Here is a 54,423-nt window from a genome sequence, read left to right on the forward strand (position 1 = left end):
CGAAGCCCAGAAGCGCGGGTCGTCCTCCATCCCCGGAACGCCGCGCGCGGCCATGGCCTTTTGCGCGCGGGGGGCAAGCGTGCCATGCACCTCGGACCAATTGACGCCGACCTTCTCGAAGACGCGACCGCCGCGCATGACCGACATGATGCCGCCGCCCGCGTCAGACCCGTCGTCGGCGGTGCGCGAAGTCGGCGATACGTCGAACCGTCCGGGGGCGAGGTCGGCAAAGGGGCCGGGCGCGCCCGCATCTTCCAGCGCCTCGAAGGCAGTGGTGATCTGATCGCGCAGGCTGCGAAACCAGGTGGCGGCGCGCATCTTGCGTCCTTCGGCTGAATCGTCGGTCATGGGTCTTTCTTTCCTGCAGTCGGTCAACTTGGCAAGACGTCACTTACGGACGCCCCATTTGTGCCACATTTGATGCCTTGTCTTGTAGGCAAAGCCGGCCGCAAGCACCAGATGTCGCGGAATTGTCGCCGAATCTGGGTATTTTCGGGGCAGGCCATCTGACGGTGGATTTGAGGCCGCCGATTGGCTAGGCTGATCCCAATCAACAAGGCAGGACCGGCGCAAGATCGGTTCGCCACAGGCAGAGCAGACGCGTGAACATGAACAGAATTCGGAAGGCCCTCGCGGGTCTGATCCCCCTTGTCTTGACCGCAGCTTTTCTGACGGTCGTCTTCGCCCAACCCGGTCGCGCCGCACCCTATGCGGAATTCGTGATGGATGCGCGAACCGGAGAGGTCCTGCGGTCCCGCAATGCGGACACCCGGCTGCATCCGGCCTCGCTCACCAAGATGATGACGCTCTATATCGCCTTCGAGGCGGTCGCCCGAGGCGAGATCACCCTGGATACAGAGATCCGCATTTCGCGCCTTGCCGCGAGCGAGCCGCCGTCCAAACTGGGCCTGCGCGCCGGTCAGCGGATCGCGCTGCGCTATCTGATCCGCGCCGCCGCCGTGAAATCCGCAAACGACGCCGCGACCGCCATCGGCGAGGCGATTTCCGGCTCGGAGGAGGCCTTTGCCCTGCGCATGACGCGGACGGCCCAGGCGCTTGGCATGAACAGCACGACCTTCCGCAATGCCCACGGCCTGACCCAGTCGGGCCACATGAGCACGGCGCGCGACATGAGCAATCTGGGTCGGCGGCTATTCTATGACTATCCCGAGTATTACAACCTGTTCTCGCGCCGGGCGACCGATGCGGGCGTGACCCAGGTCCGCAACACCAACCGCCGCCTTCTGGACTCCTATGAGGGCGCGGACGGGATCAAGACCGGCTATACCAGCGCCGCCGGCTTCAACCTCGTGTCGTCGGCCGAACGCAACGGCGTGCGGATCATCGCCACCGTCTTTGGCGGCCGGTCCACCGCGACCCGCAACGCCCGGATCGCGGAGCTGCTGGACCTCGGCTTTTCGATGGCCCCGTCGCGCACAACCGAGACACCGCCGCCGCCGCCCGTCTATGCCGCGGTTTCGCGCCCCGGGCTCACGGCGCCCATTCGGTCCATGCGCCCGGTCATGCGCGGCACGCCGTCGGCCAACGCCGTCTATGCTTCGGCTTCGGCCCCGGGAACGCCCGTCACGCGCGGCGACGACGCGGACGAGCGGATCATCGTGACCCGCAGCTCGCCCAGTGGCCAACCCTATGGCATCACGCTGGCCCGTCAGGGGTCGCGTGCCGAGGCCGACAAACTGCTGCTGCGCACCGCGCTTCAGGAACTCGACACGCTGGATCAGGCCTTGCGTCAGGTGAACCGCGTGCGCGGCGGGTTCCGCCCGGGCTTTGTCGGGCTGAGCCAGCGCGATGCCGAACGCGCCTGCCTGCGCCTGCGCGCCCGCGACGTGGAATGCGATGTAATCATCAGCGGATGATCGGCATGGCGGGCGGCCCGTGTGTCAGCCCGCCGCCGACCCCACGACTGTCATGTCGAAGGCCGCCGCCATCAGGGCGCGGGTGTAGGGATGCGCAGGCGCGTCGAAGACCTGGCTGACCTCGCCCGCCTCGACCACATCGCCGCGCTTCATCACCATCACCTTGTGGCTGAGCGCGCGGACGACCTTCAGGTCATGGCTGATGAACAGGTAGGCCAACCCGTATCGCCGTTGCAGGTCGCGCAGCAATTCCACGATCTGCACCTGAACCGTCTGGTCGAGTGCGGACGTCGGCTCGTCCAGGACGACCAGCTTGGGGCGCAGGATCATGGCGCGCGCGATGGCGATCCGCTGACGTTGTCCACCCGAGAATTCATGCGGGTAGCGGTCCATCGACGCGGGGTCGATGCCCGTCTCGGTCAGGATCTCGGCCACCTGTTCGCGGTGCGGACGGCTGTCGCCGGTGTCATGCAGGCGCAGCCCCTCGGCCACGATTTCGGCCACGGTCATGCGGGGGGACAGGCTGCCGTAGGGGTCCTGGAACACGATCTGCATGTCCTGACGCAGGGGGCGCAGGGCCTTGGATTTCAGACCGTCGATGCGGTTGCCCTGCAGTGTGATCGGCCCTTCCGACGAAATCAGGCGCATGATGGCCAGCGCGAGCGTCGTCTTGCCCGAGCCGCTTTCCCCGACGATGCCAACCGTTTCCCCCGCGCGCACCGACAGGGTCGCGTCGTTGACGGCCTTGATGTAGCCCGTGGTGCGCTTGAGCAGGCCCTTCTGGATCGGGAACCAGATCTTGAGGTTCTCGGTCGACGCGATTTCGGGCGCCCCGGCGGGCACCGGATCGGGGGCGCCGGTGGATTCGGCGGCCAGCAGTTTCTGGGTATAGGGGTGTTTGGGGCTGTCGAAGATTTCGGCGACGGGGCCGGTCTCGACGATCAACCCATGCTCCATCACGCAGACCCGGTCGGCAAAGCGCCGGACGATGCCGAGGTCGTGGGTGATGAACAGCATCGACAGGCCTTCGCGGCGTTGCAGGTCGGCCAGCAGTTCGAGGATCTGCGCCTGGATTGTCACGTCGAGCGCGGTCGTCGGTTCATCCGCGATCAGCAATTCGGGGCCGTTGGCGAGTGCCATGGCGATCATCACGCGCTGGCGTTGGCCACCTGACAATTGGTGCGGATAGGAGGCGAGGCGGCTTTCGGCATCGGCGATCCCGACCTTGTCGAGCAGGTCCAGAACCCGGTCGCGGGCGGCCTGTCCGGTCAGGCCCTGATGCAGGGTCAGGCTTTCGGTCAGCTGCTTGTCGATGGTGTGCAGCGGGTTGAGGGAGGTCATCGGCTCCTGAAAGATGAAGCTGACGTCGTTGCCGCGCACCCGGCGCAATTCCTTTTCCGATGCACCGACCATCTGCGCGCCGTCATAGGTGATCGACCCTTCGATGGTCGCGCTGTCGGGCAGAAGGGATACCGTCGAGAGTGCCGTGACCGATTTGCCCGACCCGGATTCGCCCACAAGCGCGACCGTCTCGCCCTTGTTGACGTCAAAGCTGATGCCCTTGACGGCGGGTATGACCTGACCGTCCTGACGGAAGGAGATCCGCAGATCCCTGACGGACAAAAGGGATGTGCTCATGCGAAGGTCTTCCGGGGGTCGAAGGCGTCGCGGACACCCTCGAAGATGAAGACCAGCAGGGACAGCATGATCGCGAAGGTGAAGAAGGACGTGAAGGCCAGCCAGGGGGCCTGAAGGTTCTGCTTGGCCTGCAACGTCATCTCTCCGAGCGACGGGGCCGAGGACGGCAAACCGAAGCCCAGGAAGTCGAGCGCCGCCAGCGTGCCGATGGTGCCCGTCACGATGAACGGCAGGAAGGTCAGCGTGGCGACCATGGCATTGGGCAGCACGTGGCGGAACATAATGACGCTGTTGGATACGCCAAGCGCGCGGGCCGCCCGGACGTATTCGAAGTTGCGCGCCCGCAGGAATTCGGCCCGCACCACCGAAATGAGGGAGGTCCAGCCAAAGAGGACCATCAGCCCCACCAGAACCCAGAAGCCGAGCGGGATGATCGCCGAGACGATGATGATGATATAGAGCGACGGGGTGGAGCCCCAGATCTCGATCAGGCGTTGCAGCAGCAGGTCCGTCCAGCCGCCGAAGAAGCCCTGCACCGCGCCCGCGGCGATGCCGATGATGCTGGTCGCGACCGTCACGATCAGGGCGAAAGCCACCGACAGGCGGAAGCCATAGATCACGCGGGCCAGAACGTCGCGCGCGGTGTCGTCGGTGCCCAGAAGGTGATCGCCGTCAGGGGCTGAGGGGGCGGCACCCTCGATGTCGTTGACGGTGTTGTAGCTGTAGGGGATGAGCGGCCAGACGGTCCACCCTTCGACCACCGGTTCGCCCGCGAACAGGCCCGTCGCCTCGATCTCGACGATGACGCCTTCGGGGTCGTCGAAGCAATCTTCCAGCCCGCCGGAGCGGATCAGGCATTGCACTTCGGCATCGCGGTACACGGCCTCGGACTGAAAATCGCCGCCGAAGGCCGTCTCTGGGTAGAAACGGAAGATCGGCATGTGCAGCTCGCCCCGGTAGCTGACCAGGATCGGGCGGTCGTTCGCCACGAATTCCGCAAACAGCGAAATGCCGAACAAGACGGCGAAGACCCACAGCGACCAATAGGCCCGGCCATTCTTTCGGAAATTCCGCAGGCGGCGACGGTTGAGGGGCGACAGCTTCATGTTTCGCGGCTCTCGAAATCGATGCGAGGATCGACCCAGATATAGGTCAGGTCGGTGATCAGCCCGACGAGAAGGCCCAGAAGGGAGAACGCGAAGAGCGTGCCGAACATCACCGGATAGTCGCGCGTCACCGCCGCCTCGAACCCCAGACGGCCCAGACCGTCGAGCGAGAAGATCGTCTCGATGATGACCGATCCGCCGAAGAACACGCTGACGAACAGCGCCGGAAAGCCCGAGATCACGATCAGCATGGCATTGCGGAACACGTGGCCATAGAACACCTGCCGGTCGGGCAGACCCTTGGCCCGCGCGGTTACCACGTATTGCTTGCGGATTTCATCCAGGAACGAGTTTTTCGTGAGCAGGGTGAGACCGGCAAAAGCCGAGATGGTCGAAGCCAGAACCGGCAGGGCGATGTGCCACAGATAGTCGAGCGCCTGCTCGATTGGCCCGAGGCTGTCGAATTCGGGCGAGGTGAGGCCGCGCAGAGGGAATATCTTGAAATAGGACCCGCCCGCAAACAGCACGAGCAGCATGATCGCAAAGAGAAACCCCGGGATCGCATAGGCCACGATCACCACGCCGGACGTCCAGGTGTCGAAGGTCGACCCGTCGCGCACCGCCTTGCGGATGCCGAGGGGGATGGAGATCAGATAGGCCAGCAGGGTCGACCAGAGGCCGAGCGTGATCGATACGGGCATTTTTTCCAGCACCAGATCGACCACGGAAATCGAGCGGAAATAGCTCTCTCCGAAGTCGAAGCGCATATAGTCCCACATCATGTTCAGGAACCGTTCGAGCGGCGGCTTGTCAAAGCCGAACTGGCGCTCCAGCTCCTTGATGAACTCTTCGGGCAGACCCCGCGCGCCGGCATAGCTCGACTCGCTCGCGACCTGTCCCACGGTTTCGTTTGCGGCGCCCGAGAACCCCGAAAAGGCATCGCCGCCGCCCTCCAGCTCGGCCAGGATCTGCTGGACGGGGCCGCCCGGCACGAACTGTATCAGCGCGAAGTTGATGATCATGATCCCCAGAAGGGTGGGGATGATCAGCAGAAGTCTGCGGACGATATAGGCCAGCATTCAGCGGCGACCCCGGATGCAGATCCGTTTGCGCATCAAAGGACCCCCGCGGCCCGTAGACGCGCCGCCCCTTCGGCGTTGTGCCACCAGAAGTCGAGCACGCCGAGGCCGAGGGCGGGCAATTCTTCGGGGTGACCGTATTCGTCCCAATAGGCGACCCAATGCTCCTTGTTGCCCCACTGCGGGATCCAGAAGCCATAGGCCCGCAGCACGCGGTCGAGGGCCCGGGTGCGGAAGCGCAGGTCGTCGAGGTTGTCCGCCGCGATCACCTCGGTGATGATCCGGTCGATGGCCGGATCGGCCAGCGCCATCAGGTTGCGGCTGCTGTCCACGGCGGTCGAGCTGTCGAACCACTGACGCAGGCCGAGTCCCGGCTCGAAATCCTGGCCCGGGGCGTGGTTGGTCAGGTCCCAATCGCCGTTGCGGCGGCGTTCGATGTATTGGGCGCGGTCATTGCGCTCCAGCCGCGCATCGATGCCGAGCGAACGCAGGTTCTCGATATAGGGATTGATGATCCGGTCCAGCGTCGGGTTGAACTGGATGATCACCAGTTCCATCGTCTCGCCCGCCGCGTTGCGCAGCATTCCGTCGGTGCCGGGAGTCCATCCCGCTTCTTCCAGAAGGCCGAGGGCCGTGCGACGCGTGCGCCGGTCGGGGGTATTGCCGGACGCATCGTTGACGGGCGGCAACACGGCCTCGTCGGTCAGGATCGAGGCGTCTAGCAGGCCTTCGTCGACAAGCGGTTGCAGCACGGCCAATTCCTCGGGGCCGGGTACGCCTTCGGCGGCCAGGTCGGACCCGCCCCAGAAGGACACGGGCCGCTCGTAGAGGCCGTAGAACAGCGTCTCGTTCGACCATTCGAAGTTGAACATCATGCGGACGGCGTCGCGAACGCGCGGGTCCTGCCACTTTTCCTCGCGCAGGTTGAATACGAACCCTTGCGCCGTGGTGATGTTGCCGTCGGGCGGCGTCTCGCGGACGACATAGCCCTGGGCGACGGCGGGGAAGTCATAGGACGTCGCCCATTCCTTGGAGGAGCTTTCCTGACGGAACGTGTATTCGCCCGCCTTGAAGCCTTCCATGGCCGCGGCACTGTCCGAAAAATATTCCACCCGGACCCGGTCGAAGTTGAACCGGCCCTGGTTGATCGGCAGGTCCGCGCCCCACCAGTCGGGGTTTTTCTCGTAGACGACCGAGCGCCCGATATCGACGCTGCCCAGGACATAGGGCCCGGTGCCCATGAAGGGCGTATCGGTGCTTTCATCGAGACGCGCGCCTGTCTCTTCGAACCAGGCCTTGGAAAACGGGTTCCAGAGACCGACAAGGCCCATCCGGTCGCGCACCGGGGCGCTCTCCTCGAACTCAAAGCGGATCTGGTGCGGGCCCGTCACCTCGATGGAGGTGAAGAACCCGTCGATGATGGTCCGGAACTCGGCGATGCCCTGCTCCAGGAACAGGTCGATGGTGAACTTCACATCCTCGGCCGTCATCGGCGTGCCGTCAGAGAAGGTCACATCCTCGCGCAGGTTGACGATCACCCAGTCCAGGCCTTCGCCGTATTCGATGGTCGTGCACAGGTTGCAATAGAGGCCATAGGGATCGTCGAGCGCCGCGATCATCAGGTTTTCATAGAGGATGTCATCACCCGAGCGGTCGGGGTTCCCCTTACGGGTGTAGGCGTTGAAGCTGTCAAAGGTCCCGATTGCGGAAAAGCTGATTTCGCCGCCCTTGGGCGCATCCAGGTTCACATAGGAAAATGGCTCGCCCGGTCCGTATTTCAGTTCGCCGAAATTGCTGTAGCCATGGCTGACGGTTCCCCCGCCGTCTTGTGCTACTGCGGCGGTCGAAGCGGCCGCGAGGGCCGAGATGAGCGCGATCCGACGAAACATGACGTAGCCTCCCTAAAGGTCTTTGACGCAGGTAACGAGCCACGGGCCGGACATTCAAGGCCTGTCGCCACACTTGCTGGTGATCTAGGGCCCGGAGTCGTCTGGAAAAGTGCGGGTTCTCGCCGCCCCGACAGCAGAAAGCCCGCCGATCGGGCGGGCTTTCGTGTCTGTGGTCGTCGGGGTCAGCCGCCGATGGTGGCCAGATAGGCGATCAGGTTCGCCCGATCCTCGACATCGGCCATGCCGCGATAGGCCATCTTGGTGCCTGGCGCATATTCCTTGGGGTTCTCGAGGAAGGCGCTCAGGTTCTCGGGCGTCCAGGCTCCGGTCGTGGCCAGCAACCCGTCGGAATAGGAATAGCCCACGGCCTGATGCTTTTCGCGACCGACGACACCATAGAGATATGGGCCGGTACCGTTCGCGCCGTCTTCCAGCTTGTGGCAGGAGGCACACTGGCGCCAGAGGCTCTCGCCCTCTTCGGCGGAGGCGTTCACATAGACTTCCTCGAACGGCACCTCGGGCTCGGCGTCGACCACTTCGACCGCACCACCCGCTTCGGGCACTTCGATGGCATAGCCCTGTGCGTGATCCTCACCATGGGAAGCGCTTCCGACGTGATAGAGGCCTTCGCCCGCCCAACCGCCAAGCAGGAACACCAGTAGCGCGCCGCACACAGCGCCGCCGGCCTTGGTGATCGTCATCGTGTCCATATCGGGTCCCCTTCGTCATTCGGGTCTTGTCATCTGTCGCGGTCATGTATGTGGTTTCATGGGTCGCGCGCAAGGGATAGAGCCTGCGACCGAACGCACCATCGATGCTCAGGGGACAACAAAATGCCGACAATTGCATTCCAGGGGGAGCTTGGCGCCTATTCCCACCAGGCCTGCCACGAGGCACGCCCCGATCACGACCCCCTGCCCTGCCCCACATTCGAAGATGCAATCGATGCCGTGCGCGGTGGCCGTGCGAACCTCGCCATGCTGCCCGTCGAGAATTCGACCTATGGGCGGGTGGCCGACATCCATTCCCTGCTGCCGCATTCCGGTCTTCATATCATCGAGGAAGCCTTCGTGCGGGTGCATATCAACCTGCTGGCGGTGCCGGGCACCGACCTTGGGCAGGTGAAGATCGCGCAGTCGCACACCGTCCTTCTGGGTCAATGCCGCGCCTTCCTGGGCCAGCATGGCATCCGGCCCCGCGTCGGCGCCGACACCGCCGGCTCCGCCCAACAGGTGGCGGCGGCGGGCGACCCAAGCGTCGCCGCCCTGGCCAGCGAGATGGCGGCCAAAATCTATGGCCTCGAAGTGCTGGCCCGCCATATCGAGGATCACGACCGTAACACCACGCGGTTCCTCATCATGTCGCCCGAACCTCTGCGCCCCGCTCCGGGCACCGGGCCGGTCAAGACGACCTTCGTTTTCCGCGTGCGCAACATTCCGGCGGCGCTCTACAAGGCCATGGGTGGTTTCGCGACGAACGGCGTGAACATGACGAAACTCGAAAGCTACATGGTCGACGGGCAATTCACCGCGACCCAGTTCTATGCCGATATCGAAGGGCATCCCGAAGACCCGCCCGTCGCCCGCGCGCTCGAAGAGCTGGCCTATTTCACCTCGTCGCTCGACATCCTGGGGGTTTACCCCGCCGATCCCGATCACTTCGACGGCGGCGCGGCCTAGCCCGCCGCCTTCTCGACCCGCGCGGCGAAATTGGCGACCCGGGCCTTGTAGCGCTTGGCCATGGCCTGCCGCGCCAGCTTGGCCGATTGCAGCATCAGCCGCGCCGTCAGGGTCTTGGCCTTGGCCTCGGTCGTGACGGTCAGTCTGGTGCGCGCGGGGGCCAGCGACTCCAGCACGACGTCGATGGTCACATCCATGCCGTCCGTCGCCGCCGCAGCCATCAAGCGATTGGGGGCGTCCAGCGCCTCTGCGGTCACCGTCACTTCGCGCGTCTTGCCCATGACTTCGGCCCGGCCCGTCCACTTCGACCCCTGCGCCGCGGGCCCCGGTGGGGTGCGGACAAGGCCGGTCACCCGGTCGCGGGCCCGTGCCTCGAAGCCCTCCAGGTCGGACACGCGCGCCCAGACCACGTCGATGGGCGCAGCGATATCTTCGGTGGCGACAAATTTCATGTGTCCGGACCCTCGTTAACTTGTCCTTACGTACCGCAGGTGCGCCCGGCGTCAATCCAGCCGGTCGGCCAGCCAGTTCTCCAACAGGAAATGGGCAATGGCCCCCTTGCGCGCGGGCAGAAGGCGCGGGTGATCGCCCGCCATCACTTCCATCATCTCTTCGCGGCTGACCCAGATGGCCTCGGCGATCTCTTCCGGGTCGATCTGGATGTCGGTGGTCACCGCCTCGCCATGGGCACCCAGCATCAGGCTGGCGGGGAAGGGCCAGGGTTGGCTCGACAGATAGCGAACGGGGCCGACCCGCACGCCCGTCTCTTCCCAGACTTCGCGGCGCACCGCAGCCTCAATCGTCTCGCCCGGCTCCATGAAGCCGGCCAGACAGCTGAAGAACCCCTCGGGCCAGGCGGGCGAGCGGCCCAGAAGGACGCTGTTGCCATGGGTGATCAGCATGATGACGACCGGGTCGGTGCGCGGGAAATGCATCCGCCCGCAATCGGCACAGCCGCGCATCCACCCGGCCTTGCCCGCCTCGGTCGGCGCCCCGCAATTGGCGCAGAAGCCGTGCGTCCGGTGCCATTCCAGAACGCCCTTGGCGGTCGCCGCGATCTCCGCATCGAGCGGGGTGAGCCGCGTCATCAATCCGCGCAATTCCGCAAAGGCGGTGCCCTCGGGCAGGTCGGGATGGGTCTGCTCGCTCGGGTCGAGAAAGGCGCCCAGTCCCTCTTCGGTCCCCGACACTTCCAGCGCCGAGACGTCGCGCGCCAGGATGACCCCGTCGCCCTGCCGCCCGATCAGGACCGGAATGCCCATTCCCGCAAAGAGGGCGGAGTCGACATAGGCCAGCCCGTCGCGCGCCGCATTGACCAGCGGTTTGCCCCGCCAGAGCGGCAGCGTCACCGACGACAGCGCGGCAAGCTGGTCGGGATGGCGGCGCAGGTCTTCGGCACGGTCCAGCCCGCCACCACCGAATGTCACCGTCTCAGCAATCTTCATCCAAGGTCCCTTTCCGGCGCATTACCCGGGCCGCAATCGCTTGCTAACGTATTGAGCGGGCAGTGTCCCGTGACAATGATCGCCTAAAAATTCATCGCACCGCCCATCTTTTGAACAGGGCAGCACGATCTGTTGCTTCGACATGTCCGGGCAGGCGTCCGCCTCTGGCTCTCGACAGGGAATCAAACACGATGCGGAGTTACGAAACCGGGGAGTTCAAAATGTTTCACAAACTGGGTGGCCTTGCGGCCGCCATGCTGATCGCCGCGCCGGCATGGGCGCAGACCGAGATGCCCTTCGCCCTCGACTGGAAGTTCGAGGGGCCCGCCGCCGCCTATTTCGCCGCCATCGACAACGGTCATTTCGAGGCCGAGGGCCTGTCGGTCGAAGTCACCGCCGGCCAAGGTTCGCTCGACGCCATTCCGAAGGTCGCGACGGGCGCTTTTCCGGTGGGATTCGCCGACATCAATTCGCTGATGCGGTTCCTCGACCAGAACCCGGGCGCGCCTGTAACTGCCGTCATGATGATCTATGACAAGCCGCCCTTCGCCATCGTTGGCCGCAAGTCGCAGGGCATCAACGGCGTGGCGGACCTCGAAGGATCGATCCTGGGCGCGCCGCCCCCCGACGGGGCCTGGGCGCAGTTCCCGATCTTCGCTGCCGCCAACGGCATCGACATCTCCAAGATCACGGTCGAGCCGGTCGGCTTTCCCACGCGCGAGCCGATGCTGGCCGAGGGTCAGGTCGACTCCGTCACGGGTTTCAGCTTCTCGTCCTACCTGAATCTCGTCCGCCTGGGCGTGCCCGAGGAGGACCTCACCACCCTCCTGATGGCGGATTACGGCGTTGAGCTTTACGGCAATGCGATCATCGTGAACACCGACTTCGCGACCGAGAACCCCGAGGCGGTGACTGGCTTCCTGCGCGCCGTGGCCAAGGGTTGGAAGGACGTGATCGCCGACCCCGCCGCCGGAGCCGCTGCCGTCATTGCGCGCAATCCGGCTGGTGATCTGGAGCTGGAGCAGCGCCGCCTGCAACTCTCCATCGACGCCAATGTCATGACCGACTTCGCCGTCGAGAATGGCATCGGCGGCATCGACGCGGACCGGATGGCCCGCGCGATCGAGCAGACGAAGCTGGTCTACGACTTCCAGACAGAGCCGGATGCGGCGCTTTATTTCACCGACGCCTATCTGCCCGATGCGGCGGACCGGATGCTGAAGTGATGCGCGCGGGGCGCGGCCTTCGGGCCGCCCCCCATTTTCCGAAAGACACGCATGTCCCTGCCCATCTCGCTTGAACACGTCACCCATGCCTATCGCACGGCCTCCGGTCCGCTTCCGGTTCTCGACGATCTGAGCATCGACATGCCCGAGGGGTCGTTCACCGCCGTCGTCGGCCCGTCGGGTTGCGGCAAGTCCACGCTGACGCGGCTGGTGGCGGGGTTGATGAAACCCGATCAGGGCATCGTCCGTCTGGGCGGCCAGCCCGTCACCGGCCCCCGCAGCACCGTGGGCATGGCGTTCCAAAACCCTGTCCTGCTGGAATGGCGGACGATCCTGCAGAACGTGATGCTGCCCCTCGAAATCGTCGCCTCGGGCATGTCCAAGACGCAGCAGCAGGACCGCGCCCGCGACCTTCTGGCCGTCGTCGGGCTGGAAGGGTTCGAGGACAAGAAGCCGTCCGAGCTGTCGGGCGGGATGCGCCAGCGCGCGTCCCTCTGCCGGTCCATTGTCCACCGCCCCGAGGTGTTGATCCTCGACGAACCCTTCGGCGCCCTCGATGCCTTCACCCGCGAAGACCTGTGGCAGACCATGCATGACCTGCGCCGCGAGGAAAGCTTCACCTGCGTTCTCATCACCCACGATCTGCGGGAATCGGTCTTCCTGTCGGACCGCACCGTGGTGTTCAGCGCCCGTCCCGCCCGCGCCCAGAAGGTGGTCGAAATCGACCTGGGCGACCAACGCGGCCTCGACGACCTCTATGCGCCGCGCGCCGTGGAGTTGCTGGCCGAGCTGCGCCGCGAAATCCAGATCGCCCAGGGGAGGGACGTCGCATGAGATCCTTGCGCCAGGTCGGCGTCCCGCTGGCCGCCATGATCGCCTTCCTTTTGGCCTGGGAACTGCTGGTCTGGGCCAACGGCTGGCCCAACTTCGTCATGGCCTCCCCGTCCGACCTGCCCCCGGCCTTCGCCCGCTATTGGGAGCTGTTCCTGACCGGAAGCTGGCAGACGCTCTGGCGCACGATGGTGGGCCTGGCCCTTGCCGTGGTCTTCGGCATCCTCCTGGGGATGATCATGGGCTTCTCGCGCCTGGCGCGCGAGGCGCTCTATCCCCTGCTCGTGGGGTTCAACGCCGTGCCGAAGGCAACCGTGGTGCCGATCATCGCGCTTCTCTTTATCGGGCAGCACGATCTGAACACGGTGCTGATGGCCTTCATGATCTCGTTCTTCCCGATCGCCGTCTCGATCTCCATCGGCCTATCGACGCTGGAGCCGGAATATCGCGACATCCTGCGCAGCCTCGGGGCATCGAACACGACGATCTTCTGGAAGATCGCCCTGCCCAAGACGCTGCCCGAATTCTTCGGCGCGCTGAAGGTGTCGGTCACGCTGGCCTTCATCGGCACCAACCTGATGGAGATCATCTCGCCCCATGGCCGCGGCCTTGGCGCGCTCTTCGATTCGGGGCGCACGAATGCCGACTATCCGCTGATGTTCGCGGTGCTCATCGCGCTCGCCCTGCTCGGGATCGCGCTGTTCTACGTCGTGGTCTTTCTGGAACGCATCTTTGCGGGATGGGCCGAACGATCGCCCGGGTGATGCCAAATTCAGGCCCCCTTCGCCGAGGATAAGGGGGCCAGCAGACCCCGGAGCCCGCCATGAACGCCGTCAGACTTGCCTCGATCGTCCTGTTTCTCGGGCTTCTGGTGTATTTCGTCCCGCCGATCCTTGCCGCGCGCGGGATCAACGTGCCCGACCCGTTCCGCATGGGTCCCGACCTTGACGGGTTGCCACAGGTGGCGCGGCTGGCCGAACCGGAACGTCCGACGGCCCGGCGATTCACCCAAAGCGCGACCACAGACCTCACGTCCTTTACCGTCGACACCGACTACAGGCCCGACCCGACCCAAGGCGAGCGTTACCGCACCGAAAACGGTACCGCCTGGTGGGGGGCCGCACCCTCGGGCCCCGGCCCCCACCCGGTTGTCTTCCTGATGCACGGGGCCGGACGCGACGGGCACAGCATGATCGACATGTGGTACGAGACGGCGATGGAGCATGGCATCGTCCTTGTCGCGCCCGACTTCGACTCCGTGCCGGGCTGGAACACCAGCTTCCCCGACCCCCGTTCCGCAAGTGATGTGCTGGACCATGCGGCGACGATGCACGACATCGATCCCGACCGGATCTATCTGTTCGGCCATTCGCGCGGCGCCATCGGGGCGCAGGTCTGGGCGAACCGTTTCGAAGGCCCGTGGCGCGCCGTTGCCGTTCACGCGGGCACCCTGACCGCCCGAAACGTCGGCCCGGTCGAGAATGGCCTGCCGATCCGGCACTACCTGGGGTCGAGCGACCGCATCTTCCCCTTCGGCGAAGCCATCGAGGGCGGTGCGGCCATGGCCGCCGCCGGCCACCCATTCGAGTTGGTCCGCCTCGAGGGGCACAATCACTGGTTCTATGAGCGGGGCGAGGATATCGCGGCCCACGCCTGGCAATGGCTGGCCCGTCAGGGCGGATGACCTTGCATCCCGTCCCGTCCCGTCCTATCTGAGCCTTGAGAGGTTGGCGCGGGCAGGTGCTTCGCCAACCTGGTCAGGACCGGAAGGTAGCAGCCACAACGATTACCACTTGGGTCGTCGTCCAGCCTCTCACCCAGCCGGACTTTGGCAACGCCAAAGTCTCGGCCCATCCCCCCAGACACCGCCCCAAGCGACAGGGGACCTTGCCCCGCGAAGTCTCGCGAAAGCGACCGTGTGCCGGGCGACTAATCTGACGAACACCGCTGCTCGGGCGATCCGGTTCCGCCGACCCCGCCATCCGGGGGTCTGCATCCATCGGACGTGGGCGCACATGCGGCCAGTGCGAGCAGAAACACCAAAGCCAGAAATCTCATTCCGTGTCCTCCCAATAGGCATAGCCGCCGAAGCGCGCGCGCAGCGGGCCGCCGCCTTCCATCGCCGAGGCGGCCTGCGCGATCTCGCGCAGCACCTCCATCTGTCGCCGCTCAAAAAGGGCGCGCAGGTCCTCTACCTGGTCGGCGTGAAAGCCGGTGTAATGCGCGGCCCGGTCAAAAAATTCGGCCCCCGACAGCACGTTGCTGACCGCCGCCGTGCCGTGGTCGTGGAGGTTCGCCGCGAGGTATTCCAGTTGCTCGGGCGATCCGCCGCCGGGCACATAGGCGCGTCGGACCAAGCGGACATCGTCGCCCTCGGCCGCCACCGACCCTGCCGCCACCAGCAGGTCCAGCAGGGTGCGGGGGTGGATATCCTGCGACGTGGCGCGGGCCAGGGCCTCGAACGACGGCGCGGGACCGATGCGCGGCAGGGTCGCCGCACCCTCTGGCCAGTCGGTCAACAGGCGCGCGGGGGCCGAGGGCAGACGTTCGGCCGGGCGCGCATCGCGCAGTCGCACCACATCGCGCCGCTGCAACCCGGTGACCAGCGCCAGTCGACTGTCGGTCTGCCGCGCCCCCTCCTGCTGTTCGGCCACGGCCAGGAACGCGCGCTTGAGCGGGTCCGACAGGTCGCGCACGCCCAGACCCCGGCCAATGGCAAGGCGGGCGACGGGCATCAGAAGCCGGGTGAGAAGGTCATCGAGGATCACATGTGCAGAAAGCACATTTCGAGTTGACAGGTCCAGCCCTCTCGTGAAATGTGCTTTTTACACATTTATTGGAGAGACCCATGATTCCCCGCCCCCTCCTCGCCCTTCTGGCCGCCGCCATGCTGGCCGCCTGCGCGCCCACGGTTCAGACGACCTCCGGCGCGTCCTATCTGGCGCGCGGCCCGATTGCCGACCCGGCGATCCGCGCGGCCGCCGACATCGAACCCGACCTGCGCTTTCCGGCCCGCATCGGCCTGGCCCGCGTGGTGAACGGCAGGCTGAGCCTCGCGCCCCCGGAGGAAGCGCAGCAGATCGCCGCCCTGGCCGAGCGCTACAGCCCCCTCGGCGAATGGGTCGCGCTGTCTCCGCTGGTTGACGGGATGACCAATGGCGACGGGCGCGATGTTCCTGTGATCGACCGTTTGCGGCGCACGGCGGCGCGCCAGCACCTCGACTACATCCTGGTGTATGAACTGGGCGCGCGGTCCTCGACCCCCGGCATCACGCCCTTCGCGCTGGCCGATGTGACGCTGGTCGGGGGGCTTTTGCTGCCGACGCGGACGACGCAGGCCACCGGAACAGGGGCCGCCGCCTTCATCGACGTGCGCAACGGCTATCCCTACGGCACCGTGTCCACGACCGAGGATCTGTCGGGTCTGGCCCGGACGTTCGGGGCCGACAGCGCCAGCGCCCGCCTACGCGACCGCGCCACCAACCGCGTCGCCCGTGCCCTCCTTCCCGAGGTGGAAGAGATGCTGAACCTGCTGGCGGTCCGCGCCAACCGGCGCTGACCATCCGCCAGATCAGGCGTCGCCGATCACGTCGGGCCAGCAGGGGCGACCCCGCTCGCCCAGAACATCGAGATGCCCCAGCCGGGCCAATCCGTAGTCGGCCGGGCGCAGCACCCGCTGTTCCCGCCTGGCCCGGGGATAGGCCCGCATCAGCCGCCAGACCGACGCCGGCGGGCAGAGCGCGTCATCCGCGACGGCGACCATCCGCAGGTCGCAGGTCAGATCGGCGGGATCAGGGGCGGGCAGGTCGCGGTCGGCGGCGTGAAACCCCAATTCGGTGCACCAGCGACGCCACTGCACATAGACGCCCGCAGGCAGGTCATGCCCGATCCCGATGGACCGCAGAGGCAGCCGCCCCATCATGCGCGACAGCGTGCCCAGACCGCGCAACCAGAAGAGCCGGGCAAAGGCCTGATAGGGCCAGGGATGGTCCGTGACATGCACCGCGCCCGACGCGACGGCGATGACCCGGTCGATCCGCGCCAGACCCGCCTGGAACGGCAGCATCATCCCGCCGAGCGAGTGCCCCACCACCCAGAGCGGCGTCCGGGGATAGCGCCCCGCCAGCCAGTCGCGCGTCGCCTGCTGGTCGCGCACGCCCCAGTCGGTCATCGTCGCCCGGCTGCCCCGGGCCGCCCCCGACTCGCCGAAATCGCGGTAATCGTAGGTCAGGCAGGTCACACCCCGCTCGGAGGCAAGCCAACCCGCGAACGCGTCGTAAAAGCGCGCAGGCACTCCGGTCGCCCCATGCAGGACGGCGACGGCGCGCGGCGGCCCGTCGGTCCGGAACAGTCGGCCCGCCAATGTCGCGTCGCCTGCGGAAATCCTGACGGGTTCGAACATGGCGGCCCTCTCCTTGCAAATTAGACCGATTAGTCTAGACTGTTCCGTCTAGTCGCATCTCTGGACCGTTCGGTCAAGTCGTGAAAGACCATGCCCAATGACCGACCCGTCCCCCTCGACCCGAGACCGCCTGTTGCAGGCCGGTCTCAGCCTGTTTCAGGAGCAGGGCTTTCACGGCACATCCGTCGCCGAAATCCTGACCCGCGCCAAGGCCCCGAAGGGGTCGCTCTACCATCATTTTCCCGACGGCAAATCCGATCTGGCCCGGGTTGCCTGCCGGATGACCTCCGATCTGATGCTCAACATCATCGCCCGCGCCTATGATCCCGCCGTCGATTTCGCCGAGGGCACCGCACGCATGGCCGAGAAGTTTGCCCGCCTGTTCGAACGCGACGCCCATTGGCGCGCCTGCCCCGTGCAGACCCTGCTGATCGATGGTCCCCTGGACCGGGCCGATGGAGCCGCGATGCTCCAGACCTGGATCGACGCAACCACCGTGCAGGCGGAACGTTTGGGCCAGCAGGAGTCGGACCGCGCCGCGCGCACCGTCTGGTCGGTTCTGATCGGATCCTGGACATTGGCGCGCGCCCAGGACGACCCGGCGCCCCTGCGCGAGATGACCACCCTCCTGAACATGCCCGCCCCGACACCGAAGGAACCCCCCCGATGAGCGACGACCGGCAGACCAAGACGGAATGGGCCGAGGATCGCACCGACTGGGCCGAAGATCGCACCGTTCTGGCCAATGAGCGGACCTTCGCAGGCTGGATGCGCACCGGAATGGCGGCCATCGCCATCGCCGTGGGCCTGCGCGCCGTCTTTGGTGCCGCTGAGCCCACATGGGTGCCCAAGGCCGTGGCCACGGTCTTCATCGCCGCCGCGCTGATGATCTTCTGGTCCGCCCGCCGCAACGCCTCGCTGGCACAGGACAGGTTGGCGGCCAATTCGGTCGAGGTGCAATCCAAGACCAACTTCACAATCCTCGCCACGGTCTTTTCGGCGGGCGCGATCACGGTCGGCATCGTCCTCTGGACGCTTTGACACCGCGGGCCTAGCCACCGCCGCGCGATCCCCCTAGATTGCCCGCTCGACGAAAGGGTGCCCCATGACGACCGAATATCAGGTTCTCGCGCGCAAATACCGCCCCGCGACCTTTGCCGACCTGATCGGTCAGGATGCGATGGTCCGCACCCTGCGCAACGCCTTCGCCGCCGACCGCATCGCGCAGGCTTTCATCCTCACCGGCATCCGGGGAACGGGCAAGACGACGACGGCGCGCATCGTGGCCAAGGGGCTGAATTGCATCGGCCCCGATGGGACCGGCGGGCCGACGACCGACCCCTGCGGTCAATGCGAACCCTGCGTCGCGATTGCCGAGGGGCGTCACGTCGACGTCCTCGAGATGGACGCCGCCTCCAACACCGGCGTCGGCGACGTGCGTGAGATCATCGACTCGGTGCACTACCGGGCCGCCTCCGCCCGTTACAAGATCTACATCATCGACGAGGTTCACATGCTCTCGACCAGTGCATTCAATGCGCTGCTCAAGACGCTGGAAGAACCGCCTGCCCACGTGAAATTCATCTTCGCCACCACCGAGATTCGCAAGGTGCCGGTCACCGTCCTGTCGCGGTGCCAGCGGTTCGACCTGCGGCGGATCGAGCCCGAGGTGATGATCGCCCACCTGCGCGGCGTGGCCACGAAGGAAGACGCGCAGATCGCCGACGATGCGCTGGCCCTGATTGCCCGCGCCGCCGAAGGATCGGTGCGCGATGCGATGTCGCTGCTGGATCAGGCGATCAGCCATGGGGCCGGGGAAACCACCGCCGATCAGGTCCGCGCGATGCTCGGTCTGGCCGACCGGGGCCGCGTCATGGACCTTTTTGACATGATCATGCGTGGTCAGGCGGCCGAGGCGTTGATGGAACTGGGGGCGCAGTATTCGGATGGGGCCGACCCCATGGCCGTGCTGCGCGATCTGGCCGAATTGACCCATTGGGTCAGCGTGATCCAGATCACCCCCGGTGCCGCCGAAGACCCGACGGTCAGCCCCGATGAAAAAGCCCGGGGTCAGGCTTTCGCCACCGGCCTGCCCATGCGGGCCCTGACGCGGATGTGGCAGATGCTGCTCAAGGCGCTGGAAGAGGTCGGGAACGCCCCGAACGCCATGATGGCCGCCGAAATGGCGGTGATCCGGCTGACCCATGTGGCCGACCTGCCCTCGCCCGACGAATTGGTGCGCAAGCTGCGCGATACGCCGATGCCGACGACCACCGCCGTGGCCCCGCGCGCGGCACCGCCCTCGGGCGGCGGGCCGGTCGCCCGGGGCAGCGCGCAACCCGCGACGGCTCCCGATGCCGACCCCGCGCTGGACCGGTTCCAGACCTTCCCGCAAGTCGTCGACCTGATCCGCGCGAACCGGGATGTGAAATTGCTGGTGGAAGTCGAGACGGGCATCCGCCTCATCTCCTACCGGCCGGGGCGGATCGAGTTCGAGCCCGCACCCGCAGCCGCGCCCGATCTGGCCGCGCGGCTGGCCGGTCGGCTTCAGGGGTGGACCGGCGTGCGCTGGACCGTCTCCATCGCATCGGACGGCGGTGCGCCGACCATCGCCGAGGCGCGCGACGCCGCCACCCGACAGGCCGAGACCGAGGCCCTGGCCCATCCGATGACCCAGGCGATCCTGGCCGCCTTCCCGGGGGCGGAATTGATCGAGGTGCGCACCCGCGCCGAAATCGCGCAGGAGGCCGCAGTCGAGGCCCTGGCCGAGGTCGACGAGGAATGGGACCCCTTCGACGAAGATTGACGGACCCCGCGCCTTTGCACACAAGGTGCGCAATTCCCCGGCGATGGTGCGATTCGATACGTCAGACGCAGATCACCCGTGGATCACCCGTTCCGAATACATGAAATCCGATGCCGAACTCCGGGCTTTCCCGCGCCGCGATGAAACCCGATCCGCCCCTCGCGGGTTATCTGGTGGAACACGCAACAACCAAGCGGAGAAAACTATGCCCGACAGCTTTGTCACCGGTCTCGAATCCCAGACGCAGGAACAGATGGTCAACCTGCTCAACGCACGTCTCGCCGATGGCATCGACCTGCGGCTGGCCGTGAAGCAGGCGCATTGGAACCTGCGCGGGCGCGGCTACATCGGTGTGCATGAACTCCTGGACGAGGTTTCGGCCCGTCTGGGCGAAAGCACCGACATGATGGCCGAACGTGTGGCGATCATGGGCGGGTTCGCCCGAGGCACGACGCAAGTCGTGGCCGCCGAGACGAAGCTTGACGCCTACCCGGTGGAACTGACCGATATCGAGGCACACATCGACGCATTGGTCAGCCGTTTCAAGGACTTCGGCAAATCCCTTCGCGAGGCGATGGCCGAGGCGGACGAGGCGGGCGACGAAGATACGGCCGACCTGCTGACTGAAGTGAGCCGCATGGTCGAGAAGGATACCTGGTTCATCGGCGCAAACGCCGCCGCCTGACCTCAAGGCCCATCGACAAGACGGGGTCGCCATCGGGGCGGCCCCGTTTTACGTTCTGGGCAGACTGCACGCCGACAACCTGGCCGCTGACATCCCGAAAAATCGATCCTCCCATTCCCCTCCGACATGCTGACGGTTGCAGCGGGCCATGGGGACCGCTACCTCCGGAGGTGACACTCACGCGGAAGGGATACCCGATGTTCAAAGGATTGGGCGGTCTCGGCGATATGGCCGGGATGATGAAGAAAGCGCAGGAGATGCAGTCCAAGATGGGCGAGATGCAGGAAAACCTGTCCTCGATCACCGTCACGGGCGAATCCGGCGCGGGTCTGGTCAAGGCCACCGCGACCGCCAAGGGCGAGCTGATCGGCCTCGATATCGACCCGTCGATCTTTCAGCCCGACGAGAAGGAAATGGTCGAGGATCTGATCCTCGCCGCGATCAAGGACGCGCAGTCGCGCGCCAACGAGCGGTCGCAGGAAGAAATGTCCAAGCTGACCGAGGGTCTCGGCCTGCCGCCCGGGATGAAGCTGCCGTTCTGACATGGCCGACGCGACCCGCGACATCGAGGCGCTGATCGACCTGATGGCGCGGCTGCCGGGGCTTGGGCCCCGCTCTGCGCGCCGGGCGGTCCTGCACCTTCTCAAGAAGCGCGACACGCAGCTATTGCCGCTTGCGCGCCTTCTGGGTGAGGTCGGCCATTCCGTGCGGGATTGTCTGAACTGCGGGAACCTGTCGACGTCCGACATCTGCGCCATCTGCGAAAGCCCCAAGCGCGCGACCGGCCAGATCTGCGTGGTCGAGGATGTCGCCGATCTCTGGGCAATGGAACGGGCCCAGGTGTTTCCAGGGCGCTATCACGTTCTGGGCGGCACCCTGTCCCCGCTCGACGATGTCGGACCCGACGACCTGACCATTCCGAAGCTGCGCGACCGGATCGCCGCCGAGGAAATCTCCGAGGTTATCCTGGCCCTGAACGCCACGGTCGAGGGCCAGACCACGGCACACTACGTCGCGCGCGAACTTGAGCCGCTCGGCATCGTCGTCAGCGGTCTGGCGCAGGGTGTTCCCGTGGGCGGCGAACTGGATTACCTTGACGAGGGCACCCTGAGGGCGGCTCTGTCGTCACGTAAGTCGATCTGACGGTGCATTCACTCTGGCGTCCCGCGCCCAACATTGGAATTGAGCGTCCATGCATGACATTCCAAGATCGGGTCGAAAAGGCGTATCGCCATGGGCATCATGTTTCTGACGATCGGTCTGATGGCCTTGGCCGCAGCCGTCTCAGCCATTGCCACGTTGCGCCTGATGCGGTCGCGCACCGCGGATGACGCGCAGCCAACGGGGTTGCGCCCCCGGCAGCCGCAATCCCTCGACGGGGAAGGCGGCGCCCTTGCGCTCTTCGATCTGGATGATCTGACGGGCATCAATGTCGCACAGGGGTTCGACACCGGTGACCGCCTGCTCAACGCCGTGGGCGACACCCTGCGGCGCGGCCTTCCGCCCGGCGCGGGGCTGGAGCGTCTCGAGGGGGGACGCTTCGTGGTCTGGCTGCCGGATGCGGACCTCGCCCGGGCAACGGACATGGTCGAACGCATGCGCGTTCTTGCGGCTCAGACGCTCGTCGAGACGCGCCAAGGTCAGGTCGCCTGCGAAGTCACCGCCGCCGTCGTCGCGGGGCTTCCCGACGAGTGCCGAAGCCGCGCGATCCTGCGCGCCGATGCCGTCCTTGCCCAGGCCAAGGCCCGGGGCGGCGCCCGAACCGAAGCCGTTCTGGCCCTGCCCATCATGGCACTTGCCCCGTCGCGCGGTGACGTCGAAGCCGCCATCACCCGTCGCGAGCTGGAATACCACGTCCAGCCCATCGTCGATCTGACCAGCGGCGCGCCGGTCGGGGTCGAGGCGTTGCTGCGCTGGAACCGGCCCGATGGCTCCATCGTCGGCCCGGCCGGGTTCATCGACACCCTGAACCGCATCCCCGAGGCGGGGTCCGACCTTCTGGCCGATCTGGCCGTGGAAACGGCGCGCCCGTTTGTCATCGGGGAAAGCCCGATCTTCATCACGTTCAACATCACCGGGGCGGTGCTCGATGGCAAAGGCAGTCCGGGCTGCAGCTGGCTGACCCATGTCCTTCAGAATGTGCCGACGGAGCATCTGGTTCTGGAGCTGATCGAGACCGCCGTCATCGTCAGCACCGAGCGCGCGCAGGACCTCACCGCGCGCACCCGCGCCATGGGCGTGAGGATCGCGCTCGATGACTTCGGGACCGGCCTGTCGAACATCGAGAGGCTGTGCGACCTGCCGGTCGACATCATCAAGATAGACCGCGCGTTCATCCAGGCGATGTGCGACAATGACCGCGTGGAGGTCATCCTGAAGGCCATGGTTTCGATGGCGGAAAGCCTCGGCATCGATCTGGTGGCGGAAGGGATCGAGACCGAGGAGCAGGCCAATCGCCTGCGCGACATCGGGGTCCGCTATGGCCAGGGGTTCCTCTACGGTCACCCGGCCACGGCGCAAGAATGGGCGGACAGAATGGGCCGCGCCGCTTAGCGCATGGGCGACAGCAGGGCGCTGCCAAGGCTGCAATCGCGGACCACGTCGTCGCCGCAGCGGCGCGGCGCCAGATCGCGGGTCAGGCAGATCCGCACCTCCTGCACCCGGCCCGCCTTGCAGGTGATGGTGACGCCATCGGCCTCCAGCTGCGGATTGGCCTCAAGAAATGCCTCTTCGATCACGCGGGCGGGCAGCGTCACCTCGCGCCCAAGATCGCGGATTGCGGACGGACGATTGACGGCCCCGTAAGCCGCGCGAGCCGCCGCAAAATAGGCGGCAGCCGACAGCCCGGAGCAGGTTCCATGCTTCCGCCATTCATGGAAGGCCAGCCCCGAAGAGCCCATGATATCGACCATCGCGGCGGTCTGCCCCCGGGTGGCGGGCCGTTCGGACGTCCGGCAATCACTTGGCCAGCCGCGCTCGTTCTGCGGCCAGAGCCCGTGAAGCGTGAAGCCGTAGCCCTGCCCCGGATCGCATTGCGGCGAGCCGCGCCGGTCCCCCTCGAGCGCGCACCAGGTCGGCGTCCAGCTGAGTGCCAGGACGTAGTAGTCGAAATCCCCGGCCCGTTCCCCCTCGGCGCGGGCGATGGATGCGAAAGCGGTCAGCAGGCACAAAAGGCCCGTTGCAAGGCGGATCATCTAAGGTCTTTCCCATTGGCGCGACACTCCCTATATAGCGCGTCAAGTTCCCCGAAAGCGAGAACAAGCGGCCCGGCCGCAGCCCCTGATCCGGGCGACGCAACAGATATGTCCTGAAGGAAGCATCCGATGAACAAACCCATCATGGCAAAGGCCACAGCCGTCTGGCTGGTCGACAACACGACCATCAGTTTCAAGCAGATCGGCGACTTCTGCTCGCTGCACGAGTTGGAAGTTCAGGGAATCGCCGATGGCGACGTGGCCGTGGGCGTGAAGGGGTTCGACCCGGTTGCCAACAACCAGCTGACAACCGAAGAGATCGAGAAGGCCGAGAAGAATCCGCTGCACAAGCTGACGCTGAAATTCAACGCCGCCGCCGTGGGCGAGGAAAAGCGCCGTGGTCCCCGCTACACCCCGCTGTCCAAGCGTCAGGACCGGCCCGCGTCGATCTTCTGGCTGGTGAAATTCCACCCCGAGCTTTCGGACGCGCAGATTTCCAAGCTGATCGGCACGACCAAGCCGACGATCCAGGCCATCCGCGAGCGGACGCATTGGAACATCCAGAACATCCAGCCCATCGACCCCGTCGCCCTGGGCCTGTGCAAGCAGACCGAACTGGACGCCGCCGTCCAGAAGGCCGCCGCCAAGCAGGCCGCGTCGGGCGTGGTGATGACCGACGATGAGCGGCGCAAGCTGGTATCGACCGAGCAATCGCTTGGGATGGACGCGGACGAGACCCGGATGCCCTCCAGCATGTCCGGCCTCGAGACGTTCAGCCTGTCGGGCAATGATCAGGACGACGACGATCCGCGCGGCGGGCCGACGCCGGACGCGGATGCCTTCTTCAACCTGCCTGACAGCGACGACGACGATGACGACGACCGTTGAGGTCTTCTGCCAAGGGTCGCCCGACGGGCGGCCCTTTTTCGTTGACCGCGCCCCGTGATGGCCCCGCTGTTCTTTCACGGTCTGCCTGGCGGCCCCGAAGATCGCCGCCTGTTGGACCGGAAGTGGCGACCGGATGAAATGATGATCGGGGATACGCTGTGCCCCGATGCGCCGGGCACGACACCGCGGCATCTGGTGGGCTTTTCCTTGGGGGCGTTCGCAGCCCTGGGCATGGCCGCGCGCCATCCCGACCGGGTCGCACGGCTCACGCTTATCTCGCCCGCGGGGCCGCTGCAGTCGGGGGATTTTCTGCCACAGATGGCGGGGGCCCCGGTTTTCCGTCTGGCCCGCCGCTCTGCCACGGGTCTGCGCGTGTTGACCGCGCTACAGGGCGGCATCACGCGCATCGCGCCCGACCGGCTCCTCCGGCAGCTCTTTTCGACAAGCCATCCGGCAGAGCGCGCGATCCTGGACGATGCGGCGGCTCGGGATGTCCTGCGCGCGGGGTTGCGCCATTGCCACATCGACCGACCCCGGGCCTATTGCGACAGCATCGCGGCCTATGTCACCGACTGGCGGGACGATCTGGGCGCGGTCCGTTGCCCGGTCACGATCTGGCAGGGGGATGCCGACAGGTGGACACCGCCCGACATGGCGCGCTCACTCGCCAATGCGCTCTGCGGACCGGTGGACCTGCGGATCGTGACGGGCGCCGGTCACTACGGGATGCTTCGCCGCGCCCTGCCCTGATCGGGGTTCAGGCGTTCATCTTCTCGATATAGGCGCGCAGTTCCCCGGCCTCGTGGCGGGCCTCGCGCAGGCCTTCCATCGCGGCTTTCGCTTCGGCATCGCTCTGGGTCAGCTTGGTCTGCAACTCCTGCTCGCGGTATTGCAGGTAGGTGATCGCCTCGTCGCGCTGTTCTTCGGCGTCATGGAGCGCCTTGGCCATCTCTTCCAGCTCGGCCACATCGGACACGGTGACCCGGCTGAACCGATGCACCAGCCAGGCGGCGAACCAGCCGAGCGCGAAGGCGATGAAAAGGATCACTGCAATGGCGACAACGAATTCTGTGCGGTTCATTCCCCGGCTCCCTCTGCCGTCTCGCCTTCGGCCTGGGCGGGGACTTCGCCCTCGTCCTCTGCCTGGGCGGTCGTATCGTCGACCGGCTGATCCGGCGCAACATCGATCTCATCCTCCGGGTCGGCATCGCGCCGCCCGAGCAGGGTGAAGGTGATCCGCCGATTGGTCTCGCGGCCCTCTTCGGTGCCGTTGTCGGCGATCGGTTGCGACTCGCCGTAGCCCTTGGCGACAAGCTGGCTTGGCCGGACGCCGCGCGCGATCAGGGCGGCGCGGACGGCATCGGCGCGCTGCACCGACAGGGTCAGGTTGCCGCCTTCGCTCCCCTGGCTGTCGGTGTGGCCACCAACCTCGAACACGGCGCGTTCGCAATCGTCGAGCTTGTCCTTCAGGCGTCCGATCTGACCGTCGCCCGAAGCTTCGATCACGGCGGCCCCCGGGGCGAAGGTCAGCTTCTGCTCGGTCAGGATGTCGTTCAGATCGTCTTCGCATTCTTCCGGCGTCGGGATATTCAGGAGCGGGTCGAGTTCCGGCTCATAGCGCACCTCGATCCGGAAATTCGCCTCGGCCCCGAGCTTGTCGGACAGAAGGCCCGAAATCTCGGCCTCGGCGCGCGCGTTTCCGGTCACGCCCCGGATCACGACCAGATCGGGCTGGACGATGACGACCCCCTGTTCCAGCCGCGAGAGCGCGTCGAGACCCGACAGGACCCGCGCGGGCCAACCCTGTGGCAGGCTCTCGTCCTGGCGGGTGGCGACATAGGTCTTGTCGAAGCCGAACAAGGCGCGCCCGTAGCTGACGACAGCGGCCTGCTGCGCATCGTCATACAATCGACCACGCAGCTGCACCTGGCCCTCGGGCGACAGGGTGGCGACGAACTCAGGGGTGCCCGTGGCCGCCTCGCCGGTGCCGTCGACCTGGGTCGGTTCGGGCAGGACGGCAGACAGAACGAAGAGGTCCGGCAGGGCCGTGCCAAGCTCGGCCACGACGGTATCGAAGAGGTCCGCATCCGTCCCCTCGCGCGCGACGAGCGAGACATCGGCGTCCGACAGGGTCAGCGCACCGCCACCCAGACGCCCAAGCGCCTCAATCCCCAGGGACGCGGCCTCGCCCCAACTGGCGGACGGCACGCCCAGCCCGATGACGCAGCCCGCGCGCCCGGTGAAGCCGGTGCTTTGCGCCGCGCGCAGGATGCGGGCTTCGGCGGGCAGGCTGTCGACGGCACAGGCCTCGAAGCGGGGCCGACCTTCGGGCGGGATGACATAGCGGAGGGTGAAAGGCGTGATGACCGGGCGCGGCGCCGAGATGTTGAGCACCAGATCGACAATCTCGGGCTTGCGACGGGTCAGGCTCTGCTCCAGCCGCAGACGTTCGGTATCGCTGTCGGCGACGGCGGTCACGGTGACGCTCCCCGGCATGACCGATATCTTGGCGCGGGGCAGGTCCTTGAGCACCGACAGACCAAAGCGCAGCGTTTCTTCCCAGTCCGGGCTGACCGGGTAGTCGGCGGTTTCCACCATGTTGGTGATCTGCAGTGGTGTGGTCCCGCCCGCCTCGTCGAGCAGGGTCTGGAGCGCTTCCTGCCCGCCGTTGGTCGGGACAAGGCCGATCACCGACACGCCGTCTTCGTTGCGCAGGATCTCGAGCGAGAAGCGCGGCGGCGTCACCGCGCGGCTTGGCGCGACTTCCATCGCGTCGATCACCCGGCTCGGGTCGACGACATATCCAGCCCGCGTGATCGCCCGAAAGCGCGCAGGCTCGTCCGGGGCGGTGCCGGTCAGGATCAATTGCAGGCCATCGGTCTCGACCCCGGCCCATCCCATGTCGTTGGAGGCGAGCATGGCCGAGACGGCGGTCCTGGAGCGGTCCTCGACGAATTCCGCACCGAACCATGCGCCTGCGGTCGCACCGGCAGCAGCCACCCCAAAGGCGGCAATCGTGGCAATGGTGCTTCTGCGGCTCATCGTTCGGTCTCTCGTCCCCCGGGTCTGCTTAGCGGCCACATCCGGGGGGGGCAATCACAGGAGCGCGGCAACGGCGAAAAATGGCAAGGGGATCAGGCCGGTCGTCCGGTTCGATCGAAAGAGGCGCAGGCAGAGTCCCGCATCCGCGATGTCGAGGCGCGCCATCTGCCAGCACATATGCCAGCCCATAAGCCACATGCCGACCAGCGCCACCAACGCCCCCGACGCCGAAAGCGGCAGGGCCGCGGCCACTGCCAGCAGGATCACCGTCGCTGCCGTGAAGCCGCGCAGCCAGGGCATCGGACGCTCTCCGAAGCGGCGCGCCGTCGATTTCACCCCGATCAAGGCGTCGTCCTCCACGTCCTGATAGGCATAGATCGTATCGTAAAAGAGCGTCCAGGCGATGCCGCCCAGATAAAGAAAGACCGCAGGCCAGCCGAGCGATCCGGTCTGCGCCGTCCAGGCCAGCAGCGCGCCCCAGTTGAACGCCAGACCCAGAAACACCTGCGGCCACCAGGTGAACCGCTTGGCGAAGGGATAGACCGCGACCGGCAGCAGGGCGAGGACCCCGAGGCCCACGGCGGCCCAGTTGAAGGTGAAGAGGATCAGAGCCGAAAGCCCGACCTGCACCCCCATCCAGATCATCGCACCCCGGATCGTCACCTGACCAGACGGGATCGGGCGCGACCGGGTGCGCGCCACCCGTCCGTCGATGTCGCGGTCGGTGATGTCGTTCCAGGTGCAGCCCGCGCCGCGCATCAGGAACGCACCGATGGCACAGCCCAGACCGATCCACAGATCGAAGGGCCGGAACCCTTCGGCCGCAATCGCCAGCATCAGCCCCCACCAGCACGGCAATAGCAGCAGCCAGGTCCCGATGGGGCGGTCCGCGCGGGAAAGCCGCAGGTAGGGCCGTGCCGCCGCCGGGGCCAGCGTATCGACCCAGTTGCCCTTGACGGCGTCGGCCACCTGTCCTTGATCGGAGGTATCGGTCATCTCGGAAAGGGCCTTCTCATGGACAGCAAGGTCAGGCTGCACATAGCCGGCCCTCTCGGGGCGGGACAAGACGTCGAGCTGACGCGGGATCAGGCGCATTATCTGTCGGGCGTCATGCGCCTGTCGCCGGGCGATACGCTGACGGTCTTCGACGGGGTTTCGGGGGCCTGGCGGGCGACGATCGACGCGGCGTCCAAGCGGGGTGGCACCCTCACCTGTCAGGAGCAGACGGCGGCGCAGCGCAACCCGCCCGACATCTGGCTGATCTTCGCGCCCATCAAGAAGGTCCGCACAGACTTCATCGTCGAGAAGGCGACCGAACTGGGCGCGGCCCGCATCCTGCCGGTGCAGACCCGCTTCACCAATTCCGAACGCATCCGCCGCGACCGGCTTCAGGCCCATGCGGTCGAGGCAGCCGAGCAATGCGGCGGCACCTTCGTCCCCGAGGTGACGGATATCGCGCCGCTGGATCGCCTGCTGGCGGACTGGCCCGCGGACCGCGCGCTGATCTTCTGCGACGAGACGTTGTCGGACGATCCCGACTGGGCCGAAGGCGGCACCGGCACGGCCCTGCCCCCCGCACCTGCGGCCATCCTGATCGGTCCCGAAGGCGGCTTTTCATCCGAGGAACGCGCCCGGTTGCGCGCCCTGCCCTTCGCCCATCCCATCGGCCTCGGCCCCCGCATCCTGCGCGCGGACACGGCGGCGGTCGCGGCGCTGACGCTCTGGCAGCAGGCGCGCGGAGATTGGACGTGACGTCGCCCTTGCCCGCCCGGCTCTTCGCGATCCTGCCGCGCAAAGGGCACCGGGGCGTCGTGTTCCGGCGGGCCACAACCGCGTGACGGCGATGCTGCAATGGGATCTGAAAAACGACAGCTTCAAAGCCGGTCAATGGCTGCGCGGTCGCGTCCATGAACGTCACTGCGACCTGTCGCCGGACGGCCGGCACCTGATCGCCGCGCTTCTGAAATACGGCGGGCCTGATCGATGGGGGGCTACACGGTCATTTGCCGGCCACCTTGTTTCACCGCGCTGAAACTTCATGGCGCCGGGCACGGCGACCTGCCTGATCGACACCAACCCGATGACACCCCGCCGGATCGAGGCCCCCTGTGCCGGGGTCCGGAAACGATCCGGATGACCGAACCCCTGCCGCCGGGCTTTCGCCGGATCGGGGAATTTGGCATCGTTCCCCTGAAACCACAGGCAACCGCGCGATGATCCGACCCGAAGCCAAGGCCCGCCTGCTGCGCTGGCGCGAAGCCCTGATAGGGGCTTCCTGTGCCGTGGCGGGGCTCTGGCTCTGGCTGGCGACGGCGGGTCTGCCCGCGCTGTTCGGAGCGGTGGCCATGGCGATCGGTGCGGTGCTGATCCTGTCGGGGATGCGCCGCGCGCGGTTTCGCAGCACCCATCAGGACCCCGGCATCGTCCGCATCGTCGAGGGCCGGATCAGCTACATGGGCCCGGTCACCGGCGGCAGCGTGGCGCTCGACGATCTGGTGGCGGTCACCCTTCTGCGCGACGACACGGGGGCCGCCTGGTGCCTGACCCCAGAAGCCGAGCGCGACCTTGTCATCCCCGAAGGCGCCATCGGGGCCGAGGGCTTGCTCGATGCCCTGGCGCCGCTGCCCGGTCTCGATTCCGGCGCCATGGTCCGAGCCGTGCAATCGCGCACAGGCGCCTCTATCACGGTTTGGCGACGAGAGCAGTTCCGCGCCTTGACTTGACCGTGCGACCGCATCAGTCCTGATCACCCGAACGCCCGACAGGAGGCCCCCATGTCCATCCCGCAGTCCGGCGGCGGCCCGATTACCGACCCCGCGCAACTGACCGAATATCTCGCCTCCGGCTGCAAGCCGCAGGAGGATTGGCGCATCGGAACCGAGCACGAGAAATTCGGCTTCTGCGAAGACAGCCACATGCCGCTCCCCTACGAGGGCACGCGCTCTATCGAGGCGGTGCTGACGGGCCTGCGCGACAGTTTCGGTTGGTCACCCGTGACTGAGGGCGGCAAGCTGATCGGGCTTGAAAAGAACGGCGCCAACGTCAGCCTGGAACCCGGCGGCCAACTGGAGCTTTCAGGCGCACCGCTCGAAACCATCCACCAGACCTGCGACGAGGTGAACGACCACCTGCGCGAAGTGCGGGCCGTGGCCGATGGCATCGGGGTCAAGTTCATCGGTCTGGGGGCCGCGCCGGTCTGGACCCACGAACAGATGCCGCTGATGCCCAAGGGGCGCTACAAGCTGATGGACAGCTACATGGGCAAGGTCGGCACCATGGGCCGGGTGATGATGCGCCGGACCTGCACCGTGCAGGTCAACATCGATTTCGGGTCCGAGGCGGACATGGTGCAGAAGCTGCGCGTGGCCATGGCGCTGCAATCGGTGGCAACCGCGCTTTTCGCGTCGTCCCCGTTCTTCGAGGGCAAGCCCAATGGCCACAAATCCTGGCGCAGCCGGGTCTGGCGCGATCTGGATGCCTCGCGGACCGGCATACCGGCCTTCGTCTTCGACGAGGGGTTCGGGTTCCAGCAATGGGTGGACTACGCGCTCGATGTGCCGATGTACTTCGTCTACCGCGACGGCCGCTACGTCGACGCCCTAGGCCAGTCGTTCCGCGACTTCATGAAGGGCCAGCTTCCGGCCCTGCCCGGTGAGACGCCGACCCTGTCGGATTGGGCCGATCACCTGACCACGCTGTTCCCCGAAGCGCGGATCAAGAAATACATGGAGATGCGCGGGGCCGACGGCGGCCCGTGGCGCAGGCTCTGTGCGCTGCCCGCCTTCTGGGTCGGTTTGATGTACGACCAGACCGCGCTGGATGCGGCCTGGGATCTGGCCAAGGGTTGGGATCAGGAAACCCGCCTGGCCCTGCGCATCGCCGCCTCAGAGCAGGGGCTTCAGGCCGAAGTCCGGGGCATCAGGATGCACGACCTCGCCCGCGAGGTTCTGGCGATTTCGGAGGCCGGTCTGAAGGCCCGCGCGCGGCCCGGTGCGGGCGGTCTTGTCCCCGACGAGACGCATTTCCTCAACGCGCTCAAGGAATCGGTCGAAACAGGCAAGACCCTGGCGGACGAACTGCTCGATGCCTATCACGGCCCCTGGAACGGCGACTTGGACCGCATCTATTCCGAATACGCCTACTGACAGCGGCCTTGCATGACCGGGGCCAAGGGCGTTTCCTGCGCGAGACAGCCAAAGGACCCCGGCCCATGCGCGACTTCTTCATCAAGGCCCTTGAAGGAATCATCACGCTGACCATCGTTGTGGTGGCAGTGGCGATCCTGGTGGTGACGATCGGCGCGATGTTCGGCGGTGTGCCGGTGGGTGATTTCTGGATCGAGGGACCGACCCACGCCGCCATCGTGGCGATCGGCGGCACCCTCGGCTTGCTGGTGGTCGGGGGCACGCTCTATCTGGGCCTCGGGAAATACAACAACACGGCCCGCACGGCGGACGCACTGGAGCTGCTGATCACGCTGCGGCGCTGAGCCGCGAGGGGGTCCACCGACGGGACTTCGCCGCCAATTATTCAGGGCAACCGAATGGCGGCTTTGACGCTTCCGCCATCGAGGTCGGAGAATGGATATGGTGGGGAGTCCAAGATTCGAACATGGGTGGGTTGCCCCAACGGATTTACAGTCCGCCGCATTTGACCGCTCTGCCAACTCCCCTGAGTTGTTGTTTTGGCAGTGATCTTCGCCACCGATGCGCATGATCTCGACATGCTGCAGCACTGGAAAAGCTACCGAGGTAGAAAATGGGCACAGGGGTGTATGTGGAATTAGAAACTATGAACCAGCGCCCATCATTCGGACGCTTCCGCGTCCATCAGCTATAAGACGTGGATTGTTGGTTCATCAGTTTCATGTCAGCCGCTCAGCACGGCCAAATTGGCAGATCAACCCGAGAACTGGACATGAACGGCCCTGCGGAGGTTCCGCATAATGCGCTTGAGGCAGGCCTCCCGTGTCCCCGATGTGAAAGCGCTAAAAACAACGGTTGCCTATTCCTCCACCACCCGAACGTCTCGAACAAACAACGCCACCTTCTCCGCAGGCATTTCGCAGGGTTTCAGGCGCGGGCCGCTCTCCAGACGGTAGAGGTTCAGGCTGATGTAGTCCGACCCGTCCAGTGCCCGCCCCACCAACTTTTCGGACGCACCGCCCGCGAACAGGCTGCGGGTGACGAGCCAGTCACGACCGTGGGCGCGGCCCCGAAACGTCCCGAGCGGCAGCGCCAAAAGCGCCTCTGCGACGGCGGTTGCACGGGTTTGCGGATCTGTTGCGTTCGTCAAGATGCGTCACTCCCGCCGGCCGGGCCGAACCCTTGGGATGGACGTGGGCCGCAGGGGCGTCTTTGAAACCCGTGGCGGTGCGGACCCCGGTCCACCCCTGCGGTCGGTCGGATCCGGGCCAAAGCGGTTCGGCCCTTCCGTCCCCGGCAGGACCGTCATGACCAACAGGGCCAGTCCGCCGAAGGGCAGAATGGCGATCAGGATCCACCAACCCCGCAAATCGATGTCATGCAGACGGCGGATCATCACGGCCAGATGCGGCGGGAGAAGCCCCAGAAAGGCGATGAAGACCAACAGGCGGACCGCCCCGGGGGCAGGGGCAGCGAAAGACAGCAAAACGAAGACGAGGACAAAGGCGACGATGCCGAAATAGAACCACCAGTATTCCGACCGCGATGCCCGCCCGGTGACGTCGAAATACTTCTGCAAACAGGTCGTGATGGCTTCGGCAAACGTCATTTCTTCCCGATCTTCGGTTCATCCCCCGTGCGGATGCGGGCGATGTTCGCCCTATGACGATAGAATATCAGCGCGGCCAGACCAACGCAGAGCGCCACCGCGTTCGGCGCAAGCCAAAGCGCCCATGCCGGCGCGCTGACCGCCGCCAGAAGGGCCGCGAGCGACGACATGCGGAAGGCGGCGGCCATGGCGAGCCACGTCAGGCAGGCCGCGGCGCCGAGGGGAAACGACAGCGCCAGAAGGGTGCCAAGGAACGTCGCCACCCCCTTGCCACCGTGGAACCGCAGGAACACCGGGAAGCAATGGCCAAGGAAGGCCATCAGCCCCGCCAGCTGCGCCGCGTCTTCGCCGACCAGCGCCCGCGCCAGCAGCACCGCGACCCCGCCCTTGCCCGCATCCCCCAGAAGGGTCAGCAGCGCGGCAGGCTTGTTGCCGGTGCGCAGAACATTGGTCGCCCCGATGTTACCCGACCCGATCTTGCGCAGATCGCCCAGACCGAACAGCCGCGCCATCACGATCCCGAAGGGCACCGATCCCAGAAGATAGGCCAGAACGGCCACCAGAAGCAGCATGACGGGCGGATTGACGATCTCAGGCATCCGGCCCTCCCACGGGCGCAAAGCCGCCCTCGCCGTCGGGTTGGAACTGCGGCCGGAAATCGCCCGCGGGCGTCCAGCTCCAGATCAGGTCCGACTGGCGGTGCGCCAGGTCGTCGGTGAACATGGCGGCAAGATTGCGAACCGCCAGCGGGTCGTTGGCGTCGATGGCGAAGATCTGATCCCGGGTCGGATAGGAGAGCAGCGCGGTGGCCCAGCCGGTCTGTCGCAGGATCGTGTCCACCTCGCCCATCGGGACAAGGCTGCCGGTCAACCACGGATCGCCCGGCACGGTGATCAAGTGCAGGCCGTGGCCGATATCCTCGACCGAGGCGTCGACGTTCAGGCGGGCCCAGTTGTCCTGGCAGAGCGCGATCAGCGCGGCATCGTCCAGACCCAGGCCCGTCACCTCGGCGGCGGACACCATGCGGACAGAGTCGGGCCGGTTTTCCGCGACCATGATGACGAGGTCGCCATGCTGCGGCAGGAACCAGGGCGAAGGAAGGTCAGGGGTCGCTCCGCGACCGTCCTGCCAGAGTTTCTGCGCAACTTCCCAACCGGGCTGCCCGGTGGCGTAGCCACCGTGTCGCAGCAGGATCAGAAGGTCGTCGAGGTCGATCACGTCCGACGCTGGCTCGGTCACGGAGCGGACATAGCGGTTGACCAGGTCGTCGCGCTCGGACGCGCCTGTCCGCGACAAGTACAGCCAGAGGTTGTGGGCGTCGATGCGGGTCTCCTGCCCCGACGCGCCCTCAACCGTCACATCAAAGGTCAGCGGCCCCGTCCGCGTGATCGCGCGAACCTGCGGCAGGGCCAGCGCCGCGCGCATCAGCGCCTTTTCGAGCGCGTCCTGATCCAGATCGCCCGAGGCGCCCTTCTTGAACCATCCGAACATCAGACTGCATCCTCCCGATCGAAAACCCGCACACCTCCGACCCAGGTGCCGATCACCCGGCCTTCCATTCGCGCGCCGTCGAACGGGGTGTTCTTGGATTTGGACGCCAGTTTGAATCGATTCAGCACGAAGGGCGCATCCGGGTCAAACAGCACGAGGTCGGCAGGCGCGCCCTCGGCCAATGTCCCCGCCGCAAGGCCCAGACGCCGCGCCGGATTCGTCGAAAGCGCCCGCCAGAGCGTCGGCAGGTCGATATGGCCCGCGTGGACCAGACGCATCGCGGCGGGCAGCAGGGTTTCCAGACCGACCGCCCCCGGGGCCGCCTCCTCGAAAGGCAGGCGCTTGGATTCCTCGTCCTGGGGTGTGTGCATGGAGCTGATGATGTCGATGGTCCCATCGGCCAGCGCCTCGACGACGGCCAGCCGGTCCTCCTCGTCGCGCAGGGGCGGCGTGACCTTGAAGAAGGTGCGGTAGTCGGCCACGTCCAGCACGTTGAGCGTCAGGTGGTGGATCGACGTCCCCGCCGTCACATCCACGCCCTCGGCCTTGGCACGGCGCAGGGCGGGCAAGGCCGCCGCCACCGTCACCTGATCGAGGTGGTAAGCCACCCCCGTGGCCGCCGCCAGCGCCAGGTCCCGCTCGATCCCCATGCGTTCGGCCAGGGGCGAGACACCGGGCAAGCCGCGCAGCGAAGCGAATTTGCCCGAGGTGACGCAAGCGCCCGACGACAGCCCCGGATCCTGCGGATGACCGATGACCAGCGCGCCGAGCGAGCGGGCATAGACCATGCAGCGGCTCAGGACCTTGGTGTCGGTGACCACATGGGTGCCATCGGTGAAGGCCACCGCACCCGCATCGCGCAGAAACCCGATCTCGACCATCTCGCGGCCCGCACGACTGCGGGTCAGGGCCGACATGTGCAGGACATTGACGCAGGCCTCGGCGGCGCGCGACCGGGCGTGCTGCAACATCTCGGGGCTGTCGATGACGGGAATGGTGTCGGGTCGACAGACCATCGTCGTGACCCCGCCGCGCGCCGCCGCGGCACCGGCGGTGCGGAAGCTTTCCTTGTGACGCTCGCCCGGTTCCCCGACCTTCACGCCCAGATCCACGATGCCCGGCGCCAGGCATTTGCCCTTGCAGTCGATGACGTCCAAGGCAGGCCCCGGCGCGGTGATCCGCCCCCCCTCGATCCGCAGATCGCCAAGGGTGTCGGTTCCGGCCACGGGATCGATCAGGCGGGCATTGGTCAGAAGGGTCGCGCTCATGCCACCGGAGTATCGCCGCACCGGGACCAAGTCCATCGGGGAAGCGCCATTGTCTGCCCGCCCTCAGATCAGGATCAGGACAGCCGCCAGGGCCAGCGCGGCCAGCACGATCCAGACGATCGTGGCCCCCTTCGGACCGGGACGGGACGTCGGCTTGGGCCTTGCGGGCATCGGTGATGTGGCCGTCGGGCGCGGCAGGGTGGTCGGGGCCATGTCGGCCTCGGTCGGGGCATAGCTGCCGATGTGGGTGAGGTCGGACCGGGGCGACAGGCTGCTCAGCCCCGCGACAGCCCCCGCCGCCAGCACGATCACCGTGCCGCCCAGACCGTCGAGGCGGGCGGCGTCGGGGGCGAGCGTTTCCCCGGGGATATCATGGGCCTGCGCCAGATAGGCGCGCAAACCCATGGGCGCGACATCGCCCACCTCGAAGACCTCGGCGAATTTCGCATCGACCGACCCGCCCACGGCCGCCTGAAGGCCCGACGAGTCATCGGCAGGCCCGGTCAGATAGCTTTGCGTCGGGATCGGCGCGCCCCCGTCCGAGACGGCGAAAACGTGGATGCGAGGGTCGCGGGGCGGAATGGGAAAGGTCATGAGATCAGGTCACCGATGTCGTTGCTGGCAGGGGTCAACGCGCGGGGACCGGACGGGTTTCGCGCCACGACCTGCGGTCCATCATGCCGTTGCGCGCAGGTTCTGCGCCAGCAGATCCATCGCGGCCATGCGGACGGCGACGCCCATCTCGACCTGTTCCTGAATGACCGAGCGGTTGATGTCGTCGGCGAGGGTTCCGTCGATCTCGACGCCGCGATTCATGGGGCCCGGGTGCATGACGATGGCGTCGGGATTGGCATGGGCCAGCTTGGCGGCGTCGAGGCCGAAGCGGTGGTAATACTCCCGCTCGGAGGGGATGAAACCGCCGTCCATCCGCTCTTTCTGAAGGCGGAGCATCATGACGACATCGGCGCCCTTCAGGCCCTCTTCCATGTTATCGGTGACCTCCACCCCGAACTCCGCGATCCCCGACGGCATGAGCGTGGGCGGGCCGACAAGGCGGACGCGGTTCTCCATCTTGCCCAGCAGGATCAGGTTGGAGCGGGCGACGCGGGAATGGGCGATGTCGCCGCAGATGGCGATGGTCAGGCGGTGCAGGCGACCCTTGGCGCGGCGGATGGTCAGCGCGTCCAGAAGGGCCTGGGTCGGGTGTTCATGTTTGCCGTCGCCCGCATTGAGCACCGCGCAATTCACCTTGTCCGCCAAGAGGTTGACCGCCCCCGAATGGGGATGGCGCACCACCAGCAGGTCGGGGCGCATGGCGTTGAGCGTCAGAGCGGTATCGATCAGCGTCTCGCCTTTTTTCAGACTGCTGGCCTGCATCGCCATGTTCATCACGTCGGCACCCAGCCGTTTGCCCGCGATCTCGAAGGAGGCCTGTGTGCGGGTCGAGGCCTCGAAGAACATGTTGATCTGGGTGAGACCGGCAAGGGCGTCGCCGTGCTTGTGGCCCGCGCGGGTGGCTTCGGCATAGTGGTCAGCGCGGTCGAGGAGGGCGGTGATCTCGACCGGGTGCAGGGGCTCGATGCCCAGGAGGTGGCGCTGTGTGAACATGTCCGGCTTCATGCCGTCTGCGGTGGCGTCAATCAATGGGCTTCGTGTGACCTTGCCGTCACACTGCACGGGCCGGACCCTTATTTTCATGGGAAAAACAGGTGTCACCCCAGGTACACCCCCCGTACACCCGCTGTACAGACGCGCGTACACCCCCCTGCGCACGCCCGCGCGGCGCGGCGCAACGGGGCTCTGTTCAATGTCACGCGCGCCTGCGCGGAAAGCGCGGCGGAAGGGCAGTCGAGCGTCACGGCGATTTCCGCAAGGAGCGGAGCGTCCCGGTACGCCGTGGCGATGTGGATGGCGTCGGAGGTGTGCCCCGCTTTGGCGAGCGCACGGGAGAGGTCTCTGAACTGGCGGAAGGTTTCGCGCGGCAGGGGGCCGAGGGCGCGGAACTGCCGATAGGTCGCCGTGCCGCCCGCGATGTCGCCCGCGTCGAACTGGGCCGTCGCCCATGCGGCGAGGGTGGGCATGCGCAGGTCGAAATCCAAATGGTCCAACAGATCATCCAGATCGGTTCGACCCGCACCATGGGCCGCCCGGGCGGCGGCGGCGGCGATGGCCGCAGTTTTGTGTTTCGTGCGGATATCTTCGAGGTCAGCCGTCCCGATCACGCCGGAAAGCATGTCATAGTCGCCGGTAACCCCGGCAAGTATGGCGAAGGCCTCCTGGACATAATCTGCGTTGAGCGGGTCAGGCGCCACGCGTGCGACAAGATCCAGAGTTCCTTCCCAATCGCCGTCTTTTGCGGCGTCTTTCACGAGAATTCCGAAAAGCCGTCTCGGGAGGGGTCCGTCGACTTCGGCCGCGAGTTCGTTTGCATAGGCCTTTAGCCGGTCCTTCTGCGCAGGGGTTGCGGCACGCTCGGTTGCGTAACCAAGCCAATGGTAGCGCATCTGCGCCTTTGGCAGGGCGCTGATGGTGGCGATCAGCGCGTCGATCTCGCCTGTCGCGAGGACGTGCCGGAAGCCGAACCATTCAACTTGGTGCTTCTCGGGGAATTCCGGCATCAGGGACGTGAGACTGCGGGCTTCGTCCAGATGCCCCGCGAGCGCGAGCGCAGTCGCAGCGGAGAAGACACGATCAGGATGGTCCGCCAGATGTGTTTCGAGACCCGCCATGTCACCGCGCGCCCCCAGACACCGCGCGATGGCACCGGAGGCGTCGAGACGGTCATCAAAGCGCCGGTCTTCGTCGGTCACCGTCGCCTCAAGCGATGACAGATGGTCGATCAGTCGGGCGGACATCACCGGCCCCGGTCCATAGATCAAGCCACAGGCGCGGCCCGACAGAAGGGACAGTTGCGTTGACCCCGAGGGCACCCTGGCCTGAAGCCGGTCGAAGAAGATCGGGGCGAAATCCTCCATGGGTATGGTCCCCGAGGACTCGACGATCCGGGCAATATCCAAAAGGTCCTGAACGAAAAAGGCGCCGTCAGAGGACGTTTCATCAGCGGCGACCTCAAAAGCCATTTCCAGCACGCAATCGCGGGTGGGGGCCGACTGGCAGGTGTCGGCCTTTGCCCCGGTTGCGGCGGCGAGGAGAAGGAGAAGGGCGAGGAGGGACCGCATGAGCCGGTGGGTAGAGTCGGATTGGGGCAGCATTTTGGAGGTTGAGCGCGCGGGGGGCGCACGGGGGCGCCGAGATCCCCGGGTCGAGCCCGAGGATGACGGTGCGCGGGGTGTGGGTACCGGGGTGACTTTGGCGCGATGGTTTGTCCTTGGCCCTTCCCGACTCGGGGGGGGTGGGTTAGGTCCCTTGAATGATCGAAGAGATGGATCCGATTGCCGCGCGGGCCACGCTGGAATGGCTGATGGAGATGGGCTGTGACGAGGCCATCGGGGCGGAGCCCGTGGACCGTTTCGCCCTGCCCGAGCGGATGCCCGGCGGTGCGGCCCCGGCGCGTGCGGCAGCAGTGTCTGCGGCCCCGGTTGCGCCCGTTGTCACCGATCCCGTGGCCGAGGCGGAGGCGCTGGCCCGGGGGGCCGCGACGCTGGACGCGCTGCGGGATGCTTTGAACGGCTATGACCACTGCGCGTTGAAGAAGGGGGCCAAGTCGCTGGTCTTCAGCGACGGCAACCCGGCGGCGCGCGTCATGATCATCGGCGAGGCTCCGGGGCGCGAGGAGGACCGGGCGGGCAAGCCCTTCGTCGGGCAGGCCGGGCAATTGCTGGACCGGATGCTGGGGGCCATCGGCCTTTCGCGCGACACGCTCGACGCGACGCGGGCCGTCTATATCACCAACGTCCTGCCCTGGCGGCCGCCGTCGAATCGCGACCCGGAGCCCGATGAGGTGGCGATGATGCTGCCGTTTTTGCGCCGTCACGTGGAGCTGGCCGATCCGGACCTGCTGATCTGCATGGGCAACCACGCGTGCAACGCGGTTCTGGGCAAACGCGGCATCACCAAGCTGCGCGGGAGCTGGGATGAGGGGTTCGGCAAGCCGGTCCTGCCGATGCTGCACCCGGCCTATCTGCTGCGCCAGCCCGCGGCGAAGCGCGACGCCTGGGCGGATCTGCTGGCCTTGGCGGCGCGGCTGGACGGGTAGGCGGGCGACCCGGAAATGGTCCAGCGGACTGTGACGCGCCGAGCGGGAAGCGGGGGTCGAGAGTGGGGCGGTGGAGACGTCGACGCCGCCGAATGGCAGGTCGGTCGGCGGGATCATCGTCCAATGGACGATGATCTAGCTCCGCCTCACCCTCCCAGACCACGAGACCCGAGGTGTCGGTGGCGAAGACGGGCCGTCCCCTCTCGGGACATTGCCGCGCAATGCCCTGCTGGGCGAGGGGGCTCTGTTGCACAAATCCTGTAAGGAATTCATCTCGTGAAGCCAGCATGGTAGCTGGGATGCATGAGCAGACCCGCATCCCCGACCTGCAGGACCAGTAACTGGCCGACCTATAACGAAGCGCTCAAGCGCCGCGGCTCGCTGACGATCTGGTTCGACCCCGAGATGACCTGGGACGCCGCACCGACAGGCAGGCGTGGCCGCCAGCAGAGCTATGGCGACGCCGCCATCCAGACGTGCCCGACGATGAAGGTGTTGTTTGGTATGGCGCTCCGTCAGACGACAGGCTTCGTCGAAAGCCTGTTGCGGCTGGTTGGTCTCGACTGGGCTGTGCCCGACTTCAGCACCCTGTCCCGCCGCCAGAAGACGTTGGCCGTGAAGATCCCGTATCGCGGCTCCAAGGGGCCGCTGCACCTGCTGATCGACAGCACGGGCATCAAGGTCGAGGGCGAAGGCGAGTGGCACGCCCGCAAGCACGGCGGCCCCAAACGACGGGTCCACTGACCGGCAGGGCATTCCAGCGGAATGTCCCGAGAGGTTGGCGCCAGATCCACCTTGGGATTGATGAGGAAACACTGGAGATCCGCGTTGTCGAGGTCACCGGGAGCCATATTGGCGACGCCCCGGTGTTGCCAGACCTTCTCGGCCAGATCCCGGAGGGCCAGGAAATTGGCAGCGTCACGGCAGACGGGGCCTACGATACTCGCAAATGCCACGATGCGATCGCCGATCGCGGTGCCCATGCGGTCATTCCGCCCCGCAAGAACGCCAAGCCGTGGAAGGCCGTCACCGCAGGGGCCGCAGCGCGCAACGAGGCCCAGCGCGCTGCGAAATACCTCGGTCGGGCGCTGTGGCGACGATGGAGCGGATACCACCGACGGCGCCGCGTCGAGACGAAGATGCACTGCGTGAAACTGCTGGGCCAGCGGCTCATGGCACGGGACTTCGACCGTCAGGTCGCCGAACTCCAGGTCCGCATCGCCGTCCTCAACGGCTACACCGCGCTCGGCATCCCTGTCACAGAGGCCGTGGGATAAGTCTGTCTGGGGAAAGGGGAAGTCTGCCAATCACCCGATTTGTGCAACAGAGCCGGTATGTGGATGAAATGCATCCGAGCAGGTAGCGTTAATGCCAAGCCAACACCGCTCGTCACCCGTTGGTCGTCCCCCCTTCCGAAACCCCAGAGAGGCCTGTGCGCGGGTGCGGCATTGCCTTTCGGGGATGGCGCGGGTTTGCTGCGCGGCGATCCGTGACATCCCGGGAAAGGGACCCCCATGACCTATACGCCCCCCAAAGTCTGGCAGAACACCGCGTCCGGCGGGCAGTTCGCCTCGATCAACCGGCCCGTGGCGGGACCGACCCACGACAAGGAATTGCCGGTGGGGGAGCATCCCTATCAGCTCTATTCGCTGGCGACGCCCAATGGGGTGAAGGTCACGCTGCTCTTCGAGGAGCTGATCGAGGCGGGGCATGACATCGACTATGACGCCTGGCTCATCAAGATCGGGGACGGCGACCAGTTCGGCTCGGGCTTTGTCGAGGTGAACCCCAATTCCAAGATCCCCGCCCTGATGGACCGGACCGGGCCGGAGCCGGTGCGCGTGTTCGAGAGCGCGGCGATCATGCTGCATCTGGCAGAGCGCTATAGCGCGTTCCTGGGCGACAACCGGCCCGAGATGCTGTCCTGGCTGTTCTGGCAGATGGGATCGGCCCCGTTCCTGGGCGGCGGGTTCGGGCATTTCTATGCCTATGCGCCCGAAAAGTACGAATACCCCATCAACCGCTATGCGATGGAGTCGAAGCGGCAACTGGACGTGCTGGACCGGCGTCTGGCCGAGGTGCCGTTCGTGGCGGGCGACGACTATACGATTGCCGATATAGCGATCTGGTCGTGGTACGGGCAGCTTGTGCTGGGGCGGCTCTACGATGCGGCGGAGTTCCTCGATGTCGCGAGCTACAAGAACGTCGTCGCCTGGGCCGAAAAGATCGACGCCCGGCCCGCGACCCGGCGGGGCCGGATGGTCAACCGGACCTTCGGCGACGACGAGAGCCTGAAGCTGCCCGAGCGGCATTCGCGCGCGGATTTCGTGCGGTCATGATCGATCCGGTCGTCCTGCTGACCGTTGTCCCTGCTGCGCTGGCGCTGAACCTGACGCCGGGGGCGGACATGATGTTCTGCCTGGCGCAGGGGATGCGCGGCGGCGGTCGGGCGGCGGTCGCGGCCTCGGCCGGGATTTCGACCGGCTCGATGATCGCGAGCGGGCTGGCGGGTCTGGGCCTTGGCGCGCTGGTCGCGTCGTTGCCCTGGCTTTTCGATACGATCCGCTGGGTCGGGGTCGCCTATCTGGTCTGGCTTGCCGTGCAGACCTTGCGCAGGCCGCTGGGCCGGTCGGAGGTGCCCGCGGCGCGGCCATCGCGGGCCTTTCGGGACGGGTTGATCATCAACCTGTCGAACCCGAAGGTGATCCTGTTCATCCTGGCTTTCGTGCCGCAGTTCGTGGACCCGGAGGGCCCGGTTCTGGCGCAGTTCCTGATCTTCGGGGGTATCCTGTCGCTGGGCGGCTTTGTCGTGAACGGCGCGGTCGGCCTGTCGGCGGGGGGGCTGGGCCGTCGACTGGCGGCAAGTCCGGGGGTGGAGCGGGTGCTGCGTGTCGCATCGGCCACCGTGTTCGCCGGTTTGGCGGCGCGGCTGGCGCTGGAGCAACGACCATGACCGAACGTGCCTTTCTGCCCTGCCGCATCGCGGTGCTGACGGTGTCGGACACGCGAACGCCGGCGGACGACCGGTCGGGTGATACCCTCGTCGAGCGGCTTACGGCGGCCGGGCATATGCTGGCCGACCGCGACATCACGCCGGACGACCGGGTGGGCATCGCCGAGCATCTGACCCGTTGGATCGGAGAGGAGGCCATCGACGTCATCATCACCACCGGCGGCACGGGCCTGACCGGGCGGGACGTGACGGTCGAGGCGCACAGGGACGTCTACGAGAAGGAAATCGACGCCTTCGGGACGATGTTTACCATCATCTCGATGCAGAAAATCGGGACCTCGGCGGTGCAATCGCGGGCCTGCGCGGGCGTGGCGGGCGGCACATATCTCTTCGCCCTGCCCGGCTCGCCCTCGGCTTGCCGCGATGCCTGGGACGAGATTCTGGTGCATCAACTGGATTATCGGCACAAACCCTGCAACTTCGTGGAAATCATGCCGCGCCTCGACGAACATTTGCGACGGAAATAGATTTCCCGCGCGTGAATGATTGGCAGGGGCGGATTTCGCCTTATCTGTTTGGCGGTCATCAACGGGGTCCACATGCGTTTTCTTGGCCGAAGTCTTGTCGCTCTGTTCCTTGCCGCCGTCACCTTCGGTCTTTTGGGTTGGGCGGCGCAGATCACGAAATCCGCATTGGACGAACGCAATGCGCGCGAGGCGGGGGGCCCGCCCGCGCGGGAGCGTGTTCTGGCCGTCAACGTGGTCACCGCCACGCCCGAGGATATCGCCCCCACCCTCACCGCCTTCGGAGAGATCCGGGCCCGCCGCGTGCTCGAACTGCGCGCGCCGGTGGCGGGGCGGATCGTGGAACTGGCCGAGGGGTTCGAAGAGGGCGCGACCGTGTTACAGGGCGAGACCCTGCTGCGGATCGACCCGGCGGGAGCGGAGGCGGATCTGGCGCTGGCCCGGGCCGATCTGGGGGGAACCGAAGCCGAGCTTCGCGATGCCGAGCGCGGCCTTGCCCTGGCCCAGGCCGAGTTGGAAGGGGCCGAGCGGCAGCGGGATTTGCAGGAGCAGGCGCTTCGCCGTCAGCAGGACCTGTCGCAGCGGGGCGTCGGATCGGCGGCGGCGGTCGAGGGGGCGGAGCTTGCCCTGTCCGCGGCGGAGCAGACCATCCTGACCCGGCGCGGCGTCATCGCGCAGGCCGAGACACGGATCGACAGCGCCCGGCTGGCCATCGACCGCGCCCGCATCGCGGTGACCGAAGCGGAGCGGGATCTGGCGGACCGGGTGCTGGTCGCGGAATTCGAGGGGCAGTTGACCGATGTCACCGTCCTGAGCGGCGGCCTCGTCAGCCAGAACGAGCGGATCGCGCAACTGATCGACCCCGACGCGCTGGAAGTGGCGTTTCGGCTGTCCGCGGCGCAACACGCCCGGCTGCTCGATGGTCAGGGCGACCTGCGAGGGGCGACGGTGCGCGCCGTGCTGGACGTCGACGGGCTGGACCTGACGGCGACGGGCACGATCACCCGCGAGGCGGCGGCGGTGGGCGAAGGCCAGACCGGGCGTCTGGTGTTTGCGCGGCTGGACGACACGCGCGGTTTCCGGCCCGGCGATTTCGTCCGGGTCGAGGTCGAGGAGCCGGTGCTGACGGGCGCGATCCGCCTGCCCGCGACGGCGCTTTCGGCACAGGGCGATGTGCTTCTGGTGACCGAGGAGGAACGGCTGGAGGAGATGGCCGTCACCCTGCTGCGGAGGCAAGGTGACGACATCCTGGTGCGCGGCCCGATCGAGGGGCGCGAGGTGGTGGCCGAACGCACGCCCGCGCTGGGCGCCGGGATCAAGGTGCGCCCCCTGCGTCCCGGAGCCGGTGCCGAGGCCGAGGCGCCGACGCTGGTGACGCTCGACCCAGAGCGACGCGCCCGGATCGTGGCCTTCGTGGAGGCGAACACGCGCATCCCGTCGGATGTGAAGACACGGATGCTGACCCAGCTTCAGGCCGAGGAAGTGCCCGCCGCCATGGTCGAGCGCCTCGAATCCCGGATGGGGGGCTGAGATGGGCATCCTCGGCTATTTCACGCGCCATCGCACCGCCGCGAACCTGCTGCTGGTCCTGATGATCGCGGCGGGCGCGCTGGCCCTGCCAAACATGCGGGCGCAGTTCTTTCCGGATGTCGTGGTCGAGGACGTATCTGTCTCGATCCGCTGGGACGGAGCCGGGGCCGAGGATGTCGACCAGGGCATTGTACAGGTTCTGGAGCCCGCGCTTCTGGCGGTCGAGGGCGTCACCGACAGCTCGTCCGTCAGCCGCGAAGGATCGGCGCAGATCAGCATCGAGTTCGAGCCGGGGCGCGACCCGACCGAGGCCGCCGACGATGTGCAGGCCGCTATCGACGCCGTTTCGGGCCTGCCCGACGGGATCGACGACCCCGAGGTGCGACAGGGCCGCTGGCGCGACAGGGTCACAGATGTGATCGTCACCGGCCCCGTGGGCGTGGACCAATTGGCGCGGATCACCGACGAATTCGTCGTCCAGCTGTTCGCCGCCGGGGTGACCCGGACCACCGTCCGCGGCATCGCCGCGCCCGAGATCGTGATCGAGGTGCCCACCGCCAACCTGATCCGTCACGGCCTGACCATGGCCGAGATCGCCGAGGCCGTCGCCGCCGAGGCCCAGGCCGACCCGGCCGGCGATGTGACGGGTGCCAACGCCCGGGTCCGCACCGGAGAGGCGCGGCGGGGCACCGCCGATATCGCCCAGATCGTCCTGCGCCGCGGGTCGGACGGATCGGCCCTGACCGTGGGCGATCTGGCGCGCGTGACATCCGAAGGTGTCGATCGGGACCGCGCCTATTTCGTGGACGACAACCCGGCGATCAGCGTGCGGGTGGACCGGTCCGCCGAGGGTGACGCCATCGCCCTGCAACGGGCCGTCGAGGGCGTCGTCGAGGATGTCTTGCAGGATGCCCCCCAGGGCACCCGGATCGAGTTGATCCGCACCCGGACCGAGGCGATCACCGGGCGCATCGACCTGTTGATCGACAACGCGATGATGGGTCTGGCGCTGGTGGTGGCGCTGCTGTTCCTGTTCCTGAACGCACGCACCGCGTTCTGGGTGGCGGCGGGCATTCCGGTGGCGATGTTTTCGGCCATCGCGCTGATGTGGGCGGCGGGCATCACGATCAACATGATCTCCCTGTTCGCGCTCATCATCACGCTGGGAATCGTGGTCGATGACGCCATCGTCGTGGGCGAACACGCCGATTTCCGCGCCCGCCGCCTGGGCGAGGATCCGGCGACCGCCGCCGAAAAGGCCGCGCGGCGCATGTTCACGCCGGTCTTCAGCGCGACCCTGACCACGGTGATCGCCTTTTTCGGGCTGGTCGCCATCGGCGGGCGGTTCGGGGATCTGATCATCGACATTCCCTTCACCGTGATCGTCGTCTTGGTCGCGTCGCTGGTCGAATGCTTCCTGATCTTGCCGCATCACATGGCAGGGGCCCTGAAGCATACGGCCGAGGAGCATTGGTACGACTGGCCGTCGCGGATCGTGAACCGGGGGTTCGTCCGCCTGCGCGAGACGCTGTTCCGGCCCCTGGTGCGGCTGGTGCTCTGGGCGCGCTATCCGGTGGCGGCGCTGGCCGTCGTTCTACTGGCTTCGCAGGCGGCGATGTTCCTGCGCGGCGACGTGCAGTGGCGGTTCTTCAATGCGCCCGAACAGGGGTCGGTCACCGGCAATTTCGCCATGGCGGACGGCGCCACCCGCGAGGACACGCTGGCCCAGATGCGCGAGTTGCAGCGCGCCGCGACCGAGCTTGGCGCCCGCTACGAGGCGGAGCATGGGCTCAACCCGCTGACACATGTGCTGGCCGAGATCGGCGGCAATTCGGGGCGGTCCCTGTCGTCGGCCGATGACAAGGACCCCGACCAGCTGGGCGCGATCTCCATCGAGTTGATCGACGCCGATCTGCGCCCCTATTCCAGCGGAACCTTCGTCAGCGAGTTGCAGGACAGCGTGCGCCAATTGCCCCTGACCGAAGAGATCAGCTTCCGCTCCTGGGGGTCGGGGCCGGGCGGCGACAGCCTGTCGGTCGATTTCTTCGGCGCGGATTCAGCGACGCTCAAAGCGGCGGCAGTGGCGCTGAAGAACGAGGTCTCCCAGTTCAGCGAGGTTTCGGCGGTCGAGGACAGCCTGCCGTTCGACAAGGACGAGTTGATCCTTGCGTTGACGCCGCAGGGCGAGGCACTGGGCTTCGACATCGACGCCCTGGGCCGGACGCTGCGCAACCGTTTGAACGGGATCGAGGCGGCGACCTTCCCCGCGGGCCCCCGCACCGGCGAGATCCGCGTCGAGTTGCCCGAGGGCGAGGTTCGGGCCGATTTCCTCGACACCCTGCGCCTGACCGCGCCCTCGGGGGCAGAGGTCGCGCTGTCGGACATCGTCACCGTGTCGGTGCGGTCGGGCTTTGCCACCGTCCAGCGCGAGAACGGGGTACAGGTCGTCACCGTCACCGGCGAGATCAATCAGGACGACGCCGCCCGCGCCAATGAAATCGCCGCCGCGCTGCGGGAAACCATCCTGCCGCAGATCGCGTCGGACTATCAGGTGGCCTTCCGACAGGGCGGTCTGGCCGAGCAGGAGCGCGAGTTCCTGACCGATGCGACCTTGGGATTGGTCAGCTGCCTTCTGGGCATCTACCTCGTGCTGGCCTGGATCTTTTCCAGCTGGTCGCGGCCCGGCGTCATCATGGCGGTGATCCCCTTCGGCCTGATCGGAGCGATCTGGGGGCACTGGTGGTGGGATGTGCCGCTGTCGATGTTCTCGGTCGTGGGCCTGATCGGGATGACGGGGATCATCATCAACGATTCCATCGTTCTGGTGACCACGGTCGATGAATACGCCGAGGATCGCGCCCTGATGCCCGCCATCGTGGACGCGGTCTGCGACCGGCTGCGGCCCATCCTTCTGACGACGCTGACCACGGTTCTGGGCCTTGCGCCGCTTCTTTATGAGAGTTCGTCGCAGGCGCAATTCCTGCGACCCACGGTCATCACACTGAGCTATGGACTGGGTTTCGGCATGGTGCTGGTGCTGTTCCTCGTGCCCGCGATCCTGGCCATGGGGCACGATTTCGCGCGCATGGGCACGGCGCTGCGCCGGATGCTGCGCCTGTCGGCCCGTCAGCGGGGGCGCGGCGTGGGCCTCATGGGGCTGATCGTCGGGACAGTGGTAGCGTTGTGGGGCTTTGCGACGCTGGGCTGGCACCTGGTGTACGGCGGGGTCTGGACGCCGCTGGCACCCGTGCTGGCCTTTGCGCCGACGGACGGGACGGCGCAGGTGCTGGGCGTGTTCCTGGCGGGCACGGTGATCCTGCTGCTGGCGGTCTGGGTCATCGCAGGCGTGCGCATCGGGCGGCGGGGCGCGACCCGGACGACCTGAAGCGACGCTCAGAAGGCGGCGGGCTTCGCCTCGCGCGCCATGTGGTCGAGGACGGCGTTGACGAAGCCGGCCTCCTTGCCCTCGGGGAAGAACGCCCGGGCGATTTCGACGAATTCGTTGATGACGACCTTGGGCGGCGTGTCGCGGTCCACCAGTTCGGCCCCGGCGGCGCGAAACAGCGCCCGCAGGGTCGGGTCGATGCGCGCGATGGGCCATTTGGCCACCAGAGCCCGGTCGGTCAGCTGGTCGATCCGCGCCTGATGGTTAACGGCCCCTTCGAGCAGGGCGCGGAAGGTGGTCAGGTCGGCCTCGGAAACTTCGCCCTCTTCCAGGATCATGCCGAAGCGATGATCTTCGAACTCGGCGCGGACCTTGTCGACGGTCTGGCCCATGGCCTCCATCTGGAACAACGCCTGCACGGCATTGAGCCGCGCGGCGGAGCGCATCCGACGCTTGAGCGCGCGTTTCTCGTCTGGGGTCATCTCGGCCATGGGCGCGACCTAGGGGGCGGTGACGCGCGCGTCAAGCGACCGTCGGCCCCTTCTTTTCGGCGGCGTCGTAATGGAAGCTGCCGGGCTTGAACCCGATGCCGGATTCGGCCTTCTTCATCCCGCGTTGCAGGGCGATCAGATGCAGCGCCGCCGCCGCCGCGCCACCCGCCGTATCGAGGCGTTCGGCATCGGCGCGTTCCTCGGCCTGCTCCATGTTCTCGACGGTGATGATGCCGTTGCCGATGCAGGCCCCGGCCAGCCCGAGGGTGGCAATCGCCCGCGCGCTTTCGTTCACCACCACATCGTAGTGCGAGGTCCGTCCCCGGATGACACAGCCGAGCGCGACATAGCCGTCGAAATCCGCCTGACGGTGCGCGATGCCGATGGCCGTGGGGATTTCGAGCGAGCCCGGCATCTCGACCGTCTCGTGGGTGGCGCCCGCGGCCTCGAGCACCTTGCGGGCCGAGGCCAGCTGCGCGGCCGAGATCGCGCCGTAATAGGGGGCGATGACGATCAGGACCTTGGGCGCCTTGTCGAAACTGGGCAGGGCCAGCACGTTGTCGGAATGTCCGGCCATGGGGTCAATCCTTTGGAATGGGGCGGGTGCCGGTGATGGTCAGGCCGTAAGCCTCCAGCCCGACGATGCGGGGCGCGCCGGAATTGGTCACCAGCTCCATCTCGTGAATGCCGAGGGCGGCGAGGATCTGCGCGCCGAGGCCGTACTGGCGCAACTTCTGCGGCGACACTCCGCCCGGGTCGAGTTTCATTTCCGTATCGCGCAGCAGGACAACGACGCCCCGCCCTTCGTCCGCGATCACCCGCATGGCCCCGGCAAGGTCGCTGTCGCCGATGCCGAGCATGTCTTCGAGCGGATTGACGGCGTGCATCCGCACCAAGAGCGGATCGGGGGTCGAGATGTCGCCTTTCGTCAGGACGATGTGTTCGGAGCCCTGCGTCTCGTCGGTGAAGACGCGCATCAGCCATTCGCCGCCCACCTTGGCCGTCACCGGGCGCGAGGCTGTCTGGTTCACCAGGTTGTCATAGCGACGGCGGTAGGAAATCAGGTCGCTGATGGTGCCGATCTTGAGGCCGTGGCGCTGCGCGAAGGCAATGAGGTCGGGCAGCCGCGCCATCGAGCCGTCGTCCTTCATGATCTCGCAGATCACGCCGGAGGGGTTGAGACCGGCCAGACGGGAAATGTCGGTCGCAGCCTCTGTGTGACCCGCGCGAACCAGGACACCGCCGTCGCGGGCGCGCAGCGGGAAGACGTGGCCCGGGGTGGCAATGTCGGCAGCACCCTTGCTCGCGTCGATGGCCACGCTGACGGTGCGCGCCCGGTCATGGGCGCTGATCCCGGTGCTGACGCCCTCGCGCGCCTCGATCGAGACGGTGAAGGCCGTCTCGTGACGGCTGGAGTTCTGCGAGGCCATCAGCGGCAGGCCAAGCGCGTCGATCCGCTCCCCCGGCAGGGTCAGGCAGATCAGGCCACGTCCGTGGGTCGCCATGAAGTTGATCGCATCGGGGGTGGCCATCTGGGCCGGGATGACCAGATCGCCCTCGTTCTCCCGGTCCTCGTGGTCGACCAGGATGAACATGCGCCCGTTGCGGGCGTCCTCGATGATATCCTCGATGGAGGAAATGATGTCCTTGAATTCCGCCTCGACCGGGCCGGGCGTCTCGAAGGGGATGGGGTCGGCCATGGGGCACCTCCTGATTGCGTCCCATGTAGTCGCGCAGGCCCGCGGGGGCCAGCCCAAGTGACGGGGCGTCTGTGCTATTTCGTCTGCATCCGGCGCACCATCTTGAGGACCATGCGGCGCGGCATCAGCGGGATCACCCAGTTCACCAGCACCGACAGAAGCCCTTCGTTGACGACCAGCAACTGACCCGCGCGCATGGCCTGATAGGCGATCCGGGCGACCGAGGCGGGGCTTTTCCCCTGTTTTGTCAGCGGCGTGTCGCGCAGGTCGGCGCGGTCGGCGAAATCTGTCTCCACGTAGCCGGGGGCCAGGACGGTGACGGTCACGCCCTTGTCGCGCAGCTCCTCGTCCAGGGCATGGCTGAAGCTTTGGACGAAGGCCTTGGTGGCGAAATACGTCGCCTGAAGCGGGCCGGGCATCATCCCGGCGGTGGATCCGACGTTCAGGATGCGGCCCCGGCCGCGCGCCACCATGCCGGGGGCAAGCGCGTGGCACAGGACCATGATCGCGCGGACGTTGAGGTCGACCATGGCGAGGTCATCGGCCAGCGGGCGGTCGATGAAAGCCCCGCGCCCGCCGAAGCCCGCGTTGTTGATGAGGTAGTCCAGCGGTTCATCCCGGCAGGCGGCGATCAGCGTCTCAAGCCCCTCGGGCGTGCCGATGTCGCAGGCGACGCAGGTCACGCGGATGCCGTCGTGTCGGCCCTCCAGTTCGGCCTTGAGTGCCTCGAGTTCGGGCAGGCGGCGGGCGGTCACGATCAGGTCGCCGCCCTTGGCCGCGTGGTATTCCGCCAGGGCCCGGCCAATGCCGCCCGAGGCGCCGGTGACGAGTGCCAGGGTCATGAGGTCGCTCCGAAATAGCGGTCGCCGGAAATGTAGCCCGCGGCCCGCAGCGCGGCACACCAGCTGGCCTCGAACGCGGTTTCGCCGACGATCAGCACGGCATCGGCGGGCAGGCCCCGGTCCGTGACCGACCGGCGCAGCGTCGCGCGCATCTCGGTCCAGTTGTCCGTGAAACGCGGGGCGCGGGCGGCCCAGTCCAGCGGGGCGACCGCGTCCGGCGACAGGGGCGCGTGCATCAGGGCCCCGCGCGCGGCCTCGACGAGGGCCAGTTTCGCGGCGCGCGCCGCCTCGATCTCCGCCGCACGGATCATGCCGAGCGCATTGGAGGAGAACAGCAGCGCCACGATGTCGCGCCCGGTGGTGGCGCGCACCGATGCGTAGGTGCCGTAGTCGAGGCCGAGGGCCGCCGCCCGCTTGATCCGCATCCGGATGATCGGCAGCGGCAGGGTCGGGCCGAGCAAGTCCTTGCGCGCGCGCCGCCATTGATGGAGCCGCCCGGTGTAGCCGTTGAAATCCTGACCGGAATTATGCCCGATGCCAGGCCCCGCCCCTGTCAGACCTGCCCCGTTCAGATGCGTGCGCTTCATCGGATCGTCCCCTCGTGTCGTGGTTGACGCAATTTAGCCCATCCGACAGGGTCAGGCCATGCCCGACCCCCTGGCCAGCACCGCGGACGTCGTTCTGCGCCGCCTTCGGCCCGATGATCTGCCTGAATTTCAGGCGTATCGCCGGGATCCCGAGGTGGCGCGGTATCAATCCTGGACGCCGATGGACGATGGGACGGCCCGCGCCTTCCTGGCCCATGCGGCGACGGCACCGCTGTTCGAGGACGGGCAGTGGTCCCAGATCGGCATCGCGAGCCAAGGCCGGCTGGTGGGCGACATGGGGCTGTGTCGGTCGGGCGAGGCGGTCGAGGTCGGCATCACGCTGGCGCGTCCGGCGCAGGGGCACGGGACTGGCCGGATTGCGATGGAACTGGCGTTCGGGCTGATCTGGGCCCGGACCGGGGCCAACCGGATCATCGGCATCACGGATGCGCGCAATGCGCCGTCGATCCGGTTGATGGAGGCCTGTGGAATGGTGTTCGTGTCGCGCGACGATGCGGTGTTCAACGGCGAGGATTGCGTGGAGTTGACCTATGCCCTGCCCCGACCCCAGCCTGCGCCCTGACCGACCGGTGCCGCTGTCCCGCGCCGTGCGACGGCGTTTCGATTGCTACCGGACAAGCTGTGCTTCGAGGCGCCGGATGACCGTCGCGCGCGACGTGTAATAGTAGATATACCCATCTGATTCCGCATCGATGTCCGGGTGCCCGGTGCACGTCCGGTTCGTTCCGATTTCCCGGCTCAGACCATGCGCCCAGAGCAGCTTGCGCTCATCCTGGATCGGGATGTCATGGGGCCACAGGCTTTCCCGGGCGACCCCCGAGAAAGCCGCACCTTCGGGAGATTCATAGCGGCATACCCTGATCTGCGCGCCGTCCAGTGGGCCGCCTTGCAAGTAGTCGTCGTACACTGCCTGCACGGCTTCGTGCTCGATCTTCGGGGCCTGGTAGGGTCCGAATGCGTCCGGTCCCCATGGGACGTCTTCCTGAGTCACAAGGCGCAAATTTCGAAACGCTTGCAGGCCCTCGAGCGAAATCGGAGGCAAACCGACGGAAAAGAGCAGCGCATTCTCCTGGATCAGGAAGGCGCTTGCGCCGCATTCGTCGTCCGTCGCGGCCTGTATCGCCGCTTTCACGATGACGTCATTGATTGCCTGGAAGCGTTCCCGGCTTCCCGAAATCCCTCCGACCATCCGCGACAACATTCCCAGGGGCGTGTCCGCGTCAGCGAAGGCGAATGCAGTCGTATCGATGACTTTCTGGTTCAAGAACCGCTCAAAGCCGCCGGTGACCAGCGGGTTCGCGACCGCCGTGACTTCGTTGACGATGTAGGGTCTGGTCTTGTCCCAGACATCGGCGCGCAGATCAGCCGCGCATTCGAAGATCACGGAATAATGGACGAGTTTTCCGATGTCGCGACGCAGCTCTCGCATGGCCGCGCTTGCCTGTTCGTCGAGGCCGTCCAACTCGTCGAGGTCGTCGATCGTGTCCGGCCCCACGGCCATACGCGCAAAGCTTGCGATGAATCCCGTTGCGACATCCTCGATGGCCGCGCGATCCGTCTGGGCCGCCACGGAAGAGGCCCCGAAGGCGAAGACCGTCAGGAAGAGCGAAAACACCGTCCGGAATTGCTCCATGATCAATGCTCCACGATCACTGTTCCGAGCGGATCAAATAGGTGCCTCTCAGCCGTCCCGCACCGCGCCGCCGTCCCGACGAAGTGTTCTGCAAACCCGGGACTGCGTCAAGCGGCCCTGGGTTTCAAGCGTCGGGAGCTGCACCCAACCGACGGTCTCCGCCGCATCGGCCTGCGCCGCCGCGCGGTCGGCAAAGCCCATGCGGGGCGGGTGCAGGTGACGCCAGCCGTGGCCGTCTTCGGGGTCGCGGCGGCATTCGACCCAGCCAAAGTCCGCCCCCAGTTGCAAAAGGTCCACGCAG

57 protein-coding genes, 1 tRNA gene, 1 other RNA gene and 1 pseudogene (2 of these 60 cut by a window edge) are annotated in these 54,423 nt (G+C 66.7%); 30 read left to right on the plus strand and 30 right to left on the minus strand.

All coding sequences use genetic code 11. The features are described 5' to 3' along the window. A protein-coding gene (hemF, locus tag BM002_RS08300) for an oxygen-dependent coproporphyrinogen oxidase (protein WP_092779411.1) crosses the window boundary here: on the minus strand, positions 1-348 show its 5' end (the start). The gene continues 546 nt to the left of window position 1, outside the view; the window shows 348 of its 894 coding nt (coding positions 1-348); it begins with the start codon at positions 346-348; its stop codon lies beyond the left edge, outside the window. Between the two features lie 260 nt (positions 349-608). Here hemF and BM002_RS08305 point away from each other — a divergent pair, with 260 nt between their 5' ends. After that, a complete protein-coding gene (locus BM002_RS08305; RefSeq protein ID WP_092779413.1) occupies positions 609-1,877 on the plus strand; it encodes a D-alanyl-D-alanine carboxypeptidase family protein in 1,269 nt (422 codons plus the stop codon). 24 nt (positions 1,878-1,901) lie between these two features. Here BM002_RS08305 and BM002_RS08310 read toward each other — a convergent pair whose 3' ends face one another. From BM002_RS08310 to BM002_RS08330, 5 genes are all read right to left on the minus strand, one after another. After that, positions 1,902-3,515, minus strand: coding sequence for an ABC transporter ATP-binding protein (locus tag BM002_RS08310; protein ID WP_092779415.1), 1,614 nt, complete (start codon positions 3,513-3,515; stop codon positions 1,902-1,904). Then, on the minus strand, positions 3,512-4,621 hold the full coding sequence (locus tag BM002_RS08315) for an ABC transporter permease (protein WP_092779417.1): 1,110 nt from the start codon (positions 4,619-4,621) through the stop codon (positions 3,512-3,514). Before BM002_RS08315 ends, BM002_RS08310 begins: the two co-directional genes overlap by 4 nt. Next, the gene (locus tag BM002_RS08320) at positions 4,618-5,700 is read right to left on the minus strand and encodes a microcin C ABC transporter permease YejB (RefSeq protein ID WP_092779419.1); all 1,083 of its coding nucleotides are present in this window, start codon (positions 5,698-5,700) and stop codon (positions 4,618-4,620) included. The genes BM002_RS08315 and BM002_RS08320 overlap by 4 nt, the downstream gene beginning before the upstream one ends. A 35-nt stretch (positions 5,701-5,735) precedes the next feature. Beyond that, complete coding sequence (locus tag BM002_RS08325; protein ID WP_092779421.1) at positions 5,736-7,589, minus strand: extracellular solute-binding protein; 1,854 nt, start codon at positions 7,587-7,589, stop codon at positions 5,736-5,738. Positions 7,590-7,771: 182 nt separating this feature from the next. Then, complete coding sequence (locus BM002_RS08330; protein WP_092779423.1) at positions 7,772-8,299, minus strand: c-type cytochrome; 528 nt, start codon at positions 8,297-8,299, stop codon at positions 7,772-7,774. 123 nt (positions 8,300-8,422) lie between these two features. Here BM002_RS08330 and BM002_RS08335 point away from each other — a divergent pair, with 123 nt between their 5' ends. Then, positions 8,423-9,268, plus strand: a complete 846-nt coding sequence (locus BM002_RS08335; protein ID WP_092779425.1) for a prephenate dehydratase — start codon at positions 8,423-8,425, stop codon at positions 9,266-9,268. Here the strand turns inward: BM002_RS08335 and BM002_RS08340 are convergent. Then, complete coding sequence (locus BM002_RS08340) at positions 9,265-9,720, minus strand: SRPBCC family protein (RefSeq protein ID WP_092779427.1); 456 nt, start codon at positions 9,718-9,720, stop codon at positions 9,265-9,267. The two genes, BM002_RS08335 and BM002_RS08340, sit on opposite strands and share 4 nt — an antisense overlap. A gap of 51 nt (positions 9,721-9,771) precedes the next feature. Next, positions 9,772-10,713: an NAD(+) diphosphatase gene (gene nudC, locus BM002_RS08345; RefSeq protein ID WP_092779429.1), complete on the minus strand. Its 942-nt coding sequence runs from the start codon at positions 10,711-10,713 to the stop codon at positions 9,772-9,774. Positions 10,714-10,934: 221 nt separating this feature from the next. Here nudC and BM002_RS08350 point away from each other — a divergent pair, with 221 nt between their 5' ends. The 5 genes from BM002_RS08350 to ffs all read left to right on the plus strand — a co-directional run bounded on the left by BM002_RS08350 (position 10,935) and on the right by ffs (position 14,589). Beyond that, a complete protein-coding gene (locus BM002_RS08350; protein ID WP_092779431.1) occupies positions 10,935-11,939 on the plus strand; it encodes an ABC transporter substrate-binding protein in 1,005 nt (334 codons plus the stop codon). A gap of 51 nt (positions 11,940-11,990) precedes the next feature. Continuing rightward, entirely contained in the window at positions 11,991-12,773 is a 783-nt protein-coding gene (locus BM002_RS08355) for an ABC transporter ATP-binding protein (RefSeq protein WP_092779433.1), read from the plus strand. Beyond that, a complete protein-coding gene (locus tag BM002_RS08360; RefSeq protein WP_092779435.1) occupies positions 12,770-13,534 on the plus strand; it encodes an ABC transporter permease in 765 nt (254 codons plus the stop codon). Before BM002_RS08355 ends, BM002_RS08360 begins: the two co-directional genes overlap by 4 nt. A 59-nt stretch (positions 13,535-13,593) precedes the next feature. Further along, positions 13,594-14,454 (plus strand): alpha/beta hydrolase family protein, encoded by an 861-nt coding sequence (locus BM002_RS08365; RefSeq protein ID WP_092779437.1) that lies wholly within the window; start codon positions 13,594-13,596, stop codon positions 14,452-14,454. Between the two features lie 36 nt (positions 14,455-14,490). Next, positions 14,491-14,589: signal recognition particle sRNA small type (gene ffs / locus BM002_RS08370), an RNA gene on the plus strand. A gap of 235 nt (positions 14,590-14,824) precedes the next feature. Here the strand turns inward: ffs and BM002_RS08375 are convergent. Further along, entirely contained in the window at positions 14,825-15,553 is a 729-nt protein-coding gene (locus BM002_RS08375) for a hypothetical protein (RefSeq protein WP_092779439.1), read from the minus strand. Positions 15,554-15,618: 65 nt separating this feature from the next. On the opposite strand from BM002_RS08375, the gene BM002_RS08380 reads away from it, so the two are divergent. Continuing rightward, complete coding sequence (locus BM002_RS08380; RefSeq protein ID WP_092779441.1) at positions 15,619-16,329, plus strand: hypothetical protein; 711 nt, start codon at positions 15,619-15,621, stop codon at positions 16,327-16,329. Between the two features lie 12 nt (positions 16,330-16,341). Here the strand turns inward: BM002_RS08380 and BM002_RS08385 are convergent, their stop codons facing one another. Then, positions 16,342-17,172 carry an alpha/beta hydrolase family protein gene (locus BM002_RS08385; protein WP_092779443.1) on the minus strand — a complete coding sequence of 277 codons (831 nt, stop codon included), beginning with the start codon at positions 17,170-17,172 and terminating at the stop codon, positions 16,342-16,344. Between the two features lie 97 nt (positions 17,173-17,269). On the opposite strand from BM002_RS08385, the gene BM002_RS08390 reads away from it, so the two are divergent. The 7 genes from BM002_RS08390 to BM002_RS08420 all read left to right on the plus strand — a co-directional run bounded on the left by BM002_RS08390 (position 17,270) and on the right by BM002_RS08420 (position 23,216). Continuing rightward, positions 17,270-17,842, plus strand: a complete 573-nt coding sequence (locus BM002_RS08390) for a TetR/AcrR family transcriptional regulator (protein WP_092779445.1) — start codon at positions 17,270-17,272, stop codon at positions 17,840-17,842. After that, the gene (locus BM002_RS08395; protein WP_092779447.1) at positions 17,839-18,213 is read left to right on the plus strand and encodes a YidH family protein; all 375 of its coding nucleotides are present in this window, start codon (positions 17,839-17,841) and stop codon (positions 18,211-18,213) included. The genes BM002_RS08390 and BM002_RS08395 overlap by 4 nt, the downstream gene beginning before the upstream one ends. A 64-nt stretch (positions 18,214-18,277) precedes the next feature. After that, entirely contained in the window at positions 18,278-19,978 is a 1,701-nt protein-coding gene (locus BM002_RS08400) for a DNA polymerase III subunit gamma/tau (RefSeq protein ID WP_092779449.1), read from the plus strand. 205 nt (positions 19,979-20,183) lie between these two features. Beyond that, entirely contained in the window at positions 20,184-20,663 is a 480-nt protein-coding gene (gene dps, locus BM002_RS08405; protein ID WP_092779451.1) for a DNA starvation/stationary phase protection protein Dps, read from the plus strand. Between the two features lie 197 nt (positions 20,664-20,860). Continuing rightward, the gene (locus tag BM002_RS08410; RefSeq protein WP_092779453.1) at positions 20,861-21,205 is read left to right on the plus strand and encodes a YbaB/EbfC family nucleoid-associated protein; all 345 of its coding nucleotides are present in this window, start codon (positions 20,861-20,863) and stop codon (positions 21,203-21,205) included. Between the two features lies 1 nt (position 21,206). Beyond that, positions 21,207-21,806 carry a recombination mediator RecR gene (gene recR, locus BM002_RS08415; RefSeq protein WP_092779455.1) on the plus strand — a complete coding sequence of 200 codons (600 nt, stop codon included), beginning with the start codon at positions 21,207-21,209 and terminating at the stop codon, positions 21,804-21,806. 90 nt (positions 21,807-21,896) lie between these two features. After that, positions 21,897-23,216, plus strand: coding sequence for a GGDEF domain-containing phosphodiesterase (locus tag BM002_RS08420; protein WP_092779457.1), 1,320 nt, complete (start codon positions 21,897-21,899; stop codon positions 23,214-23,216). Here BM002_RS08420 and BM002_RS08425 read toward each other — a convergent pair. Then, on the minus strand, positions 23,213-23,857 hold the full coding sequence (locus BM002_RS08425) for a ribonuclease T2 family protein (RefSeq protein ID WP_092779459.1): 645 nt from the start codon (positions 23,855-23,857) through the stop codon (positions 23,213-23,215). The genes BM002_RS08420 and BM002_RS08425 overlap by 4 nt on opposite strands. A gap of 129 nt (positions 23,858-23,986) precedes the next feature. Here BM002_RS08425 and BM002_RS08430 point away from each other — a divergent pair, with 129 nt between their 5' ends. Both BM002_RS08430 and BM002_RS08435 read left to right on the plus strand, forming a co-directional pair. Further along, a complete protein-coding gene (locus BM002_RS08430; RefSeq protein WP_092779461.1) occupies positions 23,987-24,745 on the plus strand; it encodes a DUF1013 domain-containing protein in 759 nt (252 codons plus the stop codon). Positions 24,746-24,802: 57 nt separating this feature from the next. Further along, positions 24,803-25,495 (plus strand): alpha/beta fold hydrolase, encoded by a 693-nt coding sequence (locus tag BM002_RS08435; RefSeq protein ID WP_092779463.1) that lies wholly within the window; start codon positions 24,803-24,805, stop codon positions 25,493-25,495. 7 nt (positions 25,496-25,502) lie between these two features. Here BM002_RS08435 and BM002_RS08440 read toward each other — a convergent pair whose 3' ends face one another. The 3 genes from BM002_RS08440 to ubiA are packed head-to-tail and all read right to left on the minus strand — an operon-like array spanning position 25,503 to position 28,783. Next, complete coding sequence (locus BM002_RS08440) at positions 25,503-25,826, minus strand: hypothetical protein (RefSeq protein ID WP_092779465.1); 324 nt, start codon at positions 25,824-25,826, stop codon at positions 25,503-25,505. After that, the gene (locus BM002_RS08445; RefSeq protein WP_092779467.1) at positions 25,823-27,787 is read right to left on the minus strand and encodes an OmpA family protein; all 1,965 of its coding nucleotides are present in this window, start codon (positions 27,785-27,787) and stop codon (positions 25,823-25,825) included. The genes BM002_RS08440 and BM002_RS08445 overlap by 4 nt, the downstream gene beginning before the upstream one ends. A gap of 54 nt (positions 27,788-27,841) precedes the next feature. Continuing rightward, the gene (ubiA, locus tag BM002_RS08450; RefSeq protein ID WP_245749176.1) at positions 27,842-28,783 is read right to left on the minus strand and encodes a 4-hydroxybenzoate octaprenyltransferase; all 942 of its coding nucleotides are present in this window, start codon (positions 28,781-28,783) and stop codon (positions 27,842-27,844) included. Positions 28,784-28,801: 18 nt separating this feature from the next. Between ubiA and BM002_RS08455 the strand changes: the two genes are divergently transcribed. The 5 genes from BM002_RS08455 to BM002_RS08475 all read left to right on the plus strand — a co-directional run bounded on the left by BM002_RS08455 (position 28,802) and on the right by BM002_RS08475 (position 32,276). Next, the gene (locus BM002_RS08455; RefSeq protein WP_092779471.1) at positions 28,802-29,539 is read left to right on the plus strand and encodes a 16S rRNA (uracil(1498)-N(3))-methyltransferase; all 738 of its coding nucleotides are present in this window, start codon (positions 28,802-28,804) and stop codon (positions 29,537-29,539) included. Positions 29,540-29,621: 82 nt separating this feature from the next. Continuing rightward, entirely contained in the window at positions 29,622-29,819 is a 198-nt protein-coding gene (locus tag BM002_RS08460) for a hypothetical protein (protein ID WP_139212317.1), read from the plus strand. Positions 29,820-30,000: 181 nt separating this feature from the next. Then, positions 30,001-30,510 carry a hypothetical protein gene (locus tag BM002_RS08465; protein WP_092779475.1) on the plus strand — a complete coding sequence of 170 codons (510 nt, stop codon included), beginning with the start codon at positions 30,001-30,003 and terminating at the stop codon, positions 30,508-30,510. A gap of 51 nt (positions 30,511-30,561) precedes the next feature. Then, positions 30,562-31,932 (plus strand): glutamate--cysteine ligase, encoded by a 1,371-nt coding sequence (locus tag BM002_RS08470; RefSeq protein ID WP_092779477.1) that lies wholly within the window; start codon positions 30,562-30,564, stop codon positions 31,930-31,932. Positions 31,933-31,997: 65 nt separating this feature from the next. Further along, on the plus strand, positions 31,998-32,276 hold the full coding sequence (locus tag BM002_RS08475) for a hypothetical protein (protein WP_092779479.1): 279 nt from the start codon (positions 31,998-32,000) through the stop codon (positions 32,274-32,276). 98 nt (positions 32,277-32,374) lie between these two features. Here BM002_RS08475 and BM002_RS08480 read toward each other — a convergent pair. From BM002_RS08480 to BM002_RS08520, 9 genes are all read right to left on the minus strand, one after another. Beyond that, positions 32,375-32,459 (minus strand) — tRNA-Tyr (locus BM002_RS08480). 332 nt (positions 32,460-32,791) lie between these two features. Then, positions 32,792-33,082, minus strand: a complete 291-nt coding sequence (locus BM002_RS08485; RefSeq protein ID WP_245749177.1) for a hypothetical protein — start codon at positions 33,080-33,082, stop codon at positions 32,792-32,794. A 6-nt stretch (positions 33,083-33,088) separates the two neighbouring features. Continuing rightward, positions 33,089-33,541, minus strand: coding sequence for a DUF805 domain-containing protein (locus BM002_RS08490; RefSeq protein WP_092779481.1), 453 nt, complete (start codon positions 33,539-33,541; stop codon positions 33,089-33,091). Continuing rightward, the gene (gene plsY, locus BM002_RS08495) at positions 33,538-34,140 is read right to left on the minus strand and encodes a glycerol-3-phosphate 1-O-acyltransferase PlsY (RefSeq protein ID WP_092779483.1); all 603 of its coding nucleotides are present in this window, start codon (positions 34,138-34,140) and stop codon (positions 33,538-33,540) included. The genes BM002_RS08490 and plsY overlap by 4 nt, the downstream gene beginning before the upstream one ends. Continuing rightward, positions 34,133-35,032 carry a hypothetical protein gene (locus BM002_RS08500; protein WP_092779485.1) on the minus strand — a complete coding sequence of 300 codons (900 nt, stop codon included), beginning with the start codon at positions 35,030-35,032 and terminating at the stop codon, positions 34,133-34,135. The genes plsY and BM002_RS08500 overlap by 8 nt, the downstream gene beginning before the upstream one ends. Next, positions 35,032-36,300, minus strand: coding sequence for a dihydroorotase (pyrC, locus tag BM002_RS08505; protein WP_092780497.1), 1,269 nt, complete (start codon positions 36,298-36,300; stop codon positions 35,032-35,034). The genes BM002_RS08500 and pyrC overlap by 1 nt, the downstream gene beginning before the upstream one ends. Positions 36,301-36,363: 63 nt before the next feature. Continuing rightward, positions 36,364-36,894, minus strand: a complete 531-nt coding sequence (locus BM002_RS08510; RefSeq protein WP_092779487.1) for a hypothetical protein — start codon at positions 36,892-36,894, stop codon at positions 36,364-36,366. Between the two features lie 81 nt (positions 36,895-36,975). Continuing rightward, a complete protein-coding gene (locus BM002_RS08515) occupies positions 36,976-37,920 on the minus strand; it encodes an aspartate carbamoyltransferase catalytic subunit (protein WP_092779489.1) in 945 nt (314 codons plus the stop codon). Positions 37,921-38,012: 92 nt separating this feature from the next. After that, positions 38,013-39,389 (minus strand): hypothetical protein, encoded by a 1,377-nt coding sequence (locus tag BM002_RS08520; RefSeq protein ID WP_139212318.1) that lies wholly within the window; start codon positions 39,387-39,389, stop codon positions 38,013-38,015. 281 nt (positions 39,390-39,670) lie between these two features. On the opposite strand from BM002_RS08520, the gene BM002_RS08525 reads away from it, so the two are divergent. The 7 genes and pseudogenes from BM002_RS08525 (at position 39,671) to BM002_RS08555 (ending at position 48,848) form a co-directional block, all read left to right on the plus strand. Then, positions 39,671-40,456, plus strand: a complete 786-nt coding sequence (locus BM002_RS08525) for a uracil-DNA glycosylase (protein ID WP_245749178.1) — start codon at positions 39,671-39,673, stop codon at positions 40,454-40,456. Positions 40,457-40,759: 303 nt separating this feature from the next. Beyond that, positions 40,760-41,733 (plus strand): annotated as a pseudogene (locus BM002_RS08530) (IS5 family transposase). Between the two features lie 237 nt (positions 41,734-41,970). Further along, positions 41,971-42,795, plus strand: coding sequence for a glutathione-dependent disulfide-bond oxidoreductase (yghU, locus tag BM002_RS08535; protein WP_092779493.1), 825 nt, complete (start codon positions 41,971-41,973; stop codon positions 42,793-42,795). After that, positions 42,792-43,409, plus strand: a complete 618-nt coding sequence (locus tag BM002_RS08540; RefSeq protein ID WP_092779495.1) for a LysE family translocator — start codon at positions 42,792-42,794, stop codon at positions 43,407-43,409. The genes yghU and BM002_RS08540 overlap by 4 nt, the downstream gene beginning before the upstream one ends. Further along, on the plus strand, positions 43,406-43,936 hold the full coding sequence (moaB, locus tag BM002_RS08545; protein ID WP_092779497.1) for a molybdenum cofactor biosynthesis protein B: 531 nt from the start codon (positions 43,406-43,408) through the stop codon (positions 43,934-43,936). The genes BM002_RS08540 and moaB overlap by 4 nt, the downstream gene beginning before the upstream one ends. A 72-nt stretch (positions 43,937-44,008) precedes the next feature. Next, positions 44,009-45,463, plus strand: a complete 1,455-nt coding sequence (locus BM002_RS08550; RefSeq protein WP_092780504.1) for an efflux RND transporter periplasmic adaptor subunit — start codon at positions 44,009-44,011, stop codon at positions 45,461-45,463. A 1-nt stretch (position 45,464) separates the two neighbouring features. Further along, positions 45,465-48,848, plus strand: coding sequence for an efflux RND transporter permease subunit (locus BM002_RS08555; RefSeq protein ID WP_092779499.1), 3,384 nt, complete (start codon positions 45,465-45,467; stop codon positions 48,846-48,848). 8 nt (positions 48,849-48,856) lie between these two features. Here the strand turns inward: BM002_RS08555 and nusB are convergent, their stop codons facing one another. From nusB to BM002_RS08580, 5 genes are all read right to left on the minus strand, one after another. After that, positions 48,857-49,339: a transcription antitermination factor NusB gene (gene nusB / locus BM002_RS08560; RefSeq protein WP_092779501.1), complete on the minus strand. Its 483-nt coding sequence runs from the start codon at positions 49,337-49,339 to the stop codon at positions 48,857-48,859. Between the two features lie 31 nt (positions 49,340-49,370). Then, positions 49,371-49,916: a 6,7-dimethyl-8-ribityllumazine synthase gene (locus tag BM002_RS08565; RefSeq protein ID WP_092779503.1), complete on the minus strand. Its 546-nt coding sequence runs from the start codon at positions 49,914-49,916 to the stop codon at positions 49,371-49,373. Positions 49,917-49,920: 4 nt separating this feature from the next. Continuing rightward, entirely contained in the window at positions 49,921-51,039 is a 1,119-nt protein-coding gene (ribB, locus tag BM002_RS08570; RefSeq protein WP_092779505.1) for a 3,4-dihydroxy-2-butanone-4-phosphate synthase, read from the minus strand. Positions 51,040-51,113: 74 nt separating this feature from the next. After that, positions 51,114-51,881 carry an SDR family NAD(P)-dependent oxidoreductase gene (locus BM002_RS08575; RefSeq protein WP_092779507.1) on the minus strand — a complete coding sequence of 256 codons (768 nt, stop codon included), beginning with the start codon at positions 51,879-51,881 and terminating at the stop codon, positions 51,114-51,116. After that, positions 51,878-52,468, minus strand: a complete 591-nt coding sequence (locus BM002_RS08580) for a hypothetical protein (protein WP_245749179.1) — start codon at positions 52,466-52,468, stop codon at positions 51,878-51,880. Before BM002_RS08580 ends, BM002_RS08575 begins: the two co-directional genes overlap by 4 nt. A gap of 58 nt (positions 52,469-52,526) precedes the next feature. On the opposite strand from BM002_RS08580, the gene BM002_RS08585 reads away from it, so the two are divergent. Then, entirely contained in the window at positions 52,527-53,051 is a 525-nt protein-coding gene (locus tag BM002_RS08585; protein WP_092779509.1) for a GNAT family N-acetyltransferase, read from the plus strand. Between the two features lie 45 nt (positions 53,052-53,096). Here BM002_RS08585 and BM002_RS08590 read toward each other — a convergent pair whose 3' ends face one another. Then, positions 53,097-54,122 carry a hypothetical protein gene (locus BM002_RS08590; RefSeq protein WP_092779511.1) on the minus strand — a complete coding sequence of 342 codons (1,026 nt, stop codon included), beginning with the start codon at positions 54,120-54,122 and terminating at the stop codon, positions 53,097-53,099. A 48-nt stretch (positions 54,123-54,170) separates the two neighbouring features. Next, a protein-coding gene (locus BM002_RS08595; protein WP_092779513.1) for a hypothetical protein crosses the window boundary here: on the minus strand, positions 54,171-54,423 show its 3' portion. It continues 47 nt past the right edge of the window; the window shows 253 of its 300 coding nt (coding positions 48-300); the start codon falls outside the window, past its right edge; the stop codon is at positions 54,171-54,173.

The organism is Jannaschia pohangensis (assembly GCF_900113875.1).
Lineage (GTDB): Bacteria > Pseudomonadota > Alphaproteobacteria > Rhodobacterales > Rhodobacteraceae > Jannaschia > Jannaschia pohangensis.

Excerpts from the sequence above, each read along its gene's own strand:
- BM002_RS08305 (WP_092779413.1), top strand. The coding sequence starts at position 609 with ATGAACAGAATTCGGAAGGCCCTCGCGGGTCTGATCCCCCTTGTCTTG.
- BM002_RS08310 (WP_092779415.1), bottom strand. The coding sequence starts at position 3,515 with ATGAGCACATCCCTTTTGTCCGTCAGGGATCTGCGGATCTCCTTCCGT.
- BM002_RS08315 (WP_092779417.1), bottom strand. The coding sequence starts at position 4,621 with ATGAAGCTGTCGCCCCTCAACCGTCGCCGCCTGCGGAATTTCCGAAAG.
- BM002_RS08320 (WP_092779419.1), bottom strand. The coding sequence starts at position 5,700 with ATGCTGGCCTATATCGTCCGCAGACTTCTGCTGATCATCCCCACCCTT.
- BM002_RS08325 (WP_092779421.1), bottom strand. The coding sequence starts at position 7,589 with ATGTTTCGTCGGATCGCGCTCATCTCGGCCCTCGCGGCCGCTTCGACC.
- BM002_RS08330 (WP_092779423.1), bottom strand. The coding sequence starts at position 8,299 with ATGGACACGATGACGATCACCAAGGCCGGCGGCGCTGTGTGCGGCGCG.
- BM002_RS08335 (WP_092779425.1), top strand. The coding sequence starts at position 8,423 with ATGCCGACAATTGCATTCCAGGGGGAGCTTGGCGCCTATTCCCACCAG.
- BM002_RS08340 (WP_092779427.1), bottom strand. The coding sequence starts at position 9,720 with ATGAAATTTGTCGCCACCGAAGATATCGCTGCGCCCATCGACGTGGTC.
- nudC (WP_092779429.1), bottom strand. The coding sequence starts at position 10,713 with ATGAAGATTGCTGAGACGGTGACATTCGGTGGTGGCGGGCTGGACCGT.
- BM002_RS08350 (WP_092779431.1), top strand. The coding sequence starts at position 10,935 with ATGTTTCACAAACTGGGTGGCCTTGCGGCCGCCATGCTGATCGCCGCG.
- BM002_RS08355 (WP_092779433.1), top strand. The coding sequence starts at position 11,991 with ATGTCCCTGCCCATCTCGCTTGAACACGTCACCCATGCCTATCGCACG.
- BM002_RS08360 (WP_092779435.1), top strand. The coding sequence starts at position 12,770 with ATGAGATCCTTGCGCCAGGTCGGCGTCCCGCTGGCCGCCATGATCGCC.
- BM002_RS08365 (WP_092779437.1), top strand. The coding sequence starts at position 13,594 with ATGAACGCCGTCAGACTTGCCTCGATCGTCCTGTTTCTCGGGCTTCTG.
- BM002_RS08380 (WP_092779441.1), top strand. The coding sequence starts at position 15,619 with ATGATTCCCCGCCCCCTCCTCGCCCTTCTGGCCGCCGCCATGCTGGCC.
- BM002_RS08385 (WP_092779443.1), bottom strand. The coding sequence starts at position 17,172 with ATGTTCGAACCCGTCAGGATTTCCGCAGGCGACGCGACATTGGCGGGC.
- BM002_RS08390 (WP_092779445.1), top strand. The coding sequence starts at position 17,270 with ATGACCGACCCGTCCCCCTCGACCCGAGACCGCCTGTTGCAGGCCGGT.
- BM002_RS08395 (WP_092779447.1), top strand. The coding sequence starts at position 17,839 with ATGAGCGACGACCGGCAGACCAAGACGGAATGGGCCGAGGATCGCACC.
- BM002_RS08400 (WP_092779449.1), top strand. The coding sequence starts at position 18,278 with ATGACGACCGAATATCAGGTTCTCGCGCGCAAATACCGCCCCGCGACC.
- dps (WP_092779451.1), top strand. The coding sequence starts at position 20,184 with ATGCCCGACAGCTTTGTCACCGGTCTCGAATCCCAGACGCAGGAACAG.
- BM002_RS08410 (WP_092779453.1), top strand. The coding sequence starts at position 20,861 with ATGTTCAAAGGATTGGGCGGTCTCGGCGATATGGCCGGGATGATGAAG.
- recR (WP_092779455.1), top strand. The coding sequence starts at position 21,207 with ATGGCCGACGCGACCCGCGACATCGAGGCGCTGATCGACCTGATGGCG.
- BM002_RS08420 (WP_092779457.1), top strand. The coding sequence starts at position 21,897 with ATGGGCATCATGTTTCTGACGATCGGTCTGATGGCCTTGGCCGCAGCC.
- BM002_RS08425 (WP_092779459.1), bottom strand. The coding sequence starts at position 23,857 with ATGATCCGCCTTGCAACGGGCCTTTTGTGCCTGCTGACCGCTTTCGCA.
- BM002_RS08430 (WP_092779461.1), top strand. The coding sequence starts at position 23,987 with ATGAACAAACCCATCATGGCAAAGGCCACAGCCGTCTGGCTGGTCGAC.
- BM002_RS08435 (WP_092779463.1), top strand. The coding sequence starts at position 24,803 with ATGGCCCCGCTGTTCTTTCACGGTCTGCCTGGCGGCCCCGAAGATCGC.
- BM002_RS08440 (WP_092779465.1), bottom strand. The coding sequence starts at position 25,826 with ATGAACCGCACAGAATTCGTTGTCGCCATTGCAGTGATCCTTTTCATC.
- BM002_RS08445 (WP_092779467.1), bottom strand. The coding sequence starts at position 27,787 with ATGAGCCGCAGAAGCACCATTGCCACGATTGCCGCCTTTGGGGTGGCT.
- ubiA (WP_245749176.1), bottom strand. The coding sequence starts at position 28,783 with ATGACCGATACCTCCGATCAAGGACAGGTGGCCGACGCCGTCAAGGGC.
- BM002_RS08455 (WP_092779471.1), top strand. The coding sequence starts at position 28,802 with ATGGACAGCAAGGTCAGGCTGCACATAGCCGGCCCTCTCGGGGCGGGA.
- BM002_RS08465 (WP_092779475.1), top strand. The coding sequence starts at position 30,001 with ATGATCCGACCCGAAGCCAAGGCCCGCCTGCTGCGCTGGCGCGAAGCC.
- BM002_RS08470 (WP_092779477.1), top strand. The coding sequence starts at position 30,562 with ATGTCCATCCCGCAGTCCGGCGGCGGCCCGATTACCGACCCCGCGCAA.
- BM002_RS08475 (WP_092779479.1), top strand. The coding sequence starts at position 31,998 with ATGCGCGACTTCTTCATCAAGGCCCTTGAAGGAATCATCACGCTGACC.
- BM002_RS08490 (WP_092779481.1), bottom strand. The coding sequence starts at position 33,541 with ATGACGTTTGCCGAAGCCATCACGACCTGTTTGCAGAAGTATTTCGAC.
- plsY (WP_092779483.1), bottom strand. The coding sequence starts at position 34,140 with ATGCCTGAGATCGTCAATCCGCCCGTCATGCTGCTTCTGGTGGCCGTT.
- BM002_RS08500 (WP_092779485.1), bottom strand. The coding sequence starts at position 35,032 with ATGTTCGGATGGTTCAAGAAGGGCGCCTCGGGCGATCTGGATCAGGAC.
- pyrC (WP_092780497.1), bottom strand. The coding sequence starts at position 36,300 with ATGAGCGCGACCCTTCTGACCAATGCCCGCCTGATCGATCCCGTGGCC.
- BM002_RS08510 (WP_092779487.1), bottom strand. The coding sequence starts at position 36,894 with ATGACCTTTCCCATTCCGCCCCGCGACCCTCGCATCCACGTTTTCGCC.
- BM002_RS08515 (WP_092779489.1), bottom strand. The coding sequence starts at position 37,920 with ATGAAGCCGGACATGTTCACACAGCGCCACCTCCTGGGCATCGAGCCC.
- BM002_RS08525 (WP_245749178.1), top strand. The coding sequence starts at position 39,671 with ATGATCGAAGAGATGGATCCGATTGCCGCGCGGGCCACGCTGGAATGG.
- yghU (WP_092779493.1), top strand. The coding sequence starts at position 41,971 with ATGACCTATACGCCCCCCAAAGTCTGGCAGAACACCGCGTCCGGCGGG.
- BM002_RS08540 (WP_092779495.1), top strand. The coding sequence starts at position 42,792 with ATGATCGATCCGGTCGTCCTGCTGACCGTTGTCCCTGCTGCGCTGGCG.
- moaB (WP_092779497.1), top strand. The coding sequence starts at position 43,406 with ATGACCGAACGTGCCTTTCTGCCCTGCCGCATCGCGGTGCTGACGGTG.
- BM002_RS08550 (WP_092780504.1), top strand. The coding sequence starts at position 44,009 with ATGCGTTTTCTTGGCCGAAGTCTTGTCGCTCTGTTCCTTGCCGCCGTC.
- BM002_RS08555 (WP_092779499.1), top strand. The coding sequence starts at position 45,465 with ATGGGCATCCTCGGCTATTTCACGCGCCATCGCACCGCCGCGAACCTG.
- nusB (WP_092779501.1), bottom strand. The coding sequence starts at position 49,339 with ATGGCCGAGATGACCCCAGACGAGAAACGCGCGCTCAAGCGTCGGATG.
- BM002_RS08565 (WP_092779503.1), bottom strand. The coding sequence starts at position 49,916 with ATGGCCGGACATTCCGACAACGTGCTGGCCCTGCCCAGTTTCGACAAG.
- ribB (WP_092779505.1), bottom strand. The coding sequence starts at position 51,039 with ATGGCCGACCCCATCCCCTTCGAGACGCCCGGCCCGGTCGAGGCGGAA.
- BM002_RS08575 (WP_092779507.1), bottom strand. The coding sequence starts at position 51,881 with ATGACCCTGGCACTCGTCACCGGCGCCTCGGGCGGCATTGGCCGGGCC.
- BM002_RS08580 (WP_245749179.1), bottom strand. The coding sequence starts at position 52,468 with ATGAAGCGCACGCATCTGAACGGGGCAGGTCTGACAGGGGCGGGGCCT.
- BM002_RS08585 (WP_092779509.1), top strand. The coding sequence starts at position 52,527 with ATGCCCGACCCCCTGGCCAGCACCGCGGACGTCGTTCTGCGCCGCCTT.
- BM002_RS08590 (WP_092779511.1), bottom strand. The coding sequence starts at position 54,122 with ATGGAGCAATTCCGGACGGTGTTTTCGCTCTTCCTGACGGTCTTCGCC.